The organism is Litchfieldella rifensis, from assembly GCF_042646605.1.
Lineage (GTDB): Bacteria > Pseudomonadota > Gammaproteobacteria > Pseudomonadales > Halomonadaceae > Litchfieldella > Litchfieldella rifensis.
In genome coordinates this window covers 1-56,744 of the sequence record NZ_JBHRUG010000009.1, presented here as the reverse complement: position 1 = coordinate 56,744, position 56,744 = coordinate 1, and the positions used below count along the sequence as shown (strand labels likewise).

General features: G+C 63.2%; 55 protein-coding genes (1 of these 55 running past the window's edge). 30 read left to right on the top strand and 25 right to left on the bottom strand.

From position 1 onward, the window contains the following. Positions 1-610, bottom strand: partial view of a 5-deoxy-glucuronate isomerase gene (iolB, locus tag ACFOEV_RS03745; RefSeq protein ID WP_386771745.1) — the 5' portion only. 194 nt of this gene lie to the left of the window's left edge; 610 of the gene's 804 nt are visible here — the first part of the coding sequence; its start codon is at positions 608-610; the stop codon falls past the left edge of the window. Positions 611-772: 162 nt separating this feature from the next. After that, on the bottom strand, positions 773-1,642 hold the full coding sequence (locus ACFOEV_RS03740; RefSeq protein ID WP_386771743.1) for a MurR/RpiR family transcriptional regulator: 870 nt from the start codon (positions 1,640-1,642) through the stop codon (positions 773-775). 498 nt (positions 1,643-2,140) lie between these two features. Between ACFOEV_RS03740 and ACFOEV_RS03735 the strand changes: the two genes are divergently transcribed. The 7 genes from ACFOEV_RS03735 to ACFOEV_RS03705 all read left to right on the top strand — a co-directional run bounded on the left by ACFOEV_RS03735 (position 2,141) and on the right by ACFOEV_RS03705 (position 11,615). Further along, entirely contained in the window at positions 2,141-2,968 is an 828-nt protein-coding gene (locus ACFOEV_RS03735) for a TIM barrel protein (protein ID WP_386771741.1), read from the top strand. Between the two features lie 63 nt (positions 2,969-3,031). Next, the gene (locus ACFOEV_RS03730) at positions 3,032-3,940 is read left to right on the top strand and encodes a sugar phosphate isomerase/epimerase family protein (RefSeq protein ID WP_386771739.1); all 909 of its coding nucleotides are present in this window, start codon (positions 3,032-3,034) and stop codon (positions 3,938-3,940) included. 10 nt (positions 3,941-3,950) lie between these two features. Then, positions 3,951-4,961, top strand: coding sequence for a Gfo/Idh/MocA family protein (locus tag ACFOEV_RS03725; protein ID WP_386771737.1), 1,011 nt, complete (start codon positions 3,951-3,953; stop codon positions 4,959-4,961). Between the two features lie 274 nt (positions 4,962-5,235). After that, entirely contained in the window at positions 5,236-7,179 is a 1,944-nt protein-coding gene (locus tag ACFOEV_RS03720) for a bifunctional 5-dehydro-2-deoxygluconokinase/5-dehydro-2-deoxyphosphogluconate aldolase (protein WP_386771735.1), read from the top strand. Next, positions 7,176-9,026, top strand: coding sequence for a 3D-(3,5/4)-trihydroxycyclohexane-1,2-dione acylhydrolase (decyclizing) (gene iolD, locus ACFOEV_RS03715; protein WP_386771733.1), 1,851 nt, complete (start codon positions 7,176-7,178; stop codon positions 9,024-9,026). The genes ACFOEV_RS03720 and iolD overlap by 4 nt, the downstream gene beginning before the upstream one ends. 131 nt (positions 9,027-9,157) lie before the next feature. Continuing rightward, the gene (gene iolE / locus ACFOEV_RS03710; RefSeq protein ID WP_386771731.1) at positions 9,158-10,057 is read left to right on the top strand and encodes a myo-inosose-2 dehydratase; all 900 of its coding nucleotides are present in this window, start codon (positions 9,158-9,160) and stop codon (positions 10,055-10,057) included. A 55-nt stretch (positions 10,058-10,112) separates the two neighbouring features. Continuing rightward, positions 10,113-11,615, top strand: a complete 1,503-nt coding sequence (locus ACFOEV_RS03705) for a CoA-acylating methylmalonate-semialdehyde dehydrogenase (protein ID WP_386771729.1) — start codon at positions 10,113-10,115, stop codon at positions 11,613-11,615. Positions 11,616-11,682: 67 nt separating this feature from the next. Here the strand turns inward: ACFOEV_RS03705 and ACFOEV_RS03700 are convergent, their stop codons facing one another. Continuing rightward, on the bottom strand, positions 11,683-12,705 hold the full coding sequence (locus tag ACFOEV_RS03700; protein WP_386771727.1) for a LacI family DNA-binding transcriptional regulator: 1,023 nt from the start codon (positions 12,703-12,705) through the stop codon (positions 11,683-11,685). Positions 12,706-12,886: 181 nt separating this feature from the next. On the opposite strand from ACFOEV_RS03700, the gene ACFOEV_RS03695 reads away from it, so the two are divergent. The 7 genes from ACFOEV_RS03695 (at position 12,887) to ACFOEV_RS03665 (ending at position 21,707) form a co-directional block, all read left to right on the top strand. Then, on the top strand, positions 12,887-14,059 hold the full coding sequence (locus ACFOEV_RS03695; RefSeq protein ID WP_386771725.1) for a Gfo/Idh/MocA family protein: 1,173 nt from the start codon (positions 12,887-12,889) through the stop codon (positions 14,057-14,059). A gap of 43 nt (positions 14,060-14,102) precedes the next feature. After that, positions 14,103-15,044 (top strand): sugar phosphate isomerase/epimerase family protein, encoded by a 942-nt coding sequence (locus ACFOEV_RS03690; protein WP_386771723.1) that lies wholly within the window; start codon positions 14,103-14,105, stop codon positions 15,042-15,044. 39 nt (positions 15,045-15,083) lie between these two features. Continuing rightward, entirely contained in the window at positions 15,084-16,016 is a 933-nt protein-coding gene (locus ACFOEV_RS03685; RefSeq protein WP_386771721.1) for a sugar ABC transporter substrate-binding protein, read from the top strand. A 249-nt stretch (positions 16,017-16,265) separates the two neighbouring features. Beyond that, complete coding sequence (locus ACFOEV_RS03680; RefSeq protein ID WP_386771719.1) at positions 16,266-17,984, top strand: purine-cytosine permease family protein; 1,719 nt, start codon at positions 16,266-16,268, stop codon at positions 17,982-17,984. A 142-nt stretch (positions 17,985-18,126) separates the two neighbouring features. Continuing rightward, positions 18,127-19,062 (top strand): TIM barrel protein, encoded by a 936-nt coding sequence (locus tag ACFOEV_RS03675; protein ID WP_386771717.1) that lies wholly within the window; start codon positions 18,127-18,129, stop codon positions 19,060-19,062. A 14-nt stretch (positions 19,063-19,076) separates the two neighbouring features. After that, positions 19,077-20,249 (top strand): Gfo/Idh/MocA family protein, encoded by a 1,173-nt coding sequence (locus ACFOEV_RS03670; protein WP_386771715.1) that lies wholly within the window; start codon positions 19,077-19,079, stop codon positions 20,247-20,249. A 165-nt stretch (positions 20,250-20,414) separates the two neighbouring features. Continuing rightward, complete coding sequence (locus ACFOEV_RS03665; RefSeq protein ID WP_386771713.1) at positions 20,415-21,707, top strand: MFS transporter; 1,293 nt, start codon at positions 20,415-20,417, stop codon at positions 21,705-21,707. Positions 21,708-21,743: 36 nt separating this feature from the next. Here the strand turns inward: ACFOEV_RS03665 and ACFOEV_RS03660 are convergent, their stop codons facing one another. Then, on the bottom strand, positions 21,744-23,180 hold the full coding sequence (locus tag ACFOEV_RS03660) for an aminotransferase-like domain-containing protein (protein WP_386771711.1): 1,437 nt from the start codon (positions 23,178-23,180) through the stop codon (positions 21,744-21,746). Between the two features lie 168 nt (positions 23,181-23,348). Here ACFOEV_RS03660 and ACFOEV_RS03655 point away from each other — a divergent pair, with 168 nt between their 5' ends. The 5 genes from ACFOEV_RS03655 to ACFOEV_RS03635 all read left to right on the top strand — a co-directional run bounded on the left by ACFOEV_RS03655 (position 23,349) and on the right by ACFOEV_RS03635 (position 26,648). Beyond that, positions 23,349-23,513, top strand: coding sequence for a DUF1127 domain-containing protein (locus ACFOEV_RS03655; protein ID WP_386771709.1), 165 nt, complete (start codon positions 23,349-23,351; stop codon positions 23,511-23,513). Between the two features lie 25 nt (positions 23,514-23,538). Continuing rightward, positions 23,539-24,414, top strand: coding sequence for a PhzF family phenazine biosynthesis protein (locus ACFOEV_RS03650; RefSeq protein ID WP_386771707.1), 876 nt, complete (start codon positions 23,539-23,541; stop codon positions 24,412-24,414). 63 nt (positions 24,415-24,477) lie between these two features. Beyond that, positions 24,478-24,897: a hypothetical protein gene (locus tag ACFOEV_RS03645; protein WP_386771705.1), complete on the top strand. Its 420-nt coding sequence runs from the start codon at positions 24,478-24,480 to the stop codon at positions 24,895-24,897. A 167-nt stretch (positions 24,898-25,064) separates the two neighbouring features. Beyond that, on the top strand, positions 25,065-26,096 hold the full coding sequence (locus ACFOEV_RS03640; protein ID WP_386771703.1) for a DUF3179 domain-containing protein: 1,032 nt from the start codon (positions 25,065-25,067) through the stop codon (positions 26,094-26,096). A gap of 6 nt (positions 26,097-26,102) precedes the next feature. Then, a complete protein-coding gene (locus ACFOEV_RS03635; RefSeq protein WP_386771701.1) occupies positions 26,103-26,648 on the top strand; it encodes a hypothetical protein in 546 nt (181 codons plus the stop codon). Positions 26,649-26,694: 46 nt separating this feature from the next. Here ACFOEV_RS03635 and ACFOEV_RS03630 read toward each other — a convergent pair whose 3' ends face one another. Both ACFOEV_RS03630 and ACFOEV_RS03625 read right to left on the bottom strand, forming a co-directional pair. Next, positions 26,695-27,618, bottom strand: coding sequence for a D-2-hydroxyacid dehydrogenase family protein (locus tag ACFOEV_RS03630; protein WP_386771699.1), 924 nt, complete (start codon positions 27,616-27,618; stop codon positions 26,695-26,697). Between the two features lie 63 nt (positions 27,619-27,681). Beyond that, positions 27,682-27,849, bottom strand: a complete 168-nt coding sequence (locus ACFOEV_RS03625) for a hypothetical protein (RefSeq protein WP_386771697.1) — start codon at positions 27,847-27,849, stop codon at positions 27,682-27,684. A gap of 280 nt (positions 27,850-28,129) precedes the next feature. Here ACFOEV_RS03625 and ACFOEV_RS03620 point away from each other — a divergent pair, with 280 nt between their 5' ends. The 3 genes from ACFOEV_RS03620 (at position 28,130) to ACFOEV_RS03610 (ending at position 30,239) form a co-directional block, all read left to right on the top strand. Further along, complete coding sequence (locus ACFOEV_RS03620) at positions 28,130-29,125, top strand: LLM class flavin-dependent oxidoreductase (protein WP_386771695.1); 996 nt, start codon at positions 28,130-28,132, stop codon at positions 29,123-29,125. Between the two features lie 80 nt (positions 29,126-29,205). Beyond that, positions 29,206-29,934: an AzlC family ABC transporter permease gene (locus ACFOEV_RS03615; RefSeq protein ID WP_386771693.1), complete on the top strand. Its 729-nt coding sequence runs from the start codon at positions 29,206-29,208 to the stop codon at positions 29,932-29,934. Next, positions 29,931-30,239 (top strand): AzlD family protein, encoded by a 309-nt coding sequence (locus ACFOEV_RS03610; protein WP_386771691.1) that lies wholly within the window; start codon positions 29,931-29,933, stop codon positions 30,237-30,239. The genes ACFOEV_RS03615 and ACFOEV_RS03610 overlap by 4 nt, the downstream gene beginning before the upstream one ends. A gap of 30 nt (positions 30,240-30,269) precedes the next feature. On the opposite strand, the gene tal is transcribed toward ACFOEV_RS03610, so the two are convergent. The 11 genes from tal to ACFOEV_RS03555 all read right to left on the bottom strand — a co-directional run bounded on the left by tal (position 30,270) and on the right by ACFOEV_RS03555 (position 42,324). Beyond that, positions 30,270-31,229 carry a transaldolase gene (gene tal / locus ACFOEV_RS03605; protein WP_386771689.1) on the bottom strand — a complete coding sequence of 320 codons (960 nt, stop codon included), beginning with the start codon at positions 31,227-31,229 and terminating at the stop codon, positions 30,270-30,272. A 27-nt stretch (positions 31,230-31,256) separates the two neighbouring features. Further along, positions 31,257-32,744: a xylulokinase gene (gene xylB, locus ACFOEV_RS03600; RefSeq protein ID WP_386771687.1), complete on the bottom strand. Its 1,488-nt coding sequence runs from the start codon at positions 32,742-32,744 to the stop codon at positions 31,257-31,259. A 63-nt stretch (positions 32,745-32,807) separates the two neighbouring features. Beyond that, positions 32,808-34,283, bottom strand: coding sequence for a mannitol dehydrogenase family protein (locus ACFOEV_RS03595; RefSeq protein ID WP_386771685.1), 1,476 nt, complete (start codon positions 34,281-34,283; stop codon positions 32,808-32,810). A 143-nt stretch (positions 34,284-34,426) separates the two neighbouring features. Then, positions 34,427-35,050 carry a nucleoside triphosphate hydrolase gene (locus ACFOEV_RS03590; RefSeq protein ID WP_386771683.1) on the bottom strand — a complete coding sequence of 208 codons (624 nt, stop codon included), beginning with the start codon at positions 35,048-35,050 and terminating at the stop codon, positions 34,427-34,429. 169 nt (positions 35,051-35,219) lie between these two features. Continuing rightward, positions 35,220-35,996, bottom strand: coding sequence for an L-iditol 2-dehydrogenase (locus ACFOEV_RS03585; protein ID WP_386771681.1), 777 nt, complete (start codon positions 35,994-35,996; stop codon positions 35,220-35,222). Between the two features lie 47 nt (positions 35,997-36,043). Continuing rightward, the gene (locus tag ACFOEV_RS03580; protein WP_386771679.1) at positions 36,044-36,730 is read right to left on the bottom strand and encodes an HAD family hydrolase; all 687 of its coding nucleotides are present in this window, start codon (positions 36,728-36,730) and stop codon (positions 36,044-36,046) included. 11 nt (positions 36,731-36,741) lie between these two features. After that, positions 36,742-37,887, bottom strand: coding sequence for an ABC transporter ATP-binding protein (locus tag ACFOEV_RS03575; RefSeq protein WP_386771677.1), 1,146 nt, complete (start codon positions 37,885-37,887; stop codon positions 36,742-36,744). A gap of 110 nt (positions 37,888-37,997) precedes the next feature. After that, entirely contained in the window at positions 37,998-38,816 is an 819-nt protein-coding gene (locus ACFOEV_RS03570) for a carbohydrate ABC transporter permease (protein ID WP_386771984.1), read from the bottom strand. 100 nt (positions 38,817-38,916) lie between these two features. Beyond that, positions 38,917-39,807: a carbohydrate ABC transporter permease gene (locus ACFOEV_RS03565; RefSeq protein WP_386771675.1), complete on the bottom strand. Its 891-nt coding sequence runs from the start codon at positions 39,805-39,807 to the stop codon at positions 38,917-38,919. A gap of 70 nt (positions 39,808-39,877) precedes the next feature. Continuing rightward, positions 39,878-41,194 carry an ABC transporter substrate-binding protein gene (locus ACFOEV_RS03560; protein ID WP_386771673.1) on the bottom strand — a complete coding sequence of 439 codons (1,317 nt, stop codon included), beginning with the start codon at positions 41,192-41,194 and terminating at the stop codon, positions 39,878-39,880. A gap of 173 nt (positions 41,195-41,367) precedes the next feature. Continuing rightward, complete coding sequence (locus ACFOEV_RS03555; protein WP_386771671.1) at positions 41,368-42,324, bottom strand: sugar-binding transcriptional regulator; 957 nt, start codon at positions 42,322-42,324, stop codon at positions 41,368-41,370. A 276-nt stretch (positions 42,325-42,600) separates the two neighbouring features. Between ACFOEV_RS03555 and ACFOEV_RS03550 the strand changes: the two genes are divergently transcribed. From ACFOEV_RS03550 to ACFOEV_RS03525, 6 genes are all read left to right on the top strand, one after another. Further along, entirely contained in the window at positions 42,601-42,966 is a 366-nt protein-coding gene (locus tag ACFOEV_RS03550) for a hypothetical protein (protein WP_386771669.1), read from the top strand. A 199-nt stretch (positions 42,967-43,165) separates the two neighbouring features. After that, positions 43,166-44,197, top strand: a complete 1,032-nt coding sequence (locus tag ACFOEV_RS03545) for an ABC transporter substrate-binding protein (RefSeq protein WP_386771667.1) — start codon at positions 43,166-43,168, stop codon at positions 44,195-44,197. Next, positions 44,194-44,943 carry an ABC transporter permease gene (locus ACFOEV_RS03540; protein ID WP_386771665.1) on the top strand — a complete coding sequence of 250 codons (750 nt, stop codon included), beginning with the start codon at positions 44,194-44,196 and terminating at the stop codon, positions 44,941-44,943. The genes ACFOEV_RS03545 and ACFOEV_RS03540 overlap by 4 nt, the downstream gene beginning before the upstream one ends. After that, positions 44,936-45,706, top strand: a complete 771-nt coding sequence (locus ACFOEV_RS03535) for an ABC transporter ATP-binding protein (RefSeq protein WP_386771663.1) — start codon at positions 44,936-44,938, stop codon at positions 45,704-45,706. Before ACFOEV_RS03540 ends, ACFOEV_RS03535 begins: the two co-directional genes overlap by 8 nt. 96 nt (positions 45,707-45,802) lie before the next feature. Next, positions 45,803-46,189, top strand: coding sequence for a hypothetical protein (locus ACFOEV_RS03530; protein WP_386771661.1), 387 nt, complete (start codon positions 45,803-45,805; stop codon positions 46,187-46,189). 26 nt (positions 46,190-46,215) lie between these two features. Continuing rightward, complete coding sequence (locus ACFOEV_RS03525) at positions 46,216-46,599, top strand: c-type cytochrome (RefSeq protein WP_386771659.1); 384 nt, start codon at positions 46,216-46,218, stop codon at positions 46,597-46,599. Positions 46,600-47,023: 424 nt separating this feature from the next. On the opposite strand, the gene ACFOEV_RS03520 is transcribed toward ACFOEV_RS03525, so the two are convergent. From ACFOEV_RS03520 to ACFOEV_RS03485, 8 genes are all read right to left on the bottom strand, one after another. Beyond that, complete coding sequence (locus ACFOEV_RS03520; RefSeq protein ID WP_386771657.1) at positions 47,024-47,836, bottom strand: ABC transporter permease; 813 nt, start codon at positions 47,834-47,836, stop codon at positions 47,024-47,026. Beyond that, positions 47,833-48,630 (bottom strand): ATP-binding cassette domain-containing protein, encoded by a 798-nt coding sequence (locus tag ACFOEV_RS03515; protein WP_386771655.1) that lies wholly within the window; start codon positions 48,628-48,630, stop codon positions 47,833-47,835. Before ACFOEV_RS03515 ends, ACFOEV_RS03520 begins: the two co-directional genes overlap by 4 nt. After that, complete coding sequence (locus tag ACFOEV_RS03510) at positions 48,620-49,588, bottom strand: PQQ-dependent catabolism-associated beta-propeller protein (protein ID WP_386771653.1); 969 nt, start codon at positions 49,586-49,588, stop codon at positions 48,620-48,622. The genes ACFOEV_RS03515 and ACFOEV_RS03510 overlap by 11 nt, the downstream gene beginning before the upstream one ends. 47 nt (positions 49,589-49,635) lie before the next feature. Beyond that, positions 49,636-50,895 (bottom strand): ABC transporter substrate-binding protein, encoded by a 1,260-nt coding sequence (locus ACFOEV_RS03505; RefSeq protein ID WP_386771651.1) that lies wholly within the window; start codon positions 50,893-50,895, stop codon positions 49,636-49,638. A gap of 38 nt (positions 50,896-50,933) precedes the next feature. Continuing rightward, on the bottom strand, positions 50,934-51,578 hold the full coding sequence (locus ACFOEV_RS03500; RefSeq protein WP_386771649.1) for a hypothetical protein: 645 nt from the start codon (positions 51,576-51,578) through the stop codon (positions 50,934-50,936). Next, complete coding sequence (locus ACFOEV_RS03495; protein WP_386771647.1) at positions 51,571-52,434, bottom strand: quinoprotein dehydrogenase-associated putative ABC transporter substrate-binding protein; 864 nt, start codon at positions 52,432-52,434, stop codon at positions 51,571-51,573. Before ACFOEV_RS03495 ends, ACFOEV_RS03500 begins: the two co-directional genes overlap by 8 nt. A 75-nt stretch (positions 52,435-52,509) precedes the next feature. Next, positions 52,510-53,028 (bottom strand): c-type cytochrome, encoded by a 519-nt coding sequence (locus tag ACFOEV_RS03490; protein WP_386771645.1) that lies wholly within the window; start codon positions 53,026-53,028, stop codon positions 52,510-52,512. A gap of 132 nt (positions 53,029-53,160) precedes the next feature. After that, a complete protein-coding gene (locus tag ACFOEV_RS03485; RefSeq protein ID WP_386771643.1) occupies positions 53,161-54,987 on the bottom strand; it encodes a methanol/ethanol family PQQ-dependent dehydrogenase in 1,827 nt (608 codons plus the stop codon). Between the two features lie 391 nt (positions 54,988-55,378). Here ACFOEV_RS03485 and pqqA point away from each other — a divergent pair, with 391 nt between their 5' ends. Beyond that, positions 55,379-55,450 carry a pyrroloquinoline quinone precursor peptide PqqA gene (gene pqqA, locus ACFOEV_RS03480; protein WP_092569372.1) on the top strand — a complete coding sequence of 24 codons (72 nt, stop codon included), beginning with the start codon at positions 55,379-55,381 and terminating at the stop codon, positions 55,448-55,450. Positions 55,451-55,546: 96 nt separating this feature from the next. Continuing rightward, the gene (gene pqqB, locus ACFOEV_RS03475; RefSeq protein WP_386771641.1) at positions 55,547-56,476 is read left to right on the top strand and encodes a pyrroloquinoline quinone biosynthesis protein PqqB; all 930 of its coding nucleotides are present in this window, start codon (positions 55,547-55,549) and stop codon (positions 56,474-56,476) included. The last annotated feature ends 268 nt before the right edge of the window (positions 56,477-56,744 follow it).

Below are 56,744 nucleotides of genomic sequence, written 5' to 3'. Positions count from 1 at the left end.
CCCGCTGGAAGGCGAACCCTTGGGACGGATTCAGGCGATGGTAATAGGTCTCCTCGAGGATCGACTCCTCGGGCAGGTTGTCGACGTCGTGCTTGTGCGGCGGGTAGCTCGACCAGTTGCCCGCGGGCGTATAGACCTCCACCACCAGCAGGCTGTCGGCCGGTTCCGAGTCGGGCAGGATGTCCTGGATATGGCGGGTATTGCTGCCGGTCCCGCGGGTACTGCGCTTGACCTGTTCCGGTGCGATCAAGCGCGCGGGATAGCTACCCTTGCCCGGCGCACTGCACACCGCCAATTCCATGTCGGTGGTCGCCTCGATGCGGAAACTCGCGTCGTTGGGTAAATAGATGGCGTAGGGGGGCACCTTCTCAAAGATGTCCATGCGCTCGCCGATATCCTCCCAGCGATTGTCGCCGCTGGCCACGGTGGCACGGCCGGCCAGCAGTACCAGGCAATGCTCGCGATCGCCGGTATGACTCTCGAGGCTCTGCCCCTTCTTCAGTTTGTGCACCCGGAAGCCGACATAGTCCCAACCGGCGGATTCCGGCGTGACCTCGAGCACCTTGCCCTGGGCATCGGGTTCCTGGGGGCGTACCAGAAGTGATGTCATCTTTGCCCTCCTAACAATCTAATGCGTAGTAACGGTGTATATGTCTTCCCGGCCGATGCGACGCCCTTTTCGTGCAACAAGCGCGCAGCGGCGAGCTAATGCCGCCCATCGACGGCATGCCGCGGGTACCACTATTGGCTTTGTCAGCGATCGAGCTTGGCGTCACCCCTGACCACTGGCCGAGGTATCGTCCTTGCCGGCGGCGTCACGGGTCTTGTCCTGGCGCACGCCGAGAGCAATCGCCAATGTCTGGGTCAGGCACAGCGAGGCTGTCAGGCCACGGAAACTCTTGACCTCCGCCTCGTGCACCACGAGAGAAACATCGGCCAGTCGCGCCAAGGGGCTGAGGTTGGAATCGGTGATCACGACCAGCGGAACACCACGCTCCTTGGCCTCGGCAGCAATCTCGCGTGACTCCTGGGCATAGGGCGAGAAACTGATCACCAGTACGGCATCCCGCTTGCCGACGGATTTCATCTGCTCGCCGTGCATGCCTCCCAGCCCATTGACCAAAAAGGCCCGCTTGTCGATATGATGCAGCGCGTAGGTGAAATAGCTAGCAACCACGAAGCTGCGCCGGGCCCCCATTACATGCACGATCTCCGCCTTCTCGAAGATATCCAGCACCTGCTCCAGATCGTGTGGATCGATACGTCCCGGAAGCTGCTCCAGGACATCTCTATTGGCCTCGGCGAATTCCCACAGCAGTTGCGTGCTGTCGGGGGTCTCTCCCGTGGCGGTGCGCACCGCACGGATACGCTCGGCATAGTTGGGCAACTCATCCACCAGGCGCGAGCGGAACAGCCGTTGCATCTCCGAGAACCCCTTGAAGCCGAAGCTGTTGGCGAAACGGATCAATGTCGAAGGCGTTACGCCCGCCTCTTCGGCCAGCTTGGCGACGGTGGCAAATGCTACTTCCTGGGGATGATCAAGCAGGAACCGCGCCGTCTGCTGGAGCCGACGGCTCAAGGAGGGGTATTCCTCGGTAATGCGTTCTTCGAGTTCGGCGAAGTCCTGTGGGGTCTGGATCATGGTTCAGCCTTCCTTCCGAAGCCGCGACACCTGGAGGGTTCACGGGGATGACATGGTCGCAGGTGCAGTCTAGGCGACACGGAATGTATATTCCACCTATACCATAGTATAGAACAAACGATTTTCATGGTACAGGGAGCGGTTGCCCAGATTACCAGCTCGATGCCCTGCTGAGGTGATATCCCATGGCGCTGTCATTACCCCTCAATGTCTGCTCCTTTAGTAGCAGAGAAGGCGCAGCTTCCCTACCACCTTTCCAGGACACCCCACGCCACTCACCATATAACCAATTGAATAATATAAATTTAATCCCCTCCTGTCGCGCCCCTCCATCTCAAGAGAAATAAAAATTTCCCATGTTGATTTTTTGGAATGCTTGTTCTAGCCTTCAGCTCATTCAGCACGCCTCAGGGCCGTGGTAGCCACGAATGCCAGCCCCCGATCGGCCATGGCACGACCGCAACGCACCAACACAACATACACACAAGGGTGGATCCAATGTCCGCACAATCACTCAAGTTTTCCCTGAATCACATGGTGTGCCCTCGCCTGAGCGCGGAGCAGTTGATCGAAGCCGCCAAGGAGATGGGCCTGGGCGCGGTCGAGCTGCGTAATGATGTGCAAGCCAACAGCATCACTGAACTCGGCCAGGCCAGGGCGGCAGGCAAGTACGCCCGTGAATTCGGGATCGAGGTGCTCAGCATCAATGCCCTTTATCCCTTCAATATCTGGAACGACGAACGCGCCACCCAGGCCGAGAAGTTGGCACAGCTGGTCGATGCCGCCGGCGGCCGGGGCCTGGTGCTGTGCCCCTTGGTCGATGGTGACTACCGCGCCTCCGAAGAAGAGAAGCACGCCGGTCTCAAGCAGGCGCTGACGGCATTGGACGGCATTCTTGGCCGCTACGATCTGCAAGGCTTCGTCGAACCGCTGGGCTTCCCCATCTCCTCGCTGCGCACCAAGGAGAAGGCGGTCAGGGCGATTCAGGAACTGGGACTCGAGCAGCGTTTCGGCCTGGTCCATGACACCTTCCATCATCAAGGCGCCGGCGAAACCGCCTTCTTCGCCGAGCGTACCGGCCTGGTACACATTTCCGGCGTCGAGGACCCGGAAATCGGTTTCGACGACATGCTCGACGCCCATCGTCTCTTGGTGGGAGATCGCGACCGCCTGGACAACGTCGGCCAGATCAAGGAACTGCTGGCTGCCGGTTACCGTGGCTACTTCTCCTTCGAGCCCTTCGCCGAACAAGTACATGGACTGCAGGATCCGCTTGGTGCCGTAAGGGAAAGCATCGACTACATCCGCCAGCAATTGGCCGCGTAACGGACCCGTCGAATTCTCCAACGCCCAACCAGCAACCGCTGGAGACCAAGAGAGGACTCAATCATGAAAATCGCCCTCGATCCCTTCATGCATCGGCATGTGCCGCTCAACGATCTACCAAGACTGGCGGCCGACCTGGGTTACGAATACATCGAACTATCGCCGCGGGCCGACTTCCTGGATTGGTTCGTCCATCCCCGCGTCTATCCCGAGCGCTTACAGGCATTCAAGAAGGCGCTGAAGGCTCATGACGTCAAGTTGTCTTCCCTGCTGCCCATGTATCGCTGGGCCAGCCCTCATGAAGAGGAGCGCCAGGCGGCGGTCAAGTACTGGAAGAAGGCCATCGAGATCGCGGTGGAACTGGAAGTCGACACCATGAATTCCGAGTTCGGTCGCGGCCCGCATCCCGAGCGCGGCAGCTGTTCCAGCTGCTGCCAGGGGGGTGCTACCACAGAGTCGAGCGAGGCCTCCTGGTGGCGATCCATGGAAGAATTGGTGCCGATCTTCGAGCGCGAAGGCATTCAGCTCAACATCGAGCCGCACCCCGATGACTTCGTCGAGACGCTGCATCCGGCCGTGGATATGATACGTACCATCAACTCGCCCAATGTGAAGTTCCTCTACTGCGCTCCCCATACCTTCCATTTCGGCGACGATATGGAACAGATGATCCGCGACAGCGCACCGGTGCTGGCCCATGTGCACGTAGCCGATACCTTCAACCACAAGGCGTCCTCGGGGCTGCGCTACATCATCAATCCGCCCGGCTCCACCGCACGCATCCACCAGCACCTGGACATCGGCCAGGGCGAGGTCGACTGGGACCTGTTCTTCAAGACACTCGCCGATGTCGGCTTCGACGGCATCATGACCGCCTGCGTCTTTGCCTGGGAAGAGCGCGCCGAGGAATCCTCGCGCTTCATGCGCGAAGAGATCCAGCGCTACGTCGACAAGTACTGGAATAATAAATGAGGACGCAACAATGACCGTCAGAATCGGAGTCATCGGTACCGGGATGATCGGCGAGGAGCACTCGCGGCGCATCACCCAGACACTCACCGGTGGAGAAATCGTCGCCGTCACCGATGTCAATGCCGAGCAGTCGCAGCGCATGGTCGACAACCTGGGGCTCAGGGCCAAGGTCTACGACAATGGCCACGACCTGATCGAGGCCGACGATGTCGATGCCGTGTTGGTCACTTCCTGGGGCCCGACCCACGAGGAGTACGTTCTGGCGGCCATCGAAGCCGGCAAGTACGTGTTTTGCGAGAAGCCACTGGCCACCACCGCACAAGGCTGTCGCAACATCATCGATGCCGAGATCCAGGCCGGTAAGCGCTTGGTACAGGTTGGTTTCATGCGTCGCTACGATAGCGGCTACAAGATGATGAAGAACGCCATCGACACCAATAAGCTCGGTGAGCCGTTGATGATCCATGCGGCGCACCGCAATCCCGAGGTGCCGGAGCGTTACGTCACGCCGATGGCGATCCACGACACCCTGATCCACGAGCTGGATACCTTCCGCTGGCTGCTCGACGATGACTACAAGAGCGCCCAGGTCATCTTCCCCCGCAAGACCCGCCACGCTCACAGCAAGGTGGAAGACCCACAGATGGTACTGCTGGAAACCGTCAAGGGCGTACGCATCGATGTGGAAGTCTTCGTCAACTGCCAATACGGCTACGACATCCAATGCTCCGTCGTCGGCGAGGATGGCATCGCCAACCTGCCCGAGCCGCAAAGCCTGCAGTACCGCCAGGCCGGCAAACTCTCCAGCGACATCCTTCAGGATTGGAAGAAACGTTTCAACGACGCCTTCGATGTCGAGCTCCAGGCCTTCATCGACGGCGTGGCAAGCGGTGAAATCGGCGGACCGTCGTCTTGGGATGGCTATGCCGCGGCCATCGCCGGCGATGTCTGTGTCAAGGCCCAGGAAAGCGGCCAGATCGAGTCGATCGAGATGCCGGAGCGCCCCGGGTTCTACGCCTGACCCGGGCATGCCCTGGCCTGACGACTGATCCTGCCCAAAAGCCCTGAGCCTGCCACGACCGGCCGGTCAGGGCTTTTTTCTGCCAATCAGGCCAACCTGCGACCAATGGCTAATGAATCATCTCTTCCATTTGTTGAGATTTTGGAATTTATATTCTAATCTGAACGAAACTTGAAAAACGCTACCGATATACGGCAACCCGGCCGACAGAGTCCTCCCTGACAGGCAGCTACGCAGGAGCTCGGGATACGGCCCCAAGTAGGATACGACCGCTATGAACGACACGAAGACCTTGGACCTGATCTGCCTAGGACGCGTCGCCGTCGACCTCTATTCCGAACAGATCGGCAGCCGCCTCGAAGACGTCTCGAGCTTTGCCAAGTATCTGGGCGGTAGTTCAGGCAACATGGCCTACGGCACCGCTCGCCTGGGGCTGAAGTCGGCCATGCTGTCGCGCGTCGGCGACGAGCAGATGGGCAACTTCGTGCGCGAAGAGCTCGAGCGCGTGGGTGTCGACACCACGGCCCTGCAGACCGACCCGGAACGTCACACCGGCCTGGTACTGCTGGCCCTCAAGGATCGCGACAGTTTCCCGTTGCTGTTCTATCGCCGCGACTGTGCCGACATGGCCATCGACGCCGAGGCCATCGACCCAGCCTTCATTGGCCGCGCCCAGGCGCTGGCCATCACCGGCACGCACCTTTCTACCGAAACCACCGGCAAAGCCTGCCGTAAGACCTTGGACGCTGCCGCCGAACATAGTGTCAAACGCGTGCTGGACATCGACTACCGTCCGGTATTGTGGGGGCTGACCACGCCAGGCGACGGTGAAACCCGCTTCATCGCCGACGACAAGGTCACCCGTGACCTGCAGGCCTGGTTGCCCGACTTCGACCTGATCGTCGGTACCGAGGAAGAATTCCATATCGCCGGGGGTAGCACCGACACCTTGGAAGCCCTGCGCGCGGTGCGCAAGATCAGCGATGCCACCCTGGTCTGCAAGCTTGGGCCCCAGGGCTGCGTGGTCTTCGAGGGTGGAATTCCCGAACGCATCGAAGACGGCATCCTGGTCGAGGGCGTCAAGGTCGAAGTGCTCAACGTGCTGGGCGCCGGCGACGCCTTCATGAGCGGTCTGCTGCGTGGCTGGCTGCGTGGAGCAGACTGGGCCACCAGCGCCAGCTACGCCAATGCCTGCGGCGCGCTGGTGGTTTCGCGCCACGGCTGTGCCCCGGCCATGCCCACCGAGGAAGAACTGTTCGACTACCTGAGCCGTCGCGAGTCGGTGAAGCGCCCCGACAAGGATATCCAACTCAACCACCTGCACCGGGCCACCACACGGACACCGGTGGAGTGGCCGGAGGTCTGCGGCCTGGCCTTCGATCACCGACGCCAGCTCACCGACATGGCCCGCGAGGTCAAGGCCGATCCCGCTCGCATCCCGGCACTCAAGCGCCTGCTGGTCGCGGCTGCCGAAGAAGGCGCGCGCCGCACAGGACTCGAGAGACCGGCGATTCTGGTCGATGACGTCTTCGGCCAGGACGCGCTCAACGACGCCACCGGCAAGGGGTGGTGGATCGGCCGTCCCGTGGAACTGCCCAGCTCACGCCCGTTGCGCTTCCAGCATGGTGATGACCTGGGGAGCTGCCTGCGTCACTGGCCCAAGGAGCACATCATCAAATGTCTGGTGTTCTACCACCCGGACGACCCGGTATCGCTGCGGCTCGACCAGGAGGCCCACCTGCGCCAGCTTTACCAGGCAGCGTGCAGCAACGGCTTGGAATTATTGGTCGAGGTGATTCCGCCCAACCATCGGGACGTCGATGACCATACCCTGGCTCGCTCCCTGCAGCGTCTCTATAACCTGGGTATCCGCCCTGACTGGTGGAAATTGCCGACCATGTCCGATGCCGCCTGGCGCGAAGTCAGTCAAATCATCGAGAGACAGGATCCACATTGCCGTGGCGTGGTACTGCTGGGGCTGGATGCGCCCATGGATGACATGAAAAACGGCTTCACCGCCGCCGCCCGGCATACCCAGTGCAAAGGGTTCACCGTCGGCCGCACCCTGTTCTCCGCTCCCAGCCGTGCCTGGCTGGCTGGCGATATCGACGATGCCCAACTGATCGACCAGGTCGCGGGCAATTACGCGGAATTGATCGAGGAATGGCAGCGGCTGCGTATCACCGCTCAGCCCCAAGCAGAGGAAGTCCTGTCATGAACACCGTTAGACTCACCATGGCACAGGCCGTCATTCGCTACATGATGGCCCAGAAAGTCGACATCGGCGGTGAGCTGAAACCCTTGTTCGCCGGCGTATGGGCCATCTTCGGCCATGGCAATGTGGCCGGCCTGGGCGAAGCGCTGTATCACGTCCAGGAGGAACTGCCCACCTACCGGGCGCACAACGAACAGGGCATGGCGCATGCCGCCATCGCCTACGCCAAGACGCTGAACCGCCGGCAGATGATGGCCTGCACCGCCTCGGCCGGGCCCGGCTCGACCAACATGGTCACCGCCGCCGCCGTGGCCCATGTCAACCGGCTGCCGGTACTGTTCCTGCCGGGTGACACCTTCGCCACCCGTCTGCCAGACCCGGTGCTGCAGCAGGTCGAGAACTTCCACGACCACACCCTGACGTCGAACGACTGCTTCAAGCCGGTGAGCCGCTTCTTCGATCGCATCACCCGGCCCGAGCAGTTGCTGACCTCGCTGCCCCAGGCGATGCGCGTGCTGACCGATCCGGTCGAGTGCGGTCCGGTGACCCTGGCGATGCCGCAAGACGTGCAGACCATGGCCTACGACTTCCCGGAGCACTTCTTCGACGAAAAGGTGCACCGCCTGCGCCGCCAGTCGCCGGATCAGCAGGAGCTGTCAGCCGCCATCGAGCTGATCCGTCAGTCCAAAAAGCCGCTGGTCATTGCCGGAGGCGGCGTTCACTACTCCGGCGCCCTGAGCGAGCTGGACGCGCTGGTCTCCACCTACCACCTGCCGGTGGGCGAGACCCAGGCCGGCAAGGGCACCCTGCCGTGGGACCATGAGCAGAACATGGGTACCGTTGGCGTAACCGGTGCTGCTTCCACCAACGCCTTGGCAGCCGAAGCCGACCTGATCATCGCCGTGGGTACCCGCCTGGGCGACTTCGCTTCCGGCTCGCGCGCCATGATCAATCCGGACGCCCGTCTGCTGTGTCTCAACGTCGCCTCCTTCGATGCCGTCAAGCACAAGGGGCAACCGCTGGTCGGCGATGCCAAGCTGACATTGCCGGAAGTTCACTCGGCTCTGCAGGACTGGCAACCCGACGGCAGTTGGATCGAGAAGGCGGCTCAATTGCGAGCCGACTGGAACAAGACAGTGGATATCGCCACCACCGACCGCGGTACCAACCTGCCCACCGATGCCGAAGTCGTCGGCGCCGTCAACCGCGCCGCCGGCGAGAGGGACATCGTGGTGTGTGCCGCCGGCGGCCTGCCGGGCGAGCTGCAGAAGCTGTGGCGTACTCGTTTCGATAAGGGCTACCACATGGAGTACGGCTACTCCTGCATGGGCTACGAGCTCGCCGGCGGCCTGGGTACCAAGATGGCCAAGCCCGACTCCGAAGTCTTCGTCATGGTCGGCGACGGCTCCTACCTGATGCTCAATTCCGAGATCGCCACCTCAGTGATGCTGGGCTACAAGATCATCGCCGTGGTGCTCGACAACCGTGGCTACGGCTGTATCCACCGTCTGCAGCAATTCTGCGGCGGCCCCGGCTTCAACAACCTGCTGGACGACTGCCTGACCGTCGAGGGTGGCGCGCCCAAGACCGATTTCGCCGCTCACGCCACTGCCCTCGGGGCTCGCGCCGAGAAGGTGAACAACATCCAGGAACTGGAAGCGGCACTGGAGCGCGCCAAGGCCTCGAGCGTCAGCTACGTGATCACCCTGGATACCGATCCGCTGCTCGATACCCAGGAAGGCGGCTCATGGTGGGACGTAGCGGTACCGGAGGTTTCCGAGCGCTCCGAGGTCGAGGAAGCCCGCAAGCGCTATGAGAGCTATAAGGCACGCCAGCGGCAGAACATGTAAGGGAGCACTGACCAAATGCCTGCGCGAGCGAATCGCTGCGTTGCGCTTCATCTCGCTCGGCGATTTGTTCAACTGCTCCCCGGATCGCACACCAAAGTGGATAACTAGTTTTTTTATTCTAGGAGCGCGTCATGAGCGTAAGACTGGGAATCAACCCGCTGACCTGGACCAATGACGACCTGCCCAGCCTGGGTGGCGAGACACCGCTCGAGGTCTGCCTGTCGGAAGGCCGCGAGGCCGGCTTCAGCGGCTTCGAACTGGGCCACAAGTTCCCCCGCACCCCGGAGGCTCTCTCCGAAGTGTTGGACAAGCACGACCTGTCACTGGTCTCCGGCTGGTACTCCAGCAATCTGCTGGAACGCAGCCCCGAGGAGGAGATCGAGGCGGTCAAGGATCACCTGAACCTGCTCAAGCAGTGTGGCGCCAAGGCCATGGTGTTCTGCGAGGTCACCCACTGCGTGCACGGCGACCAGTCGCATCCACTGTCCCAGCGCCCGCACCTGAACGATGCCGAATGGCAACGCCTCACCGAGGGACTGAACATCGTCGGCGACTACCTCAAGGAGCAGGGCGTGCACATGGCTTACCACCACCACCTGGGCACCGTGGTGGAGAGCCAGGCCGACGTCGAGCGGCTGATGGATAACACCCGCGACTCGGTGGGCTTGCTGCTCGACTTCGGCCACCTGGTGGGCGCCGGTGGCGACCCGCTGGCCATCGCCAAGCGCTACTCCTCACGCATCAAGCACGTGCACTGCAAGGACATTCGTTTCCCGGTGCTGGATGAGCTGCGCAACCGCGACAAGAGCTTCCTCAATGGTGTACTCGATGGGGTATTCACCGTGCCCGGCGACGGCAACATCGACTTCCTGCCCGGCCTGAAACACCTGTGCGAACAGGGCTACCAGGGCTGGCTGGTGGTGGAAGCCGAGCAGGACCCGAAAGTCGCGCATCCGCTGACCTATGCCCGCGTGGGGTATCGCAACCTCAAGTCGCTGGCCGAACAGGCTGGGTTCAGTGTCGACGCATGACGCGCCCTGGGAACCGAGCCCCTTATCTTCAACCGGAAGCATCGAAGGTTTTCTTATGAACCAGATTCATCATTATCTCAATGGCAGCCTCGTCGAGGGCCGCAGCGAACGTTTCGCCCCGGTCTACAATCCCGCCACCGGCGAGCAGAGCGCCCAGGTGGCCCTGGCCACTGTCGACGAGACCCGCGAAGCGGTACGCATTGCCGACGAGGCCTTCGCCTCGTGGTCCAAGATCACGCCGCTCAAGCGCGCGCGCATCCTGTTCAAGTTCAAGGAACTGGTGGAGGCCAATGCCGACGAGATCGCCCGACTGATCTCCAGCGAGCATGGCAAGGTGTTCTCCGATGCCAAGGGCGAACTGACCCGTGGCCTGGAAGTCGTCGAATTCGCCTGCGGCATTCCGCACCTGCAGAAAGGCGAGCACTCGCTGAACGTGGGTACCGGTGTCGACAGTTACTCGCTGATGCAGCCGCTGGGCGTGTGTGCCGGTATCTCACCGTTCAACTTCCCGGCCATGGTGCCGATGTGGATGTTCCCCATCGCGCTGGCCTGCGGCAACACTTTCGTGATGAAGCCCTCCGAGAAGGATCCTTCCACACCGATGCGCCTGGCCGAACTGCTCAAGGAAGCCGGCCTGCCCGACGGTGTGTTCAACGTGATCAACGGCGACAAGGAGTCCGTCGACGTGCTGCTCACCGACGAGCGTGTCCAGGCGGTAAGCTTCGTCGGCTCCACGCCGATCGCCGAATACATCTACGCCACGGCGTCCGCGCATGGCAAGCGCGTCCAGGCCCTGGGCGGCGCCAAGAACCACATGGTGGTGATGCCCGACGCCGACCTCGACCAAGCCGTCGGTGCCCTCATGGGGGCTGCTTACGGCTCGGCCGGTGAGCGCTGCATGGCCATTTCGGTGGCCGTACCGGTGGGCAAGGAAACCGCCGAGCGCCTGCGCGAGAAGCTCGTTGCCGAGCTCGCCAAGCTGCGCGTCGGTCCGGGGATCGTCGATGGCCCCGACAACGACATGGGCCCGCTGGTCACCAGGGAGCACCTGGAGAAGGTCAAGGGCTACATCGCCACCGGCGTCGAGGAAGGCGCGGAATTGGTGGTCGACGGTCGCGAAGCGGTGGTCGAAGGTGCCGGCCATGGCTACTTCGTCGGCGGCTCGCTGTTCGACCACGTCAAGCCGGGGATGCGCATCCACAGCGAGGAAATCTTCGGCCCGGTGCTGGCCATCGCCCGCGCCGACAGCTACGACGACGCGGTCAAGATGATCAACGACCACGAGTATGGCAACGGCACCGCCATCTTCACCCGTGACGGCGACGCCGCCCGCCAGTTCTGCGAGCAGATCCAGGTGGGCATGGTGGGGGTCAACGTGCCGATCCCGGTACCCATGGCCTTCCACAGCTTCGGCGGCTGGAAGCGCTCGCTGTTCGGCCCGCTGCACATGCACGGTCCCGATGGCGTGCGCTTCAACACTCGCATGAAGACCATCACCCAGCGCTGGCCGAGCGGTATCCGTGCGGAAACCAACCACTTCACCATGCCGACACACTGATTCTGCTTGGAATTATGCACAGAAGAAGTGCCGGGGCCATATGGCTCCCGGCACTCTTGATATGGAGTTACGAATTCAGCAGGTGCGACTTCCTGAGGATCAGTTCACCCGGTAGGAGCTGGTGGTTCTCTGCGGCCGACCGGTCAACGACACGGTGGATGGCTTCGGCAACCAACGCCTGCATGGGCTGCCGATAGGTGGTCAACTCGTAGCGCGGCGAGTCCGCCAGCTCGATATCATCGAAGCCGACAATGGCCATGCTCCCGGACAGTCCCTGCGCTGACAGCGCATCGAGCGCGCCGACTGCCAGGATGTCATTCTCGCAGAACAGCGCCTCGACGCGATCGCGCTCCGAGGTGGCCTCCAGGTAATCGCCTAGCACGGTAAAACCTCTATCGCGTCGGTAGTGATCGGCCTCCAGTATTTCGATACCGGTCACGCCATGCCTGGCCAGGCCATCCTGGAAGCCACCGAGCCTGCGAAGACGAGTCGATTCACTGACAGGGCCCGCCATATAGCCAATCCGCCGATAACCCTGGGTGACGAGAAGTTCGGCGATCTCCCGTCCGGCGGCATAGCCATCCGTCGAGACGACCTGGATGTCGGGATCTTCACAGTTACGATAGAGCACCACCAGGGGAATATGGCGGATGTCCCGTGCCAGACTGACGAGTTCATCGTTCAATACCGTACCGAGAAAGATCAGACCATCCACCTGGAACTGGTCGGCCAACGAGATGGCCGCGCCATGCCGGTTGTCCTCGGTGATGTTCAGCAGCATGGAGAGATAACCTCTGCTTTGCAACTGCGAGGTGGTGGCATTGATCAGTGCGAGCAAATTGGGGTTGTCCATCTCGTCGACCACGAGGCCCACGATATGGGTCTGGCGCTTGGTCAGACCACGAGCCAGCAGATTGGGTCGGTAGCCGAGTTCCGCTGCGGCCTTGAGCACACGCTCTCGCGCCCGGGGAGAGACCGAGGCGCCCTCGGTGAAGGTCCTGGAGACGGTCCACTTGGACACCCCCGCTCTTGCCGCCACGTCGCTGGCCGTGACCTTCTGGTTCGCCTGGGGTTTGGAATTTTTATTCACAATATTTCCTTGACGGAATAATTCTACCCATTCTACGCTGTTTGCAACCGGGTGCAAACAGGCAGCAAGAGCCTCCTCTCGGTGAGCTGACAGGCGCAACACAGCTTGCGCATTTTTTTCGGCCGCAATTGCAACCGGGTGCAAAACACTCGAGTCACGACAACCGACAAGGAATCACGACATGCTCAATGGCGAGAAGAAGATCCAACGCCCCCTGCGCTGGGGCATGGTGGGAGGCGGTCGCACCGGTCAGGTGGGCTACAAGCACCGCACCGGCGCCCAGCGGGACGGCACCTACCAACTGGTTGCCGGCGCATTCGACCTCGACGCAGAGCGCGGTCGCGATTTCGGCATCAACCTCGGTGTGGCCGAGGATCGTTGCTATGCGACCTATCAGGATCTCATTGCGGGAGAGATCGCGCGCGAAGACGGCGTCGAGGTGGTGTCGATCGCCACGCCCAACTTCACCCACTATGAGATCACCAAGGCTTGCCTGGAAGCGGGTCTGCACGTGATCTGCGAAAAGCCGCTGTTCTTCACCGTCGCCGAGTGCGAAGAGGTGGCGAAACTGGCCGAGGATAAGGGCCTGATCGTGGGCGTGACCTACGGTTTCACCGGTCATCCACTGGTCCACCAGATGGCCGCCATGGTCAAGAAGGGCATGCTCGGCGAGATCCGCATCGTCGACCTGCAATATACCCATGGCTTCAACTCGGGCGACGACGTGGGTGCGGGCGAGGCCGTGAAATGGCGCACCAACCCCGAAACCGCGGGTCCCACCTTCGTGCTGGGCGATATCGGTACGCACCTCTACTACCTCTCCGGGGTGGTGCTGCCGCATATGAAGATCGAAAGGCTGCTCTGCGACCGCAAGGCCTTCATTCCGACCCGCGCACCGCTCGAAGACCACGCGACCGTGCTGACCCACTACGATAACGGCGCCCGTGGCCGCCTTTGGGTGTCGTCGGTGAACGCCGGCAACATGGGCTCCCAGCGCTACCGCTTCGTCGGCTCCAAGGCCTCCCTCGAGTGGTCCGATGCCCATCCCGACCAGTTGATCTACGAAGTGCAGGGGGAACCGAACCGTACCCTGCACCACGGCATGCCCTACCTCGAAGAGGAAAGCCTCGCGATCGATCGCATGGGCGCGCTGCACACCGAAGGCCTCGGCGACAGCTGGGCAAACATCTATCTGTGGATCGCCCAGGCCATCGACGCCAAGCGGCGCGGCGACGAAGCGTTCCTGAAAACCCACCATTACCCGGGCATCGAGGCTGGCACCGAAGGCGTGCGTTGGCTCGAGAACTGCGTGCGCTCAGCAGACGCAGGCTCGGCATGGGTCGATTACCAATGAGATTTCAGCCGTCCGCACACTAACGAATCAGGAAACCACGACAATGAAACTTTCCATCTGCACCGATGTGATGGGCGATCTCTCTTTCACCGAGATGCTCGATAAATGCGTCGCCCTAAGGGTTGAAGGTATCGAGATGACCGGTGGCGGCTGGTCGCCGGCGCCACATTTCCGCGCTGACGACCTGTTGGCCGACAAGAGCCTGCTGAAGTCCAGGCTCAACGAAATCGAGGCCCGCGGTCTCGAGATCGCCGCCCTCAACTGCTCGGGTAACCCGCTCGATCCCGGCGCGCTTGGCGAGCGTCATCGCAAGGAGCTCGAACAGACCATCCGTCTGGCCGGGGAAATCGGCGTGAAGAAGATCGTGACCATGTCCGGTCTGCCGCCCGCCGCGCCGGGTGACAGCGTGCCGAACTGGCTCGTCTACACCAAGAGCTGGCCCGATGAGATGCCCGAACGCGACCGCTACCAGTGGGAAGATTGCGCGTTCCCCTATTGGCATCGGCTCGTAAAGCTCGCCGATGAAGTGGGTGTCGAGAAAGTCGCGCTGGAAAATTTCTCCGCCATGCTGGTGTGGAACCCCGAGACTCTGTTCCGCCTGCGCGACGAAGTGGGTCCGAAGGTTGGCATGAACCTCGACCCGTCACATCTGTTCTGGAAAGGGGCATGCCCAATCGCCGGGGCCCGTGCCCTGGGCGAGGCGATCCACCACTGCCACGGCAAGGACACCCGCATCGAGCGCGGTCTGGCCGATGTGAACGGTCTTCTCGAACTGAAGGACGTCACCGACGTCGCCAACCGCGCATGGAACTACGTCGCCGTCGGCGCCGGTCACGACCTGCAGTGGTGGAAGGAGTTCTTCTCCGTCGTGCGCATGGTTGGCTACAACGACTGGGTCAGCCTCGAGATGGAAGACTTCACCATGTCCACCGAGGCGGGCATCCAGTCCTCCATCGACGCCCTGCAGCAAACCATCAGCAAGTAAGAAGCACACCCAGCAAGACAACAACAAAGGTAAAAGATCATGAAAAAGCTCAGCCTGATCTCGCTCGCCGCCACCCTACTGACCGCGACTGCGCTGGCAGACGATCTCGAGATCGGCGTCAGTTTCTTCAACCTCAACGATCGTTTCGCCATCGGCCTGCGTGAGAGTCTCGAAGCGGCTGCCGAGGAGCGGGGCATGGCGGTGAATGTCGAGGATGCCCGGGACGATATTGGCCGCCAACTCAGCCAGGTGCAGAACTTCATCGCCGCGGGCGTCGGCGGCATCATCGTTCAGCCGGTGCATACCGACTCCACCCAGGCGATGACCCGCGCCGCCGAGCAGGCGGGCATTCCGCTGGTATATGTGAACCGCCAGCCCGTCGATCTCGACTCCCTACCCGACAACCAGGCCTTCGTCGGCTCTGACGAGAAGGAATCCGGGACCCTGCAGGCCCAAGAGGTCTGCCGCCTGCTGGGTGGGGAGGGCAAACTGCTGGTGCTGATGGGGACCCTGGGCGACAACGCCGCCCAGGTACGGACCCAGGATATCCACGATGTCATCGCCACCGACGAGTGCGGCGGGCTCGAGGTCGTCGAGAAGCAAGCTGCCGACTTCCAGCGCATCGAGGCCAACGACCTGATGACCAACTGGCTGACATCGGGCGTCGAGTTCGACGCGGTGATCGCCAACAACGACGAGATGGCCATCGGTGCCATTCAGGCGCTGAAGAATGTCGGCTACGACATGGACGAGGTGATCGTCGCCGGGATCGATGCCACCAGCGATGCCCTTGCCGCCATGCAGGCCGACGAGCTCGACATCACAGTGTTTCAGAACGGCGCCGCCCAGGGCGAGGGGGCTGTCGACACCATCCGTAAGCTGGTCGATGGTGCAGAGATCGACAGCGCCGTGTGGATCCCCTTCGAGCTGGTGACCCCGGAGAACATGGATCAGTACATGCGTCGCAACTGATCCCGCTGGACGGGAGCAGGCTATTGTGACCTTCGCGCCGGGCCCTCCAGCCCGGCGTTCTTGTATGGGTAACGATGGGGATATTCAAGCCGGAATCAGTGTTCCACTAATACCAAAGTATAGAACGGATAATTTGATTACCAACTAAATGGAATATACATTCCATTCATGCCATCGATTATTCCATGCAACTTCTCCGGTGGTGATCGCATGCCATCGTGAACCCCATACAAGAATCGGAGATGCTTCATGAGTTCCAAGAGCGCGCCCCTCTCAACGCCCGAGGTCGGCACGTCCACAACTGACGCCGACCAAGGCAGTGAGTTCGAACGTCAACGCATTCCGCCCAGCAAGCAGCTCAGCGGCAAGTACTTTCTCGGGGCCTATTCCGGGGAGCACGTGGCGGGCACGGAGTTCGTCATCGGTGCCGCCCTGGTGACCCTGGGGGTCAGTACCAGCGATCTGATCTGGGGGCTGATCCTCGGTAACTTCATGGCGGTGCTGTCCTGGGCCTGGGTCTGCAGCCCGGTGGCGACACGCTCGCGCATGACGATCTACTGGTATCTGGCCCGGCTGGCGGGCAAGAAGGTCTCCTTCCTCTACAACCTCGTCAACGGTATCTTCTATGCCGTGGTGGCCGGTGCCATGATCACCGTGTCGGCCTCGGCGTTTCGGGCCATGACCGACATTCCGCCGCAGACCGGTCTCTACCCGACCAGCGTCAGTTTCGTGGTGCTGGCGCTTGCCGTGGGCGCCTTCACCGTCTTCCTGACGCTGAAGGGCTTCAAGCTGATCGCCAACTTTTCGACGGTCTGCGCGCCCTGGATGGCGACCATGTTCCTGGTCAGCGGCATCCTGTCCGTGCCGATCGTCCTCCACCTGGGCGACCAGCAGGGCCTGAACGGCCTGGGTGCGGTGCTTGACGGGCTGGTCTGGACCGGGCAGACGCCGGACGGCGAGGCGGGGATCAGCATCTGGGTCATCGCCGCCTGGGCCTGGGGCGTCAACCTGCCGATGCATCTGGGCATGAGCGACATGAGCATCCTGCGCTTCGCGCGCAAATCTTCCTATGGTTACTTCTCCGCGGCAGGCATGTACATCGGCCACTTCATGGCCTGGGTCTGCGCCGGCATCTTGGGTGCCACCGCCGCCTTGCTTCTCAAGGAACAGCTGATCGGTCTGGACCCGGGCGCCATCGCCTACCGTATTCTCGGGGCCATGGGCCTGGTGGCCGTGGTGGTCGCCGGCTGGACCACCTCGATCCCGAGCCTCTATCGGGCGGGCCTGGCCTTCCAGTCCGTGTTCCATCGTCATAAGCCCTTCAACGTCAGCCTGACGGTGGGTGCCGTCACCACCGTGATTGCCTGCTTCCCCTTTGCCTTCACTTCGCTCCTGGACGTCATGTCCTACCTGATCATGGCCATGGCCCCCATCGGCGCCATTATCGCCGCCGAGCACTTCGTGCTGCCCCGGATTGGCATCCGTCCGCTGTGGCGTGAGCACCGGGGCCTCGAGGACAACCGCCCCGCCATCCTGACCTGGGTCACCGGGGTGGTGGTGGGTATCCTCATGATCAGCCTGCCCCAGGTCCACCTGTTCACGGTATTCATCCCGGTGTGGCTGACGTCCTTCATCGTCTATCCGTTGTTGTGTCGCGTCATGGGGGTCGAGACCGAGTCCGGCATCGACTACTACGAAGCGGCCTACGGCCCGGTGGATCCGCCCGAACCGCCCAGCATCACTGCTCAGCCTCACGCCCCGGTCAATCGCCGCGATCCCTGGTATTTCCTGGCCTTCGGCTGCCTGGTGGTGATCCTGCTGGCGAGCTTCTGGGCCTGGATCGGGGATGGCGCCAACGCCATCGACTATGTCGAGACCTATAAGTGGCTGGTCGTACCGCTGACGGGGCTCTACTTCGTCGCCGCCACGATGTGGATGAAGAACCGCCGCGAGCCGCATAACGCCTGAGCCTCGCGTCGGGCATTCCGGGGCCCTCAACGGACCGGCTACTGGCCGGCCCGTCTCGATTGGTACCACCCCATCGGTCCAGCGCACAAGGAATACCGATTGGGCAGGAGCCCGTCACTACAACAGAGAAGGAGCCTCCCGAATGAGCATGCGAATCGCCAGCGCGCCCTGCTGCTGGGGCGTCGACCACGTCGGCAATCCCCATCTGCCACCATGGCAGAAGGTACTGGATGAGGCCGCCCAGGCGGGCTACAAGGGGCTGGAACTGGGTCCTTACGGCTATCTGCCCCTGGACAGGGAGTTGCTCGGCAAGGCGCTGGACGAGCGCGACCTGAAGGTGGTCGCCGGCACCATCTTCGACGACCTGGTCGATCCCGCCAACCGGGACAGCCTGGTCAGGCAGACACACGAGATATGCCGCTTCCTCAAGCAACTGCCCAAGCTGCCACGCGAGCCCGGCCAACACTATCCAGCCCCCTACCTCGTGCTGATCGACCACGTTCACGCGGAGCGCAGCCTCCATGCGGGGCATCCCGACAAGGCGCCGCGGCTTGACGATGCGCAGTGGGCCATCCTGATGGATCACATCCGCGCCATCGCCGAGCTGGCCCGCCGCGAGTACGGCATCCGCGCCGTCATCCATCCCCATGCCGGGGGCTACATCGAGTTCGAGGACGAGATTCTGCGCCTGATGGCGGATATCCCCTACGAAACCGCCGGCCTGTGCCTGGATACCGGCCACCTCTACTACTCGGGCATGGATCCCGTTACCTGGATCCGCGAACACGCCGAGCGTCTGGACTACCTGCACTTCAAGGACATCGAGCCGACAATCTTCGACGATGTCATGGCCAGGCAGGTGGACTTCTTCGACGCCTGCGCCCAAGGGGTGATGTGCCCCATCGGCCAGGGCATCGTGGACTACGACGCCATCTATCGGTTGCTCAACGAGATCGGCTACCAGGGCTACATCACCATCGAGCAGGAGCGCGATCCCCGCGATGCCGATGGCAGCCTCGCCGATGTCACCGCCAGCCTCGACTACCTGAAGGGCCAGGGCTTCCAGGCCGACGTCTAACAGGAGAAAGGACCATGATCCAGGGTGACCTGAAAGTTTCTGCGCCCATCCGCTGGGCGACGGTGGGGGGCGGCCGCGGCAGCCAGATCGGCTATAGCCACCGCTGCGCGGCATTGCGCGACAACAGCTTCCAGTTGGTGGCCGGTGCCTTCGACATCGACCCGGCGCGGGGGCGCGAATTCGGCGAGTCGTTGCGGGTGGCGCCGGAGCGCTGCTACCCGGACTACCCGACGCTGTTCGCCGAGGAGGCCAAACGCGAGGACGGTATCCAGGCAGTCTCCATCGCCACGCCCAACAGCACCCACTTCGCCATCTGCAAGGCGGCGCTGGAGGCCGGGCTGCACGTGATCTGCGAGAAGCCGCTGTGCTTCACGGTGGCGGAAGCCGAAGGGCTGCGCGCCCTGGCCAGGGAACGGCGGTGTATCGTCGGCGTGACCTACGGCTACGCCGGCCATCAGCTGATCCGCCAGGCACGCGAGATGATCGCCAACGGTGACCTGGGCGAGATCCGCATGGTCCATATGCAGTTCGCCCACGGCTTCCACAGCGAGGCCGTCGAGCAGGCCAACCCCAGCACCAAGTGGCGGGTCGACCCACGCCATGCCGGGCCCAGCTACGTACTCGGGGACCTGGCGACCCACCCCTACTACCTCGCCGAGGCGATGCTGCCGCAACTCCGGATCAAGCGGCTGCTGTGCTCGCGGCAGAGCTTCGTGGCGAGCCGCGCGCCGCTGGAGGACAACGCCTACGTGCTGATGGAGTACGAGGGCGGCGTCATGGGGCACCTGTGGGCCTCGGCGGTCAACGCCGGCTCCATGCACGGCCAGAAGGTGCGGGTCATCGGCTCCCGGGCCAGTGTCGAGTGGTGGGACGAGCACCCCAACCAGCTGCGCTACGAGGTGCAGGGCCAGCCGGTGCGGATCCTGGAGCGCGGTATGGACTACCTCTACCCGCAGGCGCTGGAGGACGACCGCATCGGCGCCGGCCATCCCGAGGGGCTCTTCGAGGCCTGGTCCAACCTCTACTATCGCTTCGCGCTGGCCATGGAGGCGATGGATCGTGGCGATATCACGGCCATCGAGGCGCTGGGGATCCCCGATATCGAGGCGGGCGTCGAGGGCGTGCGCTGGGTGGAGAACTGCGTGCGTTCCGCCGATGCCGGAGCGGTGTGGGTCGACTACCGTTAAGGTCAGCCACTACCACCTCGCCCATCCACTACCTGATTCGGCGCCGGCGGCTACCGTCGGCATTATCTCAGCGACTGACACTCGTTAGCAGATTATCGATTAGTCGGATGGCAAAACCAGCGCCTGCCTTTAGAATCGAAGCTCGTTTCGCAGAACGGCATGCGCATGAGATCCGATTCCCTGGCCTACGATTCCGACGCCGCCCCTCTTGCCCTGCACCGCCAATCAGGCTTCCTGGCCTTCCTGGTGTCGCGCCTGGCGGCAGTGTTCGCCATGCAGATCCAGGCGGTGGTGGTCGCCTGGCAGGTCTATGACATTACCCGCGACCCCATGTCACTGGCCTATGTGGGCCTGGCACAGTTCCTGCCCATGGTGGTCCTGCTGCTGCCCGCCGGCGACCTGGTCGATCGCTTCCCGCGCAAGCGCATCCTGCAACTGAGCTGGGCCGTACAGGGCCTGTGTAGCGCCCTGCTGCTTGCGCTTTCCGCTTCCGGCAACGGCGATGTCACGCTCTACTATCTCGTACTGGCCCTGTTCGGCTGTGCACGTGCCTTCACCGGGCCGACGCTACAGAGCCTGCTGCCCAATATCGTGCCGCGCACTCAACTGGCCCAGGCCATCGCGCTCAACAGCTCGATCATGAAGATCGCCGTGATCGGCGGGCCGCTGCTGGGCGGCATCCTCTACGCCATGGGTGGTAGCCTGGCCTATGCGGTATGCCTGGGCTGCTTCGTCACGGCCCTGGTCTTGCTGGTGCCCGTGCCGGTCCGCTATGCGCAGGAAACCAAGGCTCGCGAAGCCACGGCCTGGCGGCGTTTTACGGCGGGCATTGGCTATATCCGTTCGCAGCCGATCATTCTCGGTGCCATTTCGCTGGACCTGTTCGCCGTGCTGCTGGGCGGAGTGGTGGCACTGTTGCCGATCTATGCCCAGGACATCCTGCATGTCGGGCCCGAAGGACTGGGCGCATTGCGCAGCGCCATCGCTGTCGGGGCCTTGCTGATGGGGCTCTATCTGGGCATGCGTGGCATCCGGCGACATGCCGGCCTGGTGATGTTCACCGCGGTGGCGGTGTTCGGCCTCGCCAACCTGGTATTCGCGCTCTCGACACTGTTCTGGGTCTCACTCATCGCCATGGCGGTCGCCGGCGCCGCCGACATGATCAGCGTCTACGTGCGCATGACGCTGATCCAACTGGCCACACCGGACGAGATGCGCGGCCGGGTCAATGCCGTCAACATGCTGTTCATCGGCTCCTCCAACGAACTCGGCGAGTTCCGTGCCGGCAGCATGGCCGCCTGGTTGGGCGCGGTGCCGGCGGCGGTGATCGGCGGCCTCGGCACCCTGGCGGTGGTCGGTGCGTGGTCACGAATCTTTGCTCCCTTGCGGCGGGTCGACCGCTTCGATGAGGCCACGGCACAACCACCCAGAGAGCCGAATACCCAGACGATCGAATAACCAGGAGACCACTTGGCTTGGCCCCTGGATCGCCACTCACGACACCAGTGCGGCTTGTTCCTCCTGCATGGCCATGACCGTTTCGCCGACACGTTGTACTGCCGCTTCGATGGAAGCCGTCAACGGCGCGGCATAGTTGAGGCGCAGGCAGTGGCGGTATTTGCCCGACGCCGAGAACAATGAGCCCGGCGCGATATGCAAGCGCTCCCTGGCCAGTCGATCGTTGAGGCGTACGCAGTCGATGCCTCCCGGCAATTCCAGCCACAACAAAAACCCGCCTTGCGGATAGCTGACGCCGGTGCCGGCCGGGAAATAGCGCTCGACCCAGCCGAGCAGGATGTCGCGATGGCGCTGGTACTGGCGGTTCATCTCGTGCAGGTGACGCTCGTAGTAGCCATGGGCGATGAATTCGGCCACCGCCTGCTGGGGGAGGGTCGCCGAGGCGCCGGTGGAGACGTATTTCATGTGCATTGCCTGGTCGCGGTAGCGTCCCGGGGCCATCCAGCCCACCCTAAGTCCCGGCACCAGCGTCTTGGAGAAGGAGCTGCACAGCAACACCCGCCCCTCGTCGTCGAAGCTCTTGATGGTCCTGGGGCGTGGAGTGGTAAAGGCCAGATCGCCGTAGATATCGTCCTCGATGATTGCCACATCGAAACGCTGGGCCAGCGCCACCAACGCCTGCTTGCGGGGCTCGGGCATGGTGTAGCCAAGCGGGTTGTTGCAGGTCGGCGTGACCTGGATGGCGCGCACCGGCCACTGTTCCAGCGCCAGCTCCAGAGCCTCCAGGCTGATACCGATCTGCGGATCGGTGGGAATCTCCAATGCCTTGAGGCCTTGAGCCTTGAGAATCTGCATGGTGCCGTAGAAGCTCGGCGAATCCACCGCTACCACCTCGCCCGGGGCCGTCAGAGTACGCAGACTGAGCGACAGCGCCTCCTGGCAACCGGTGGTGATCAGGACATCGTCCGGGTGCAGCAGACAGCCGGACGTCGTCGCCTGCCGCGCTACCTGCTGCCGCAACTCGCGGCTCCCCGCCAGGCTGTCGTAGTTGAGCCCGCGGGCATCGACACGCCGATGCAGGGTAGCCAACAGTCGCTGCAACGGTCGCAGCGTCGCCGCGCCCAGATCGGGAATGCCACGCCCCAGCATCAGCATCTCGTCTTCGCCCGGCGTTCCTCTCACCAGTTCCAGCACCTGGTCCCACTGCGAGACATCCAGCGGCCGCTGCGCGGGGCGCGATACCTTGGGCAACACGCTGGGAGTCGTCCTGGGCAGGACGTAGTAGCCCGATCGGGGACGTGCCTCGGCGAAGCCGGCCTCCTCCAAGCGTCGATACGCCTCCTGCGCCGTGGAGACGCTCACTCCCTGTTCGCGGCACAAGGCACGAATCGACGGCAGCCGATCGCCGACGCGATACACCCCTTGCTCGATACGCTGGGCCAGCGTCTGTACCACCTGCTCATAGCGCTTCATGACAGTTATCTCTGGATGCCGAATAGACCGATACAGATACAGTGATAATCAGCGATACAGTCGGGTTTTCTTCCCATTTGTATCGTAAAAATACTATAGATCTGAATCTGTATCGATGCCTGAATCGATCGTAGCCTGTCATGGAACCACTGACAGGAGACCACAGCCATGCTCCTCAAGCGTTTGAAACAACTGCGCACCGCCTTCAAGCGGCAATGTCAGCGTCACTGCTCCCGGCGCCAGCTGCTGCGCCTGGACAGTCATCTGCTCGACGATATCGGTATCGATCGCATCGATGCCGAATGCGAAGGACGCAAGCCGTTCTGGAAGTGATACCCAACCATACAGGAGAAGCCGTATGCCCCCGGACAACCATCGCTATCTGCTACTGGACGTCTTCAGCGGTCGCCCCTTTGCGGGGAATCCCTTGGCCGTGTTTCCCGAGGCAGAAGGCATGGCCGAGTCCCGGATGCAGGCCATTGCCAACGAGTTGAACTTGTCGGAGACGGTGTTCGTCGGCACTCCCACGGCAAAGAACCGATTCCCTATCCGGATCTTCACGCCTTCCACCGAGCTGCCCTTCGCTGGTCATCCCACGGTGGGTACCGCGCATCTGCTGGTAGCGCTGGGCATGGCCGAGCGCGGGCAGCCGCTGACCCTGCAAGCCAGGGTCGGCGATCTGGAGGTACGTTTCGAAGACGATTTGGCCTATTTCACCACCGCGCAGCCTGTCGAGATCGGCGTCAGTTCTCTCGACCGGACGACAGCCGCTGCCCTGCTTGGCCTGGCACCGTCTCAGGTCATCGCCACACCGGTCGTTGCCTCCTGCGGTCTGCCTTTCCATCTGATCGAACTCGACTCTCGGGAAACGCTCGCCCAGGCGCAGCCTTCTTCCCCGCGTTGGCTGCAACACGTCTCACCCAGCCATGTCGAGCAGATCTATCTCTATGTGAACGACGGGGAAGCCCTGAACGCGCGGATGTTCTCCACCGAACTCGGCGGCCTGCACGAAGACCCGGCGACCGGCAGTGCCGCCTCTGCGCTGGCGGGCTTCCTGGCCACACACAGGGAAGGACCGGGCCACTGGCAGTGGCAGATCGAACAGGGCATCGAGATGGGACGAGCCAGCCTGATACTCGCCGAGGTTCGTCGCGACGATGCAGGCGCCATGACGATTCGCATCGGTGGCCAGGCAGTCCTCATCGGCGAGGGGCACGTGTACTCGCTGAGCTGAAACCATGCAGCTGGACCAACCTCTGCCATACTGGCTGTTGGGCCCAGGGAGTGGGAGGTCTCGATGTTACGTCTTGTCGTGCTCGCCTTTATCGCCGGCTTTCTCGCCGTGCTGTGCTTCCATCAGCCAGTGGTAGGTCTGTTGCATGCCTATGGCGCCATCCCCTTTGCGCCCTTCTCCATCCAGCCGGTGCCGCCATTGGGGGTGCCTGGCTGGTTCTCGGCGAGCTTCTGGGGTGGCGTGTGGGGCATCGCGATGCTCGGGCTGTTCACCTGGCGCGACATCACCCACGGGCTGTGGTGGAAGGCAGGGATATTCGGCGGCGTGGCGCTCACCCTGGTGGCGCTGCTGGTGGTATTCCCGCTCAAGGGGATGGGGCTGAACTTGGCCGCCCTGCCGATGCGCTTCGTTGGCGGCTTCGTGATCAATGGCGCCTGGGGGCTGGGGGCCATGGTCTTTGCAAGGGTGTTCGGAGTGCGCTGAGAGCGACCTGAACACCGCGTTGGCGGGGCAACGACACTTCTACTCTGCGTGGCGTGCCGCTGTAAGGATTGCGATGGCACCACGACCGAGATTCAGGGTTGCGGGCTCCTTTCGGCACTGCTGGAGGGGGAACCCGCGCATGCGGGATCCTGCCTGCGAGGTGTCCTATGTCATCCCTGAACGTATTCAAGGCCGCCCTGCCCCTGGTGGCACTGCTGACGCCCCTGGTAGCGGTGCTGGCCGCGCCACCCAACATCACGCCACCCTCGGTGCCGGTGGTCTACTCACTGGATGCCTTCCGTGAGGCGGTGCGTTCCGGCGGTCCCGGCAAGGATGGCATTCCCTCCATCGACCAGCCCCGCTTCCAGTCCGCCGCCCAGGCCGAAGGCTTTCTGCGGGACGAGGATATCGTGATTGGCGTCTATCGCCATGGCGAGGCTCGCGCCTACCCCCAGCGCATTCTGGTATGGCACGAGATCGTCAACGACGAGATCGACGGCGAACCGCTGAGCATCACCTATTGCCCGCTGACCGGCACGGCCCTGGGCTTCCGGCGTGGCGATACTGAACTGGGCGTCTCCGGCAATCTGGTCAACAGCAACCTGGTGATGTACGACCGTGCCACCGACAGCGCCTGGCCGCAGATTCTCGGCGTGGCCATCGATGGTGAGCTTGCCGGCCGGGGGCTGGAGGAATTCCGCCTGTTCTGGACCACCTGGGAACGTTGGAAGGCGCGCCATCCCGAGACCCGGGTACTCACCGATCAGACCGGCTACGTGCGCAACTATCGCCGCGACCCCTATGGCAGCTACCACCCCCTGGGTGGGTATTACCGTCCCGACAGCCGCCACCTGTTCCCGGTGATGAACCAGGATGGCCGCTACGCTCCCAAGGAGATGGTCTTCGGCCTGCGCACCGAGGATGGGGCCCTGGCCATCGACCGCGGCACGCTGCGCGAGGAAAGCGTCATCGAGACCCGCCTTGGCGATAGCGATTACGTGGTGATTCACGACCCGGGGCTGGGTACCGGCTGGGCATTTCAGAATCCCGAGGCGATCGAGATCGATGCGACAGCCCTGCGCTTCGGCCCCGAAGGCGTCAGTGGCCCCGGCATCGAGAAACTGGAGCCGGTCAATGCCTTCGAGGCCATGTGGTTCGCCTGGGCCGCCTTCTATCCCGACACTGCCGTGTATGAGTGACCGACGATGAGGGCACTGAGAGAGCTATTGGTCGCTATCCTGCGCCGCGCGGACACTCGCTATGCCGCCCTGCTGGTGGCGCTGGGTTATACCGGACTCTACCTGTGGCTGAGCGGAGACATTGCCGGTGGCGGCGGAGGCGGGCTTCACGCCAGCTTTCCGGCCTGGAACCATGCGCTCGAGACACGCGCCGCGTTCCAGTTCGAGCCTGTCGGCCTGATCACGCTGGGTGCCATCGTCTGGACATTCAGCCCGATCAATACCCTGTTGGCCGTGGTCATAGGGGCACTGGCAGGGCTGAACGTCGGGGCGGGCTGGCTGGTCTGGCGGGCTCCGCGTGCTTGTCGCTCACCCGTCGCCAACACCGGCCTGTTGGCGGCGCTGCCGGCACTGCTGGTGGGGGGTGCCTGTTGCGCTCCACTGGTGCTGATCTGGCTGGGACTGCCCATCGCCGGTGCGGTGGTCAGCATCACGCCGGTGTTGGTTCCCGCCAGCCTCTTGCTGCTGCTGGTCGGGTTGTGGGCCCTGGCCAGATCGCTGGAGAATCCCTAGGAAAAGAGACCCCGACGGATTCCCATGACGGACTCCGGGGTTACCCCTAGCCCGCGGCAAAGGCCAGCAGGTTGTCGAAGGCCTCGCCGAAGTAGAGTTCGTAGCTGTCCCGTTCGACATAACCCAGGTGCGGGGTGGCCACCAGGTTGGGCAACGACAACATGGGATGTTGGTAGAGCGGTTCTTCATCGAACACATCGATACCGGCGCGCCCCGGGCGACCGGCGCGCAACGCAGCCTCCAGTGCTCCAGGGGCGATCAGTCCGGCACGGCTGGTATTGATCAGCACCGCCGATGGCTTCATGCACGCCAGGTCATCGGCGCCGACGATGCCATGCGTGCCCTCGTTCAAACGCAGATGCAGGCTGAGCACATCGGCGCGCTCGAACAACTCCCGTTGGCTGTTGGCGACCTCGTGGCCGGCGTCGTGGGCGCGTTGCCGGGTACTGTCACGGCCCCAGACCAGGATCGGCATGTCGAAAGCCTGGCCATAGCGAGCCACCAGACGACCGATCTTGCCGTAGCCGAAGATACCCAGAGTGCGCCCACGCAGCCCGGTGCCCAGGGTCCGCTGCCAACGCCCGGCCTTGAGGTTTTCCACCTCTTGGGGCAGATGACGCATGGTCGCCAGCACCAGCGCCCATGTCAGTTCGGCGGGAGCATAAGGCGAACCGCCGCCGGTCATCACAGTCACGCCGTGGCGACGACAGGCCTCGAGGTCGATGTGCGCCGTACCCCCGCCGGTCTGGCTGATCAGCTTGAGCCTGGGCAGGCGAGCGAGTAGTTCCTCGCCGATCGAGGTACGCTCGCGGATCAGCACCAATGCCTCGGCATCGGCGAAGCGTTCGGCCAAGGTATCCAGGTCGGTGACGGTGTCGTTGAAGATGGTCACCTCATGATCGGCGAGCTTGTCGAACGCGGCCAGTGCCCTGACGGCGTCCTGATAGTCATCGGGGATCACGATCTTCATGGGTGGACACTCCTCGCACGGGGAAGGGAATGGCGCTCATCCACGCCTGCGGCGAGCGGCTCATCACAAGAACGCGACAGCCAGCGCCACGCCGCCCACCAGCAGCGCGGTCGACACGGCGATGGCCACCAGTCGGTCCAGCCAACGATCGAACGACACCGGCGCTCGACGCTGCCTGGCACCGTGCCGCGCACGACGTGTGGCACCGTGAAGGGATTTGCGAATAGGCATGGTAACGTACCACCGGCGCTACGATTCCGGTCTCCGCCCCATCATAGGCCGAACGCCATTCCCTGACCATTCAGGTATCGGGCCGGCTGATGCGCCGTTTGACCGCAGGAGCACGGCGCAATCGGTCTTCCACGCTAAGCCGTTCGGCCTCGAAGGCATCGGCACCCACCAGCACTATCGCTTCCCAGTCACGATGTCGAAGGATTGCAATTCCCGCTCACGGCCCCCATACCAACAAAATTGCAAGCAGGCTAATAATTTCTCCAGCATCAGGTGCCGTATGAGCCGACTCGCCTCGACCCCGCTGTCCATCCTCGATCTGGCCCCGATCCGTCAAGGCGGCAGCGGCGCGGACACCTTCCGCGAAACAGTGAATCTTGCCCAGCAGGCCGAACGCCTGGGCTTCACCCGCTACTGGCTGGCCGAACATCACAATATCGACGGCATCGCCAGCGCCGCCACCGCCGTGCTGATCGGCCATGTGGCGGGGCATACCGCGCGAATCCGGGTAGGTAGCGGCGGCATCATGTTGCCTAACCACCCGCCGCTGGTGATCGCCGAGCAGTTCGGCACTCTCGAGACCCTCTACCCTGGGCGTATCGACCTGGGACTGGGGCGGGCGCCGGGCTCCGATGGCGCCACCATGGCCGCCATGCGCCGCGACCCCTACTCCGGTGTCAGCGATTTCCCCGACCAGGTCGCCGAACTGCAGCGCTATCTGGATGACGCGGAACCGGGCCAACGGGTCAAGGCCGTGCCGGGCCAGGGCACGCGGGTACCACTGTGGCTGCTGGGCTCCAGTGGTTACTCCGCGCAGCTCGCGGCACGGCTGGGCCTGCCGTTCGCCTTCGCCGCGCAGTTCGCGCCAGGCTATCTGTTCGAGGCGTTGCGGCTGTATCGCGACCACTTCCAGCCCTCCGAGGCACTCGAGGCTCCCTATGCCATGGTCGGCATGCCGGTGATTGCCGCCGACAGTGATGACCAGGCACAGTTTCTGGCTACCACCGCGCAACAGAAGTTCCTCAATCTGATCCGCGGCAAGCGCACCCAGTCACTGCCCCCGGTGAAGCGGCTCGACTGGACGCCCCAGGAGCAGGCGCAGGTCTCGCAGTTCCTGGGCGCCGCGGTGATCGGCGGCCCCGAGACGCTACGCGAGGGGTTGGTGGACTTCCTCGAGCGCACCGGCGCCGACGAGTTGATACTGACCACCGATGTCTATGCTCATGAGGATCGCTTGCGCAGCTACGAGATCGTGGCCGATGTCTGGAATCAGTGAACCTCCCGGGTTGCCGGTTTTCCGGGTAGCGCGCAGGATAGAAAACCTTACTCTGCTAATGGAATCGTCGCGAGGCTCACATGTCTGCATCCCCGACGCCGGGCGCCCAGCTCGACCTGGCCGGTATCCTGTCCGGCCTCAAGCGCATGGCACCACTGTCATTGTTCGTGATTGCCTTCGGGCTGGCGTTCGGTGTGGCGGCGCTGCAGCGTGGCCTGTCGGGGCTCGAAACCCTCCTGATGAGCGGCCTGGTGTTCGCCGGGGCCGCCCAGTTCGCAGCACTGGAGCTATGGGGGCCCCAGATTCCGCTGATTGCGCTGATCGCTACCACCTTCGCCATCAACGCCCGCCATCTGCTGATGGGTGCCGCGCTGTATCCCTGGCTGCGCCATCTGCCCCCCGGGCAGCGCTATGCGGGGCTGGTGGTGCTTAGCGACTCCAACTGGGCGATGGCGGCGGCGGACTACCAGCGCGGCGAGACCAATGTCGGCATGCTGGTCGGTGGCGGCATCGCGCTGTGGCTGGCATGGATGCTGGGTACCCTGATGGGCGTGGTATTCGGCAGCGGCATCAGCGAGCCGGAACGTTTCGGGCTGGACGTGATCATGGGCTGCTTCCTGCTGGCGATGCTGGTCGACGGTAAGCGTGACCTGTCGATATTGCTGCCGTGGGGCGTCGCGGCCCTCAGTGCCCTGGCGGCACTGCGTTGGCTGCCGGAGAACTCGCACGTCATCGTTGGCGCGCTGGCCGGTGGCGTGGCCGGCCTGCTGATGCCCGGTAAGGCTCGCTCGCGGAGGGCCTCGGCATGAGCTTGCCCGTCAGTCCCGCCGGCGCCCTGCTCGCCATCGTCATCATGGCCTTGGTGACCTACCTGACCCGCGCCGGCGGCGTGCTGGTGATGTCGCGTGTGCCGATCGGCCCGCGGGTCGAGCGCTTCATCAATGCCATGGCCGGCTCGGTCCTGGTGGCGGTGATCACGCCCATGGCCGTCCACGGCGACTGGGCAGCCCGGCTGGCGCTGGTCGCCACCCTGGGCGTGATGCTCGCCACTCGCAAACCGCTCCCCGCCATCGGCGCTGGGATCCTCACCGCTGCGCTATGGCGGTTGTGGTAGGAGCGATCGAGGCAACAGCCTAGGCTGCCATCATAGCGACGTCAGCCGCTCGGCAATGCGTTCCTCGAGCTTCGCCTGGTCGTCGGCGAAGCGGCGGATGCCCTCGGGCAGCTTGTCGTTGGCCATGGCGTCGCGGTTATGCTCCCAGCGGAACGCGGGTTCGGTCAACGGTACCGGGCGCTTGTCGCTGGGGGCTGGGAACACCACCTTGGGCTCCATATCTCCCTCGTCGGCGGCCAGCTCCTCGAGCAGTGCCGGGGAGATGGTCAGGCGGTGGCACCCCGCCAACGCCAATATCTGGCCGGTGGTGCGGAAGCTCGCTCCCATCACCACAGTGTCGTAACCGCCCCGGCCGGCCCGTTCACAGACCTTGCGCACGAACAGTACACCGGGATCCTCCTCCGGCGTGTACTCCTGGCCGGTCTCCTTCTTGTACCAATCGGTGACCCGGCCGACGAACGGTGAGACCAGGAACACCCCGGCATCGAAGCAGGCCTGGGCCTGGGCTTCGCTGAACAGCAGCGTCAGGTTGCAGTTGATGCCTTCCTTTTCCAGTACCTCGGCGGCACGGATGCCTTCCCAGGTCGAGGCTAGCTTGATCAGCACCCGATCGCGGCCGACGCCGCGGCGTTCATAGAGTTCGATCAGTTCGTGGGCCTTGGCGATGCTGGCCTGGGTGTCGAAGGACAGCTTGGCGGCCACCTCGGTGGATACCCGCCCCGGAACCAGTTTGGTGATCTCGCAACCCTTGGCCACCGCGAGGCGATCCACGGCATGCTCGGCCTGGACTTGCAGGTCGCCACCCTCGACCTTGACTGCCGCCAGTTCCTCATCGATCAGGGCTTGATAGTCGGGCAGGTCGAAGGCCTTGAGCAGCAATGAGGGGTTGGTGGTGGCATCCTGGGGGCGATAGCGACGAATGGCATCGAGATCGCCGGTGTCGGCGACTACCAGGGAATGACGTTTGAGTGCATCGAGTCGGGTCGTCATAAACCAGCTCCTAAACAAGACGTGGATTCAGACCGGAATGCCATGCCGCTCGGCGAGCGCCTGACGATAACGCGCATAGACCTCGTGGTAGGCCTCGACATGCGCAGGCGCGGGGTTGGCCAGCGAACGCTCGTCGAGCCGTACCAGATGCGCGCATAACGCCTCGAGCGAGGTCGTGGCGTTCCGGTCACACCAGGCCGCCTGCAGGGCGGCGCCCAGCGCCGCGGCATCGGTAATCTCGGGACAGATGACCTGGGTCCCGGTGACATCGGCGACCATTTGACGCCACACAGGGCTCTTGGCTCCACCACCGATCAACCGGATCTGACTGGCACCCTTGGCCAAGTCACCGAGCAGTTCGAGACCATAGCGCATGCCGAAGGTCGCGCTTTCAACCACCGCACGGCACAAGTTGGCCTGGGTGGTGTTGACGCTGGTCAATCCCAGAAAGCTGGCTGAGGCATGTGGCAAGGCCGGTACCCGCTCGCCATTGAAGAACGGCAGAATCGTAACACCCTCCGCCCCGATCGGGGCACTGGCGAGTCGTTCTCCGAAGGCAATCAGATCGAGTTCGAACAGCTCACGTACCCGCGTAGTGGCCGAGGTGACGTTCATGGTGCAGATCAGCGGCAGCCAGCCACCGCTGCTGGCACAGAAGCTGGCGACCATGGCGCTCTCGGCCCGCACCGGCTCGGCGGAATAGGCACACACCGTGCCCGAGGTGCCCAGGCTCAGGGTGACCAGCCCCGGGACGATGTTGCCGGTGCCGATGGCCCCCAGCATATTGTCGCCGCCACCACTGGCGACCAGCACGCCATCGGCGAGCCCCAGCTCGCGGGCCAGTTCGGGGCGCACCACCCCGGCCGGCTCGTGGGATTCTATCAAGCGCGGCAATACGCGTTCGGCATCCAGCTCCGGGGCGATCTCACTGAACACGTCGTGGCGCCAGTGCCGTGCCATCGTGTCGAAATAGCCGGTGCCCGAGGCGTCGCCGGCCTCGGCGACACGCTCGCCGGTCAGCCAGAAGTTCAGGTAATCGTGGGGCAACAACACACTGTCGACGCGGCGATAGGCGTCGGGATGGGTGTCGCGCAGCCAGGCCAGCTTGGACGCGGTATAACCGGTCTGCAGCACCAACCCCAGCTTGTCCAGGCACCCCGCCTCCCCGCCGAGCCGCTCGACCAGGGCGGCATTGTGCACCGCCGTTTCGGTATCGCACCACAGCTTGGCCGGATGTACCGGCTCGCCCCGAGCATCCAGCGCCACCAAGCCATGCTGCTGACCGGACACGCCGATGGCACGGATCGCACGGGTATCGATTCCAACCTTCGCCACCACCTCGTGAAAGGCGCCACGAAAGGCCTCCAGCCAATCGCTGGGCTGCTGCTCGCGGCAGCCGTTGTCGCCCTCGATCAAGCGGTGGGGACGGCTGGCCTCACCCAGGATCATGCCTCCCTCGACATCGACCACCACCACCTTGGTACTCTGGGTGCCGCAATCAACCCCGATATACATTTAACGTTCCTCTTTCCGGGCGCGATCCGTCATGCTCGCGGTCATGACGATGGTGTAACAAGCCTAGCACCTGACCAAGGCCTCGATGGTGGCACGCGCGCCCTTGTGGTGCAGGCTGTCCAGCGCGTCAAGATAAGCCCGACGAAAGCGTGCCTCTTCGCTCAGGTCGCCGAACAGCTCGCGGTTGTCGATAAAGGCGGTGGGACGGGTGCGATTGTCGGCGGCAATCGTCATCAGTTGCTCCTTGAGGCGATCGACCACCTCGATCGGCTTGCCCTGCTCGTCGACGCCCTCGGCGTAGCGCGCCCAGCTCGCTACCACCGCGGCGGCACGCTGGATCTCGCCGCCTCGGGCGAGCTGCTCGCGGATCACCGGCAACAGCCACTTGGGGATGCGATCCGAGCTCTCGGCACACAGCCGTGCCAGGGTGTCCTTGATTTCGGGATTGGCGAAACGCTGGATCAGTGTGTGGCGGTATGCCTCGAGGTCCACCCCCGGTACCGGGGCCAGGGTCGGGGAGCCCTCGAGGGTCATGTAGTCGAGCAGGAAGTCGACGAACAGCGGATCCTGGCAAACCTCATGGGCGTAACGGTAACCGGCCAGATAACCGAAGTAGCACAGCGCCTGGTGGCTGGCGTTGAGCAACCGCAGCTTCATCAGCTCGTAGGGGCCGACGTCGTCGACCACCTGCACGCCGACCGTCTCGAAGGCCGGGCGCCCGGCGGCGAAACGATCCTCCAGCACCCACTGGGTGAAGGGCTCGCAGACCACCGGCCAGGCATCCTCGACGCCAAAGCGACTGGCGAGTTCCTCGATATCCGTGCCGGCAGTCACTGGAGTGATGCGATCGACCATCGAGTTGGGAAACGGCACCTCGTCCTCGATCCGGGCCCCGAGTTCGGCGTCTCGGCGCCGGGCGAAGGCGGTGAACATGTGGCGAGCGACCTCGCCGTTGCCCTGGATATTGTCGCAGGACATCACCGTAAACGGCGGGATGCCTCGCTCGAAGCGGCGCTTGAGCGCCTCGGTGATCAGCCCGAAGGTGGTCTTCGGCGCCTCCGGATGTTCCAGGTCGTGGCGGACGTCGGCATTATCGAAGTCGAACTCGCCACTCACCGGATGGAAATTGTAGCCGCCCTCGGTGACCGTCAGCGAGACGATGCGAATGGCCGGATCGGCCATCGTCTCGATCACTGCCTGTGGGTCGTCCGGGGCGAACCGGTAATCGACGAGCGAGCCGATCACCCGAGCGTCATAGCGGCCATCGGGATGCTTGACCACCAGGGTGTAGAGGTGGTCCTGGGTGGCCAGCACTTCCTGCATGCGACGATCGCCCGGCATTACGCCGACGCCGACGATGCCCCAGTCCAGTGCCTGGCCGCGGCTCATCAGGTCGTCCAGGGTCATCGCCTGGTGGGCACGGTGAAAGCCGCCGACGCCGAAGTGGACGATTCCCGGTGTCACGCTACGACGATCGTATGCGGGAATGACGACCCTGGGATCGAGCTTGTCCAGGTTATCGTTGTTGAGAGCGGTCATGAGGGCACTCCTTGCCGCAAGCGGCAATAAAAATGACTAAGAAAAAACAGAGTGTTCAGGAGTCGCTGACTGAAGCGACGAGCGGACCCAGTGCAGTCCACAATGAAGCAATGGCGCCGCAAGGGTATTCAGTTCGCTCTTCCCTAGCGCCAGATCACATCGGGCTCGACCGATCTCGTCTTGATCAGGCGAGCATTGAGCATGTCCTTGTGACGAGCACGCTCCATGGCTCCCTGCTGGTCCTGCCCCATTCCCAGCCAGCGTTGGATCAGGCGCGCCTCGAGCACTTCGTCAGGCACCTCGAGGAACAGCGTCATGTCGAACAGCTCACGTAGTGCTGGCCAGGGGTCTTGATCCAGCAGCAGGTAATTGCCCTCGACGATGACGATGCGATGCTCCAACGTAATCAGACGACCACTGGCACGAGCCAAATCCAGTGGACGGTCGAATACCGGCACGGCAACGACTCGATCGGCGCGGCGGATACGCTCGAGATCGTGCTTGAGGCCATCAGGGTCGAAGGTCTCGGGAGCCCCCTTGATCGGCAGCAGCCCCTGGGGCTCGAGGATGGCGTTGTCGAAGTGATAGCCGTCCATCGGTACCACGGAGGCAATGCCAGGCTGGCGGTCGTTGAGTTCCCGGCACAGCCATTCCGAGAGAAACGACTTGCCTGCCCCGGGCGGTCCCGCCAAGGCCACGATGAAGCGTTGACGATTCCCCGCCGCCTCCAGAATGCGCACTGCCATATCATGAATGTTAGGGTTCATTGTTGTTGCTCTCGTCAATGTCTCGCGTGGGCAAAAAATCGCCGAGCGGGATGAAGCGCAAGGCGCACGGAGCGCAGGAACCGGAGCATATGGGGTATATGTGAGGATTCCGACCGGGCTGGCGCACCAGCACCGCGCAACGCAGCGATTCGCCCGCACAGGCATTTTTTCAGCTCATCCAGTTGCCGCCGTCCACGTTCAGCGTCTGGGCGACCATGTAGTCGCTGTCGCTGGAGGCGAGGAACACGGCGGCCCCGGCATGATCCTCGGGACGCCCCATGCGCCCATAGGGCACGGCTTCACCGACCAGGCGTTTCTTTTCGCCAAGGGGCCGGTTCTCGTAGCGGGCGAACAGCGCATCGACCTCGTCCCACATCGGGGTGTCGACCACACCCGGCGAGATGCCGTTGACGTTGATGCCGTGCTTGATCAGCGCCAGGCCCCAGGATTGGGTCAGGCTGATCACCGCCGCCTTGCTGGCGCAGTAGACACTGACCAGCGGTTCGCCACGGCGACCGGCCTGCGACGACACATTGATGATCTTGCCGCCCTGACCGCGCTCGACCATGGACGTTGCCACCGCCTGGAGAGTAAAGAAGAGCCCCTTGGTATTGACGGCAAACTGCTTGTCGAAACTCGCCTCGGTCACCTCCAGCACCGGCGCCATATCGAAGATCGCGGCGTTGTTGACCAGGATATCGATCCCCCCGAAACGCTGGGTCACCTCGTGCACCAGGGCATCCACGGAAGCGCGGTCGCAGACATCGAGGCGGATGCCCCGGACGCGTTCGTCGCCAGCGAGCTGTGCCACGGCCTCGTCGATGGCGGCGGCGTCGATATCGGCGACCACCACCCGAGCACCCTCAGCGAGATAGCGTTCGGCGATGGCCAGGCCGATGCCCCGCGCGCCGCCGGTGATCACGGCAACCTTGTCTGTCAGTTTCATGCTGTTGTCCTGTGTGTCGTTCGATGGTTTGGATGGCATTAGAGCGATCAGTCGTCGACGGCCGGCTCGCGGGTTTCTCGCCAGTGCTGCACCAGCTCCCTCAGGCCACGCATATGCGGCAGCACCCGCCAGGCACCGGCCGCCAGCAGTCGGTCACCCTGTCCCGCCGCGACATGGCTGGCGCCGGTGAAGCCGATCACCGTCATGCCGGCGGCATGGGCGGCGGTGACACCGGAGACGCTGTCCTCCACTACCAGGCAGTCACTGGGGGCACAGCCCAGGTGGCTGGCGGCCAGGCGGTAGACCGCCGGGTCGGGTTTGGGGTGGGCGACCTGGTCGGCGGTGAACACCGGCGCTCCATTCAGCCTGGTATCCAGTCCGGTGGTTGCCAGCGAGGCGAGGACGCGCTGCCGGCGGCTGTTGGAAACCACCGCCAGGGGCACCCCCAGGGTGGCGATGGCCTCGGCCACGCCGTCGACGGCACGCAGTTCCCTGACCAGACGGGCCTCGATTTCGTCATCGATGCGCTCCAGAGCATCCTCCGGCAGATGGTGGCTGCTGCCGCGCTCGATATGGGCAAGGATGTTGGCCGTGGTCATGCCCAGTGCCTGACGCAGCGCTTCTTCGGGATGGATGTCCGGCAGCCACTGGCCGAGGCGTTGGATCAGAGTGGCCTCGGCGATGGCCTCGCTGTCCACCAGCACGCCATCGCAGTCGAAGATCAGGGTTTCCATGGAGGCTCCCTTCAGTGGTCGCTGGCTTCGGAGGACATCCGGTTGTCCTGGCGGCGCAAGCTGGCCAGGGGGTGTTGCTCAAGACTGGGCAAGGCCAGGCCGTCGCTGTCGAAGAGATGGGCGCGGCCCGGTTCGAAGCCGAAGCGCACCTTGTCATGCACACGGTGTGCGACATCGCCATCGGCCATGATGGTGACCACCAGCTCGCCCATCTGGACATACAGCGAGGTCTGGCCGCCCAGGCGCTCGAGGACCTGGATCTCACCCGTCAGCGGCCCCTCGTCGTCGAGCATCAGGTGCTCGGGGCGAATCCCCAGCTCCAATGAAGCGCCGGCATGCTGGTCCTCACCTTCCACCGGCACCCGGGTGACAGCGCCGCCGGGCAAGCGGACGCTGACACCCTCGGTACCGGTCTCGACGACCTGGACATCGAGGAAGTTCATCTTCGGCGAGCCGATGAACCCGGCCACGAAGCGGTTGCGCGGGTGGTGATAGAGCTCCATCGGCGAGCCCACCTGCTCGACCACCCCGCCCTGCAGCACCACGATCTTGTCGGCCATGGTCATGGCTTCGATCTGGTCGTGGGTGACGTAGATCATGGTGGCATCGAGTTCCTCGTGGAGGCGCGCCAGCTCGATGCGCATCTGCACGCGCAGCGCCGCGTCGAGGTTGGAGAGCGGCTCGTCGAACAGGAAGATGCTGGGATTGCGCACGATGGCGCGGCCGATCGCCACGCGCTGGCGCTGGCCGCCGGACAGGGCCTTGGGCTTGCGGTCCAGCAGCGGCTCGAGCTGCAGGATGCGTGCCGCCTCGCGGACCTTCTCGCGGCGCTCGGCCTTGGGCACCCCGGCCAGGCGCAGGCTGAAGCCCATGTTGTCCTCGACGGTCATGTGCGGGTAGAGCGCGTAGCTCTGGAACACCATGGCCAGGCCACGCTCGGCGGGGCCGATATCATTGATGCGCTTGCCATCGACCAGCACATCGCCGGAGGAAGCGCTCTCGAGCCCGGCGATGATGCGCAGCAGGGTCGACTTGCCGCAGCCGGAGGGACCGACGAAGACCACGAATTCCCGATCGTTGACATCCAGGTCGACTCCCTTGATGACCTGGGTATCGTCGAAGTTCTTGACGACCTGTTTGAGTTGAAGCGTTGACATGATGGAATCCTCGTTATTTGACGGCGCCGAAGGTCAGGCCGCGAACCATCTGTTTCTGTATTTATGCGAGAGCGCCAGCCGACATTCGGCTGTTCGGCATCGTCGAAAGCCTATTTCACCGCGCCGAAAGTCAGACCACGGACCATTTGTTTCTGGGTCAGCCAGCCGAACACCAGGATCGGCGCGATGGCCATGGTCGAGGCGGCGGAGAGCTTGGCCCAGAACAGCCCTTCGGGGCTCGAGAAGGAGGCAATATAGGCGGTCAGCGGTGCCGCCTGGGAGGAGGTCAGGTTGAGGCTCCAGAAGGCCTCGTTCCAGCTCAGGATGACCGCCAGCAGACCGGTGGAGGCGATGCCCGGCAGGGTCAGCGGCAGCAGCAGGTACCAGACCTCCTGCAGGGTCCCGGCGCCATCCATGCGCCCCGCCTCGAGGATGTCCTTGGGCAGATCCTTGAAGAAGGTGTAGAGCATCCATACCACGATCGGCAGGTTCATCAGCGTATAGACGATGATCAGCCCGGTGCGGGTATCGAGCAGGCCGATGTCGCGGAACAGCAGGTAGATCGGCACCAGCACCCCTACCGGCGGCAGCATCTTGGTGGAGAGCATCCACAGTAGGGTGCCCTTGGTCCGCTTGGTGGGCAGGAAGGCCATGGAGTAGGCCGAGGGGATGGCGATCAACAGTGCCAGCAGGGTCGAGCCGAAGGACACAACCACGCTGTTCAGGGCGAACTTGAAGTAATCCGCACGCCCTTGCACCGTGGCATAGCTGTCCAGGGTCGGCGAGAAGAACAGGCTGGGTTCGGCGATGGCCGCCGCCTCGGTCTTGAACCCGGTCAAGACCATCCAGAAGATGGGAAAGAAGATCACCCCGGCGATCGACCAGCCCAGCACCGTCAGCCACAGCTGTCTGGTGCTTGCGGCCGTCATCAGCGGCTTTTTCTGCACCCGCCCGACGGACGCCAGTCCATCGCTCGGGGCAGCACTGAGTTGCTTGCTTCTTGCAGTCGTCATGAGAGGCTCCCCGGCGCTAGCTTTCCAGATTCTTGGCCACCATCCGAACCAGGAAGATGGCGACGATATTGGCCAGGATGATGGCGATCACCCCGCCTGCGGAGGCGGTCCCGACATCGAAGTCGAGCAGCGCCCGGATATAGATCAGATAGGCCAGGTTGGTGGTGGCCAGCCCCGGCCCACCGGAGGTGGTGACGAAGATCTCGGCGAAGATGGTCAGCAGGAAGATCATCTCGATCATGATCACCACGCTGATCGCCCGCTTGAGGTGCGGCAGGGTGATGAAGAAGAACACCGCGATAGGGCCCGCCCCGTCCATGCGCGCGGCCTCCACCTGGTCGTCGTCCAGCGACTGCATGGCGGTGAGCAGGATCAGCAGTGCGAACGGCAGCCATTGCCAGGAGACGATGATGATGATCGAGGTCAGCGGCAGCGACGAGAACCAGTCCAGCGCCGGCAGCCCGACCAGCTCGGCGAGCCAGGACAACACCCCGTTGGCGGGGTGCATCATCATGTTCTTCCACACCAGGGCACTGACGGTGGGCATGACGAAGAACGGTGAGATGGCCAACACCCGTGCGATGCCCCGCCCCAGGAACTCCTGCTGGAAGAGCACCGCCAGCAGGGTGCCGCCGACCACGGTGATCACCAGCACCCAGCCGACCATCAGCAGGGTGGTGCCCATGGCCGACCACAGTGCCGGGTCGGTGAACAGGTATTCGTAGTTTTCCAGCCCGGCAAAACCGGTCATGCCAGGCATCAACAGGTTGTAGCGCTGGAGCGAGAACCACACGGTCATGGCCAGGGGCACCAGCATCCACAACAGCAGCAGGGTGACGGCGGGCGCTTGCAGCGACAGGGTACGCAGACCCCCGACGGTACGCCCGGAAGCTCTTGTATTGTTCATGATCTTGCCCACGAAGATTGGCGAAGGGTGGGAGCCTGGCCGGGGGCATGCCCCGGCCAGGCGAGTCGGATCAATCCAGGTAGCCAGCGCGTTTCATGGTCCGTTCAGTGGCCATTTGCGCGGATTGCAGGGCCTGTTCGACCGTGTTGTCCCCGGCCAACGCCGAGGCCACCATCTGGCCGACCTGGGTGCCGATCGACTGGAACTCGGGGATGCCCACGAACTGCACGCCCTTATAGGGGCTGGGCTCCAGCGTCGAGTCGGTGGGATCGGCGTCGCGGATGGCATTGAGCACGAAGTCGGCGAAAGGTGCCGCCTGCTGGTACTGCTCATTGGCGTAGGTGGACTCCCGGGTACCCGGCGGTACGCTGGTCCAGCCCTGGGTCTCGCCGACCAGCGTGACGTACTCCTGCGAGGTCGCCCAGGTGATGAAAGTCTTGGCCGCTTCCTGCTTCTCCGAGGAGGTCGGTATGGCCAAGGCCCAAGACCACAGCCAATGCGAGCCCTTGGGTGTTTCAGCAACCGGCGCCGGGGCGAAGCCCAGCTTGTCGGCGACCTGCGACTCGTTGGTGTCATAGAGCTTGCCTGCCGCCGAAGTGGCATCGACCCAGATGGCGCAATTGCCACGCGAGAACAGCGCCAGGTTCTCGTTGAAACCGTTGGAAGTGGCGCCGGGAGGGCCGTAATTGTTCAGCAGGTCGACATAGAAGCTGATCGCTTCCTGCCAGGCCTCGGAATCGAGCTGAGGATTCCAGTCCATGTCGAACCAACGCCCGCCATAGGTGTTGACCAGGGTGGAGACGAACGCCATGTTCTCCCCCCAGCCCGGCTTGCCACGCAGGCAGATGCCGTAGGTCTGTTCCTGGGGGTTGTGGAGCTTCTCGGCCCAGCCACGCACCTCTTCCCAAGTCGGCTGTTCGGGGACCTCGATGCCGGCGGCGTCGAAAAGATCCTGGCGATAGAACATCATCGAGCTTTCGCCATAGAACGGCAGCGCATGCAGGGTGCCGTTCTGGCTCAGGCCATCGCGGACCGACGTGAGCAGGTCGTCGACCTGGTAGCCCTCAGGCAGGTCGTCGAGGGGCGTCAGCCAGTCGCGTTCGGCCCAGATGGGTACCTCATAGGTGCCGATGGTCATCACATCGAACTGGCCGCCGCCGGTGGCGATATCAGTGGTCAGGCGCTGACGCAGCACGTTCTCCTCGAGAATCACCCAATTCAGTTCGACATCCGGATGCGCCGCCTCGAATTCGTCGGTCAGGCTCTGCATGATGACCATGTCGTTGTTGTTGACCGTGGCCACGGTGATGGTTTCGGCATAGGCCGCCGTAGCGGTGGCGCCGACGGCCGCGATGCCGGCAAGGGGGAGTGCTCTTGTGAGCTTCATCAGTTGGCTCCTTTGGAGGCTTGCCCTGTATTCGGACTTGGCGTTGTTGTAGAAAGCCGGATTCTTGTTTTGATCAATTTACTCATTGATCGATCAAATGATCGGACAGAGGCCGCAAAAAAGCAAAGGAATGGGCATTAGACTTTATGCCTATTCCTTGAAGGATCTCGTCGCTAGGGAGTCTCGGAATCGATGATATAGCGTGCCGCTTGCTCGTCAGTGACCAGGCCCTTGAGCCAGCCACCGCGCAGGGCCGCGAGAATGGCCGGCCCCTTGTCGCGACCGCCGGCCAGGGCCACCAGCAGCCGATCGCGAAACATCTCCAGCGGCAGGCTGGTGACGCGGCGGGTGATGGAGCACTCGATGACCTCGCCGTCACGGTTCAACGGCCAGCCCAGCAACTCGCCAACCGCCTCCCTGCTCAGCAACTCGTCGAGCTCCGCCTCGCTGATGAAGTGATCCTGGAACAGGGTCGCCTGCCGGTCGATGCGACCCACCCCGATGAAGGCTGCCTCGGCTTCCTTGGCGACCTCGGCGATGGCCTGGAACAGTCGCTGGCCGAGCATGGCTTCCTTTTCCTCAACCGAGCCGGCCACCACCGGCGCCGGCAGCAGGAAGCGTTCCCCACCGGTCTTGTCGGCCAGCACCATGACCCCGTCGTAGCGGTTCGCGGAACCATCGCGGGCGACATTGCCGACCAGCGACACGAAACGGTGTTGGGGCCGGTCGATCCGGCTCAAGGATTCCACCATGGCACGTATCGAGCGCCCGGTTCCCAGTGACAGGGTCAAGGGTTCGGAGCGATCCAGATAGCGGGAAAGCCGCTCGGCCCCAGCCACGGCCAGGTAATGGGCGCTGCTGTCGGCGGCATCGGGGTCGGCGGGGACGACATCGCAGAATTCCAGCCCGAAACGCTGGAGGATGGCATCCGACATCACCATGCAGTTGGAGAGCGGGTGATCGATGTGCACCTTGACCAGCCCTTCCTGGCGCGCCAGGGCCAGCAGACGCTGTACACCGGGTCGCGATACGCCGAGCTGGCTGGCGATCTCGTCCTGGGTGCGTCCACCGACATAGGATAGCCAGGCCGCACGTGCCGCCTGGTCCAGTTTCAACTCGAACTTGTCCACGTGGCCAGATCGTTCCAGGTTGCATTCGATGCCAGGAATCATCGCAAGCAAGGTGGTGATACACAATACATCGGCCTAACATGGATACCCACCCCGAGCCTCGGGACATGTCGCGAGACAGCGACCTATTGTCGCAACCCCCGGCGATCCCGCCACCTTCCGTGAACCAAGTCGTACCCGAAGGCTCCAAGGGGCACTCGCTTCGGCCAAGCGATGTCTCAGCCGGAGAAGGCACACCAACGCCCGTTACGATCTCGGGCAGGGGAGCGACAGACAATGACAGATCCACGCCACGACCAACAGCGCAACGCCGCCTGGCGGGCAGCCCAGCAATGGCGGGAACGGGCATCCCAGGCACGCCCCTCGCAGGGCATGAATGGCTTCAAGCTGATCCTGACCTGGCTGCTGTTCGGCGTGATGATGATCGTCGGCACCGTGCTGGGGCTGTTCTTCCTGCTGATCGGCTGGGCGATGCTGCCGTTCCTGCGCTATCGCATGAAGAAGCGCATGGAGCAGATGCGCGCCCAGCAGGCCGAGGACATCGGCAGCGGCTTTCATTCGCGGCAAGGCCACGGGCATCGCCGGCAACAGGACGTGCTGGAGGGGCAGTATGAAGTGAAGGACGACGACCGTCACCATTAAGCCTTGTGTCTCTCCGGGATTGGCCAGCGGCATACGAACGAATAATACAGTTCATGCTTTCGTCCCCTTGCAAGATGCAAGGCGTAAATCAATGATATAGCAGGTTCTCTTCCAACACTCGAGGCACAACAAGAACCGCGCCGGTTAACCTGCCTCACGCATCGTTCGGTGACCGGCCAGCGATATCGGAGCCTGCTGCATGCCTTATCCCCGCCTCCCGCCATCGCTGGCAGCGACCCGGTCGCAACGCCGTTACCGACGCTACCTGGCCGGCATCATCATGCTTGTGCTTTGCTGGTTCGGCGCCATGGCGGCCCAGGCGCAGACGTTGCGGGTCGGTGTGCTGCAGTTCGGCACCGTCAATTGGGAACTGGAAGTGGTCAAGACACATCGCTTGCTGGAACGCCATGGCGTGGCGCTCGAGGTGGTGCCACTGGCGTCGGAGAATGCATTGGCCGTCGCCTTGCAGGGGGGTCGCGTCGACCTGATCGTATCCGACTGGCTATGGGTCGCGCGCCAACGGGAGACCGGGCACGCTTACCAGTTCGCCCCCTATTCACTATCGGTCGGCGCCGTCATGGCCGACCCGTCGACCGGTATCGACGAGGTCGAGGACCTGAGAGGCCATAAGCTGGGCATCGCCGGTGGACCGGTCGACAAAACCTGGATCCTGCTACGGGCCTATGCCCGGAAAGTCGCCGGCCTGGATCTCGAGACCGCCGTCGAGCCGACCTATGCCGCGCCGCCGATGATCAATGCGCTCATGCTCGACGGCCGCTTGCCCGCGGCGGTCAATTTCTGGCACTACAACGCCCGACTCGAGGCCCAGGGCCTGCAACCGCTGGTGACCGTCGAGCGGATGCTCGAAGAACTCGGCATCGACCCGGTGCCACCGCTGCTCGGCTGGGTCTTCGCCGAGGACTGGGCGGAAAAGAATGGCGAGGCGTTACGCCATTTCCTGGAGGCCACCTACCAGGCCAAGGCAATCCTCGCCGCCGATGACACAGCCTGGGAGCCATTGCGCGGTCTCGTCAAACCGGAAAACGAACCCATGTTCGCTGCGCTCAAGGCCGGCTATCGTGCCGGTATCCCCAAGCGCTATGGCGACGCCGAAATCGCCGCCGCACAGCGGCTGTTCCAGGTTCTGGCCTCGGAAGGGGGTGGCACCCTCACGGGAAATGTGCGACGCCTGACAACGGACGTGTTCTGGGATGGTTTCCGCTTGCCATGAGGTTCCATCACTGGCTGCTACGCGGCGCCTCGTTGCTGGGCCTGATCCTGCTCTGGGCCATCGTGGCGTCGATCGCCGACACCCCGGTACTGCCCTCGCCTCAACAGGTGCTGGCCAGCGCCTGGCAGCATAGCCTGAGTGGCGAGTTGCCCTTTCACCTCTCGACCACCCTGGCCCGGGTGTTGGTGAGTTTCGTGCTGGCCATGAGTATCGGCACGGCCATCGGCATCGCCATGGGCCGTTACCGGCAACTGGACATCGCCCTGGATGGGGCGCTGATCCTGGGCCTGAACATCCCGGCGTTGGTGACCATCATCCTGTGCTACATCTGGTTCGGGCTGACCGATGTCGCCGCGGTCGTCGCGGTCGCGTTGAACAAGATTCCTACCGTCGTGGTCACCGTGCGGGAAGGGGCCCGCGCGGTGGATCTGCGTCTGCTGGCGGTGGCCCAGGCCTATCGTTTGCCGCCATGGCGCAAGCTGTGGAAGGTCTACCTTCCCCAGTTGTACCCCTACCTGATGGCTGCGGCACGCGGCGGCCTGGCACTGATCTGGAAGATCGTGCTGGTGGTGGAGTTGCTCGGACGCAGCAATGGCGTCGGCTTCCAGTTGTACAGCTACTATCAGTTCTTCGATATCACCAGCATCCTGGCCTATACCCTGGCCTTCGCCGCCGTGGTGTTGCTGGTCGAGGCGCTGATCATGCGCCCCCTGGAAAGCCGACTGACGAGGTGGCGCGATGGCTGACCTGGAGGTTCGCGTCCACGAGAAACGCTTCGGCGAGGCGATCATCCTTCGCGAGCTTGCCTTCAGCGCTCGGCGCGGCGAGTTCCTGGCGCTGGTCGGTCCCTCGGGGGTAGGGAAAAGCACCCTGTTGAACCTGATCGGCGGGCTCGACACTCACTTCGAGGGGTCGATTCACTGGAATGGCGCGCCTCTGTACCGGCGTGGCCAGTCCCCCGAGCGGCTGGGGATGATGTTTCAGGAACCGCGCCTGATGCCCTGGCTGAGTGCCCTCGACAATATCCGCCTGGTGTTGACCGACCCCGCAACCGAAGGGGCACGAGCACGAGCCTTGTTGCGGGAAGTCGGGCTAGGCCATGCGCTCGACACCTGGCCCAACCAGCTTTCGGGTGGCATGCAGCGCCGTGTGGCCCTGGCGCGCGCCTTCGCGGTCGCTCCCCGACTACTGTTGATGGACGAGCCTTTCGTCTCGCTGGACATGCCGACCGGCAACCGGTTGCGCGAATCGCTGCTGGAGTTGTGGCAACGCGACCGACCGTTGGTGCTGTTCGTGACCCATGACCTGCGCGAAGCGCTTGCGCTGGCCGACCGCGTGCTGTTCCTGTCCGCGCCACCGGCCCGGATCCTGCTGGACTATCGCGTACCCATGGAGCGCCCCCGGCACCTGGAAGGTTCAGCCATCGCCGCGCTTCAGGAACAACTGTTCGCCCGTCACCCCGACCTCCTGTCCGGAGCGCTCGAACCTCCCGATGACTCACCTCCCTGAGGTTGGATGGCCGGTGGAAAATCCCCGACAAGTACCATAACTTAAACCAGTGAACCGCCGACCCTTCATCCGCCGGTCCCCTGCATGAGGTGGAACATGAACAATCACAAGACGTATTTCCCCGGTATGACCCTCCGTCGCCGAGCCGGCCTGACCCTGGGCGTGCTGGGCCTGGCCTGCTTGTTGTCGCCCATGGCCCTGGCAGAAGGCAACGACTATCCCACCGAAGCGAGGGTGGACTATGTGCTCGGCTGCATGGCGGCCAATGGCCAGGATTACCTGACCATGCAGAAATGCTCCTGCAGCATCGACGTGATCGCCGAGCTCATGCCCTACGACGACTATGAGGCGGTCAAGACCGTGCTGGCCATGCAGGACCAGCGCGGTGAGATCGGGGTGCTGTTTCGCACCGAACGTAGCATGCAGGAGGATGTGGAGCGCTTCCGGAGCGTGCAGGCCGAAGCCGACTTGCGCTGCTTCTGAGTGCCTTCTGCCAGGGATTTCACACCATGCGCGCCAGGCCACTGAGTATTTTCCTGCTTGTCCTTGCGGCAGGCGCCGGCGCCTCGTCCTGGGCGGAGGATGCCTCACTGGCGCAGGGTGAGCGGGTATTCCGTAACCAGTGCCAAGGCTGCCACTCGCTGGAGCCCGGCGTGCACATCGCCGGACCCAGCCTGCATGGCGTGGTGGGGCGTACCGCCGGTGCAGTCGATGACTTCGAGTACTCCCCGACCCTGCAAGACGCCCAACTGGTCTGGACACCCCAGACACTCGATCGCTTCCTCACCGCTCCCGACGACTTCCTCCCCGGCACCCGCATGGTGTTCTGGGGATTGGACGAAAGGTCCCGGCAGCAGGTGATCGAATTTCTGCAGCATGTTGGTGAACGGTAACGACTATTGCGCATGACCGCTCACAGGCTGGCGATGGCACATCGTTGTGTAGGAGCGGCTTTAGTCCGGGCGGCGTTCCGACGATGGAAGGTATCTCCCAAGCTGGATAGGGCACCGTATCCAGGTAGGAGTGGCTTCAGCCGCGATCCGGCCGTCAGGCCGGCCTAGTACCGTGTGCCACGGAGACAGGCAAATACCCCTCATCCGTATTTCGGCACAGAATAGAGAGATCTGGCATCACCTGAGCGTTGCCAAAACCATCGCGGCTAAAGCCACTCCTACGATAACCACCGTGGCCACCTGCAGGGCACTGTGGTGGATGTCGACAGCATATCCGAGAAGCGGCCGTGGCCGCTTGCAGGCATTGTGGCGGATGTCGGCACCGCTCCCGGGTAGGAGTGGCAGTGGCGAGTGAACACGGCGCTCACTCAGCGCCGGCTCCCCCCTTGCGCGCCATCATCCCGCGGGCCGGGTTATAGGCCAGGATCGCCAGGCCAAGCAGCACCACCGTGGTCGCCACGACGATCAGCGTCGCCCCGGCGTTGAAGCGCTCGTACATCGCGAAGCGAATCATTTCCACGGCATAGGTGAAGGGATTCAGCGCGGCGATCTGATAGACCAGGTAGCTGCCCTCGCGAATGCGCCACAAGGGATAAAGCGCCGAGGACAGGAAGAACATCGGGAAGATCACGAAATTCATGATGCCGGCGAAGTTCTCCAGTTGACGCACGAGGGTCGACAGCAGCATGCCCAGCGCTCCGACCATGAAGCCGGTCACGACCAGCACCGGCAGGATCAGCACATAGCCCATCAAAGGCGCCTGCACCCCGTAGAGGTAGGCGATCGCCAGAAACACATAGACCTGCACGATGGAAACCAGGGTCCCGGCCAGCAACTTGCAGATCAGCAGGTACCAGCGCGGAAAAGGGCTGACCAACAACACGCGCATGCTGCCCATCTCGCGGTCATAGACCATCGACAGCGAACTCTGCATGCCGTTGAAGAGCTGAATCATGCCCACCAGTCCCGGCACGATGTAGACCTCGTAGAGGATATAGGTCTGGTAGGGCTCGGTCATGGCCACGCCCAGTGCCATGCGAAAGCCGGCGGCGAACACGAACAGCCACACCAGCGGCCTGACCAGGGCGGCCACGAAGCGCGAGCGCTGGTGCACGAAGCGCAGCAGCTCACGACCGATGACACCGCGCAGGCAGTGTCCATAGGTCGCCAGGCTCATTGCGCCTCTCCTTCCGTCAGCCGGTCGAAGGCCTCACCGATCGAATCGGCCCGGGCCCGGGCCACGACATCGGCAACGCCCCCATCGGCGCAGATGCGACCATGGTGCAGCACGATCACGCGATCCTCGGGATAGACTTCATCGATCAAATGGGTGGCCCACAGTACCGCCACGCCCTGCTCGCGACTCAACCGATGAACATGCTCGACCAGCGCACGGCGCGAGGCGATGTCGAGCCCTACCGTGGGTTCGTCGAGCAGCAACAGGCGCGGCTCGTGCAGCAGGCCTCGCGCGATCTCCACGCGCCGGCGCTGGCCTCCGGACAGATGCCGTACCCGTAACCGCAGGCTGCCTTGCATTTCGAGACGAGTGAGTTGCTGCGAGGCCCGCCGGCGCGCCTCAGCCGGCGTCATCCCGTGCAAGGCGCCGTGATAGGCCAGGTTCTGCTTGACGGTGAGATCCAGATCCAGAGTGGGCTGCTGAAACACCACCCCCATCTGCGCGTGGGCCTGAACCGAGTGACGACGCAGATCGTAACCGCCGACCTGAATCTCCCCCTGACGATGGTCATAGAGTCGCGTGATCAAGGAAAACAGGGTGGTCTTGCCGGCCCCGTTGGGGCCGAGCAGCACCGCGAACTCCCCCGCCTTCAGCGCGAAGGACACCGACTCCAGCACCGGCTGGCCACTGTAGCTGAAGCTGAGGTCATGCACGCTCAAGGCAACCGGGGCATGCTGTTGCCCTGCGCCCACCTCCTCGGTAACGACTGACGGTGCTGCGGCATCACGGCTCAACGACTACCCCCCAAGGGAAGCGTCCTACGGGAATCGAGCGAATCGCCTCGAAGTCGTCGACTTCTATCACGGTGACATCGCCACTGACCCCATTGGTGGTGTACAGGCGGCTTTCATCGGCATTGAGTGCCAGGTGCCAGACCCGCTGTCCCACCAGAATATAGTCGAGCACTTCGTAGGTCTGCTGATCGATCATCGCAACCCGGTTCGAGGGCCCCAGCGCCACGAAGCCGTAGCGGCCGTCCGAGGTCAACGCCACGCCCACCGCCTGCACGGTTTCGCGCGGCACGCCCGGGACATCGAAGCGAATGGTGTGTTTGACGTCGAAGGAGTCCTGCATGTCGATGATCGATACCGTCGCACCGATTTCCGCCGACACCCAGGCCTCGCTTCCGTCATGGGTGAACTCGGCATGGCGCGGGCGGGCCCCCATCAGGCGATGGTAGACCGCCTCCATTTTCTCGAGATCGATGATATGCGCCATGTTTGAGGTTTCGGAGGTGGCGATCATCCATTTGCCGTCGGGACTGATTCCCAGCCCTTCGGGCTCGACCCCGACGGGAATCTCCGTGACCCGGGTGCGCCGCTCGTAATCCAGTACCGAGACGATATTGTCGTCCTCGTTCGATACATAGAGATAGGGCCGGTTGGGATCGACGCGGATCACCTCGGGATCCTCGCCTGACGCTTGACTGCGCACCACCTTCAGCGTCTCGAGGTCGATCATGTCGATCGCCTCGTCGTCACCCACTGCCACGAACAGTTCACTGGCATCCGGGGTGAAGACCATGGCCCGCGGTCGACGACCGACCTTGATGGTTTCGACCACTTCCAGCGTCTCGCCATCGATCACCGACACCGTGTTGTCCTTCTCGTTGGAGACGAAGATACGTTCGGCCTGAGCCGTGAGTGGCAGCACCAGTAGCGCGGCGAGAGCGAGACGTAGTCCTGTGTTCATCGGTGTCCTCCACCGGCCAGGCTCAAGAAGTCGATTGAATGACAGCGCTAGAAACGGCATTGCGATTCCCCTTCGTCAGCGCCCAGGGAGTCCAGTGGGGTGCGCGGATGCAGATAGCCCTCCTGGGGCGATACTGAAGCCACCATGCGCGGCCCGGTGACCAGAATCGGCTGGCGCAGCTGATGGTTCCAGGTACGGTAACTCACCGGTAGCCCCAGGTAGCCGGCCAGTTCAAACTCGTCGCTGAGCATGTAATCGAGAACCTCGTCACGCGCCACGGAGTCGGTCCTGGCCGTTGCTTCGCCCAGCGAGCGTACCGCCAGCCACGCGGCGAAGTCCCGAGGCGTCATCCAGCGATCGGCCAGTTCCTCGAAACGCCGCTGCAATTGAACGCCCCCCCACGACTCGTGAGCACGGTGCCAGGCGGTCGGCATCAGGCCCTGGGTACCGGCCACCGGGCGCGGCAGCCAGGTCTGGTAGGGGAAATACTCGCCGAAATAGTCGTTCTCGTCGGCAACGACGAGAACATCGTGCTCGGCAAAGTCCTGCACGAATACGGGGATCTCGCGCTGAATGGCATGAAAGCCCCCCTCGGCACGCCGTGCCATGGGATCGTAGGGCCACATCTTCTCGGCGACGATATCCTGGCCGAAGCGCGTGGCCGCCGCCCGCAGCGCCTCGGCCAGCAAGCGATCCTCCTCGGTATTGCCGTAGACCAGCGCCCAGCGGCCCCACTGCTTGTAGCCCAGGAACTGTGCCAGCGCATCGGCCAGCATGCGTCGGCTGGGGGTGGTGTGGAAAAGGTTCGGGCGGCAGGCCTCGCCACGTAGTGCGTTATCGGGCGCGGCGGTATTGAACACCACTCGGTCTTGCAGCGCCGGATCCTCCACGACCGCTTCCAGGGCCTCGCGGGGCAACCCACTGATGATCCACTCGGCGCCTTGGTCGAGAAGCTCATGCAGCCCCTCGCGTACGTCGCCATCGCGCGGCACGATCGCCTCGACGAGCACGAACTCCTGCCCCAGAAACTGGCCGGCGGCATTGTTGTCGCTGATCGCCAGGCGTGCCCCCTGCACGCCCTCGTCGTCGAGCACCGGATCGAGCACCGACAACGGCTCCAACTCAGCGTCTCGCTCCAGGCCCAGATAGCCCAGGGTGATGGTCTCGGTCACCTGGTCATTATCCTGAGCCCCCGCACCGCTCGACAGGCCAAATGCCGTCAATGCGCCCAGCAACAACAGTCCCGCTGTCCGACGTACCGCACTCAGGCCCGTATCGTCCCGGCCTTCATGATCGACCGTCTGCATGCTGATCCCCCACGTCCACTGGTTTATTCTTTCGCGGATCACATCTCCGCCCGGATCGCGCTCACCATCCGGCTCAGTTCCTCCTCGAGCAGGTAGGGTTTCTCGCAGAGTGCCGGCAGGGCTTGTTGGCGCATCTGGAAGGCCCGCTGCTCCCAGTGCAGTTCATTTTGCAGGCGCTCGATGTCGCTCGCGCTGGCCTCGTCCGAGTCGCGTTTGGCCTCCAACTCGTCGACCATGTCGGATACCCGCTCCAGACGCTTGACCTGTCCTCTGGCGGCACTGCGGATGTGCTCGATGATACGGCTGCGCTCCTGATTGAAGCGCTCGAACAGCCCGGCAAACAACAGGGTCAGGCGCTGCTCGTGATTGGAGTCCGCGTTGCTTGCCACCTGCGCGACGAAATCGCGTACCCGTTCGATGGCGTCGTCGCGCGGCGTCTCGCGAGAGGTCGCGAAACGCACCACACGCCCCACTTCCTCGTCCTCCCACCACTGCTGCTCGAGTTCCTCGGGAGACGGCCCGGTCCACATGGTGCCCCATGCCAAATCGGGAATCAGGCGCTGCACACAGGGCCAATCGGGCGGCCCGGTGGCGGCACGCTGTGCCTGGGCGCCAGAACTTCCCACGGCCAGCAGCATCAACGTCAGGACAATCCCCAGCCCCAAGGCACGCATCTCAGTCACGCTCGTTCTCCCCTGGCGAGGCGGTGGGATGAATCAGTTGGCCGTGCCGATCGAGCAGCGGCACATCGTAGTCGACCAGAATGGCGTTGATGTCATCCTGTCGGCGGTCGATGAAATCATTGAGCGTGTCCTTCCAGTGCGGCTCGCCGTGCCGCACCCCCATGGTAATGCGATATGCCAGGCGGGCGTCGGTAGTGTCATCGACGAGGGGAATCACCTTGAGTGGCGGCTCCTGACGCGCTGCGTAATACCCGGCGATCGGCCCCCATAGCACCGCTCCCTCGGTCACTCCGGCCGCGACATCCTTCACGGCGTTCCTGGCCGGCGTTCTGACCCGGGTATCGGTCTGCAGCACATATCCCTTGACTCTGGCACCGGCACGCCGCAGCGCCACCAAGGGGGGTGTCTCGGACACGACACCGATATACCGCCCTTTCAAGGCCACATCATCCAGGGAGGTCACTTCGAGGGACGAATCCTCGGGCACCACCAGCGAGTAGACCGATTGGTAATAGTCCTTGGTGTTCTGCACGAAGTCGTAGCCGGCGGCCACGCCGATGATCACGTCACAGATGCGCAGCTCCAGGGTATTACGCACGAACCCCATGATCTGAGGCGCCCACACATAGTCCAGGGACAGCCCCAGGTCATCGGCCATCAGTTCGGCGATGCGGTTCTCGAATCCCTCTCCCTGCTCGTTGGTGAACGGCAGGTTGTTGCCGTCGGCACAGACACGCAGTTGGTCGCGCTCCATCAGTTCCGGCACGTCGGCACGAGCCTCGCCGGTTGGCCCCCCCGCGCAAACGGCCAGGAGGCCAGCCACGACACCACCCAACAGCCACGGCTTGCCTCTCATACGCTCCTCCGCCCCCTGGCTGCCGAGCCCTCAAGGTTCAGATCTCGCTCTCGAGGGCCCGGAACGCCGGCGAGATTAATTGCCATCGTCGCTGTCTTGCTCCTCTCCGATAACCTTGGGACGTCCTCGTCCAATGTCCCCAGCGGCACGCGCCTTCATGTAGCTGTAGATGTTCTCGATGTTGCTCAGCACATATTCATCATCGGCGAAGGAAGGCATGACCCTGCCTGGCTGGATTTCCATGCCAGCGGCGATAGTCCTGGCAAACTCGGCAAAGGTACGACTCTGTGATTTCTTCATCAAACTGGGGGCAAAGGATGACCCCAGCCCATCGGGACCATGGCAAGCCATGCACGAACGGGTATAGGCAATGTAGCCGTCATAGGTACCCTGGTCGACCTTACCATCGACGACGGTATAATCGCCCGGCTCGGAACTAGCGGCGCCGTCTGCCGACTCCGCGGTTTGATCTTGTTCTTCCGCCTGTGCCGGCATCATCCCGCCTGCCGCAAGCAACAACATCCCCGTGGCACCAACAGCCACAAGCCAACGTGGTATCTGGGTCACAATCATTCGGCGTGCCTTTTCGGTCATTCGAACGAAACGCCCATGGGCCCATGGGCGCTGTTCGAGGTCATGGTTAGTGGAAAAAAGCGAAGGGTATGGGATGGCATGGGAACTCCGCCCCATGCCATCCCTGTTGCCATGTGTTGCACTCGACCGACATCAAGCGTCCGGCAATGCGAACACGGTCAAGTTGCCGCCCAGTTTGGTATAGTCATCGAGGGCGGAGAACACGCCCACCGCGCCCAGGCCTGCTTCGGGATCTTCCAGACCGGCCGCCAGACCAATGCCGGCCCAGCCACCGACGCCGGACAATACCGCTAGGTACTGCTTGCCTGCATGCTGGAAGGTGTTGATGTTGCCGATGATCCCCGAGGGTGTCTTGAAGCGCCACAACTCCTCTCCGGTCTCGATATCCACTGCCTTCACATACCCTTCCAGGGTGCCGTAGAAGGCCAGGTTCCCGGCTGTAGCCAGGGCACCGCTCCACACCGCAAAGCGCTCATCGACCTCCCACACGGTCTCACCTGCGACGGGGTCCCAAGCAATGAAGCTGCCCATGCGGCCTTCCATGTCACCATCCTGGGTCGGAGCGGGCATCATGGTCAGAGTGGCACCGACATAGGGCTGGCCGGCGACGTATTCGGTCTCGAAGGGTTCGTAGTTCATGCAGATGCGGTTGATACCGGCATAGATCAGCCCGGTTTCGGGTGAGTAGGCGCTTGGCTGCATGTTCTTGGCGCCCATGGCGGTGGGGCAGATGTCGGTGGTGTTGACATTGACCCCTTGCCGGAAGGTACTGAACTCCTCATTGACCACTGGCCGCCCGGTTTCCATATCATAGTGGCTCGCCCAGTTGGTTTCGGGCGCAAACTTCTCGGCCACCAGCAGTTCACCGGTTTCGCGATCGAGCAGGAAGCCGAAGCCGGTACGGTCGATAATCGCCAGGCCCTTGCGCTGCTCGCCATTGACCTCGACATCGATCAACTGGTTCTCATTGACGCCGTCGTAATCCCACTCGTCGAAAGGAACCTTCTGATAGACCCACTTGACCTGCCCGTTGTTGGGGTCACGGGCGAAGACTGTGATCGACCACTTGTTATCAGCGGGTTCACCATCGATGGTGCGCTGATCCGGGTTCCAGGTTCCGGGGTTGCCGGTGCCGTAATACACCAGGTCGAGCTCGGGATCATAGGTGATCCACCCCCAGGGAGCACCACCACCACGTTCCCATTCGCCTTCCGGCCAGGTGGAAACGCCCAGGTCCGCTTCACCGATCGGCTCTCCCATCATCATGGCGGTTTCCGGATCGAGGAGTACATCGTCGTCGGGACCATTGGAGTAGCCGCGCCACTCCATTTCACCGGTCTCGGCATTGTAGGCCGTCAAATGACCGCGGACACCGAACTCACCGCCACTGACGCCCACGAGCACCTTGTCATGCACCACCAGTGGTGACATGGTCATGGTTTCGCCCTTGGTATGGTCGCCATTGCTGGCTTCCCACAACAGCTCGCCCGTTTCGGCATCGAGAGCGATGACAGTGTTGTCGGCCTGGTTGAGGAATAGCCGCCCATCGGCATAGGCGAGCCCGCGGTTGACGGTATCGCAGCACATCACCGGGATGACGCGCGAATCCTGGTCCGGCTCGTAGCTCCAAACGATGCGCCCTTCGTCCTCGATGTCCAGGGCAAAGACCTTGTTGGGGAATGGGGTGTGGATATAAAGGCGACCATCCCCGACATACAGCGGGCCACCTTCATGGCCACGCAGGACGCCGGTGGAAAACTGCCACTGCGCGCGCAGGTCGCTGACGTTGTCGCGATTGATCTGATCCAGTTGGCTGTAGCGGTTTCCCTGATAGTTGCCAAGCTGTGTAGCCCATAGTTCTGGGTTTTGTTGTAGCTCAAGCTGATTCTGATTGGCTTGGGCTGCAGCAGCGGCCATGAGCCCTACCGCCGCTATGGCATAACTCATCTCCCGTAGCATGGCATTGTCTCCGATGTGCTGATGCTGCAGTGCCCGAGTCCGGATCACTGCAAGCTTGTAGTTGTTTGTTTTCCAGGCAGCGCATTAGAAGGTCTAGCACAAGATGGAACCTTGCACAGGCGTGGTCGGGGTCAATTCGATCGGCGCAAGGAGTCAAAAGACTTTTGCCTCCTGAACAACAATTATCGGGAGATCATCCATGCTGTACAGCAATGATCCCGCAACACATTGCTTCGTAAAGCTTTTGCAGAATCCGCTGGGGCTTGGTGCGTCATCTTGACCTCTTCGGCACAACGCACTAAGACTTAGGTTGAAAGGAAACCCTGTATCACAGTGCTGTACTACCTGAGGGATCGCCGCACCCGGCAATGCCATGACAGGAGAAAAATCTATGTGGACCAAACCGGCTTATACCGACCTGCGTCTTGGCTTCGAGGTCACCCTCTACATCGCCAACCGCTGAACGTCCGTTGCCCGTAAGACGCTCCGACATATGCTGCGGAGCGTCTTGCGTTTAGGAAAGTGGGAAGTGAGGCATTTCCAACAAGGATAACAAGGCATGCATGTCCTGGTTCTGGGCTCGGCGGCGGGAGGAGGGTTCCCGCAATGGAACTGCAACTGTCATAACTGCCATGGCCTGCGCCATGGGGAGTTGGTCGCGCGGGCACGGACCCAGTCGTCGATCGCGATCAGCAGCGACGGAGAACGCTGGCTGCTGTGCAACGCCTCGCCGGACATCCGTGCCCAGATCGCGGCCAACCGCGAACTCCACCCCAGGCACGGGCCCCGCGATACAGGAATCACGGGCGTCCTGCTGATCGACGGTCAGATCGATCATGCCACTGGCCTGCTGTCGCTGCGCGAGGGTTGTCCACTGGATGTGTGGTGCACGCCCAATGTGCATCAGGACCTGAGCACCGGCTTCCCACTCTTCCCCATGTTGACACACTGGCAAGGCGGGCTGCGCTGGCAGCCGATCGGGATCGACGAGGACCACTTGACGGCACGCTTTTCGGTTCCCGCCTGCCCGGCGCTGAACTTTACCGCCGTTGCCCTGCATAGCAATGCGCCCCCTTATTCACCACGCCGCGGCTCACCCACCGCGGGGGATAATATCGGCCTCTATATAGAGGACACCGTCGGTGGCGGTTCGCTATTCTATGCGCCAGGCCTGGGAAGGCTCGATGATGAGCTGCGCGCCTGGCTGGCGCGCGCCGATTGCGTGCTGGTGGACGGCACGCTGTGGCACGACGACGAGCTACAGCGGGCGGGGGTCGGGCAAGCGACCGGCACCGACATGGGGCATCTGGCACTGGCCGGCCCAGCGGGGCTGCTGGCCGCCCTGGACGAGCTGCCCCGCTCGATCCGGCGTATCCTTATCCATATCAACAATACCAACCCGATTCTCGACGAAACGTCAGCCCAGCGAGCCGAACTCGACACCAGGGGAATCGACGTCGCCTACGACGGCATGCGCCTTAGCGTGTGAACCCGGGCGCCCCTTTGCCGTCACATCTTCAGGCCCGCCGTGCGCTGACAGTTGCGGCAGTCGCGGCGCTTACCCCGGGAGACCTTCACCATGCCACCGCTCGAATCGCCACTCACGACGCCACCTCACTCAAGCGACGGGACAGAGGGCCGGGCGCTCGACCGCGACGCCTTTCGCGCCGCGCTGATGGCCAAGGGCGACTACTACCATATCCATCACCCCTATCAGGTCGACATGGCCGAGGGGCGCGCCACCCCCGAGCAGATCC

Bases quoted from the DNA above. Each gene is read 5' to 3' on its own strand.
- ACFOEV_RS03575 (WP_386771677.1), bottom strand. From the start codon at position 37,887: ATGTCAACGCTTCAACTCAAACAGGTCGTCAAGAACTTCGACGATACC.
- ACFOEV_RS03495 (WP_386771647.1), bottom strand. From the start codon at position 52,434: ATGAGAGGCAAGCCGTGGCTGTTGGGTGGTGTCGTGGCTGGCCTCCTG.
- ACFOEV_RS03680 (WP_386771719.1), top strand. From the start codon at position 16,266: ATGAGTTCCAAGAGCGCGCCCCTCTCAACGCCCGAGGTCGGCACGTCC.
- ACFOEV_RS03660 (WP_386771711.1), bottom strand. From the start codon at position 23,180: ATGAAGCGCTATGAGCAGGTGGTACAGACGCTGGCCCAGCGTATCGAG.
- ACFOEV_RS03595 (WP_386771685.1), bottom strand. From the start codon at position 34,283: ATGACCGCTCTCAACAACGATAACCTGGACAAGCTCGATCCCAGGGTC.
- ACFOEV_RS03485 (WP_386771643.1), bottom strand. From the start codon at position 54,987: ATGCTACGGGAGATGAGTTATGCCATAGCGGCGGTAGGGCTCATGGCC.
- ACFOEV_RS03685 (WP_386771721.1), top strand. From the start codon at position 15,084: ATGAAAAAGCTCAGCCTGATCTCGCTCGCCGCCACCCTACTGACCGCG.
- ACFOEV_RS03580 (WP_386771679.1), bottom strand. From the start codon at position 36,730: ATGGAAACCCTGATCTTCGACTGCGATGGCGTGCTGGTGGACAGCGAG.
- ACFOEV_RS03675 (WP_386771717.1), top strand. From the start codon at position 18,127: ATGAGCATGCGAATCGCCAGCGCGCCCTGCTGCTGGGGCGTCGACCAC.
- ACFOEV_RS03610 (WP_386771691.1), top strand. From the start codon at position 29,931: ATGAGCTTGCCCGTCAGTCCCGCCGGCGCCCTGCTCGCCATCGTCATC.
- ACFOEV_RS03665 (WP_386771713.1), top strand. From the start codon at position 20,415: ATGAGATCCGATTCCCTGGCCTACGATTCCGACGCCGCCCCTCTTGCC.
- pqqB (WP_386771641.1), top strand. From the start codon at position 55,547: ATGCATGTCCTGGTTCTGGGCTCGGCGGCGGGAGGAGGGTTCCCGCAA.
- ACFOEV_RS03505 (WP_386771651.1), bottom strand. From the start codon at position 50,895: ATGCAGACGGTCGATCATGAAGGCCGGGACGATACGGGCCTGAGTGCG.
- ACFOEV_RS03545 (WP_386771667.1), top strand. From the start codon at position 43,166: ATGCCTTATCCCCGCCTCCCGCCATCGCTGGCAGCGACCCGGTCGCAA.
- ACFOEV_RS03535 (WP_386771663.1), top strand. From the start codon at position 44,936: ATGGCTGACCTGGAGGTTCGCGTCCACGAGAAACGCTTCGGCGAGGCG.
- ACFOEV_RS03510 (WP_386771653.1), bottom strand. From the start codon at position 49,588: ATGAACACAGGACTACGTCTCGCTCTCGCCGCGCTACTGGTGCTGCCA.
- ACFOEV_RS03615 (WP_386771693.1), top strand. From the start codon at position 29,206: ATGTCTGCATCCCCGACGCCGGGCGCCCAGCTCGACCTGGCCGGTATC.
- ACFOEV_RS03525 (WP_386771659.1), top strand. From the start codon at position 46,216: ATGCGCGCCAGGCCACTGAGTATTTTCCTGCTTGTCCTTGCGGCAGGC.
- ACFOEV_RS03650 (WP_386771707.1), top strand. From the start codon at position 23,539: ATGCCCCCGGACAACCATCGCTATCTGCTACTGGACGTCTTCAGCGGT.
- ACFOEV_RS03585 (WP_386771681.1), bottom strand. From the start codon at position 35,996: ATGAAACTGACAGACAAGGTTGCCGTGATCACCGGCGGCGCGCGGGGC.
- ACFOEV_RS03735 (WP_386771741.1), top strand. From the start codon at position 2,141: ATGTCCGCACAATCACTCAAGTTTTCCCTGAATCACATGGTGTGCCCT.
- ACFOEV_RS03540 (WP_386771665.1), top strand. From the start codon at position 44,194: ATGAGGTTCCATCACTGGCTGCTACGCGGCGCCTCGTTGCTGGGCCTG.
- ACFOEV_RS03530 (WP_386771661.1), top strand. From the start codon at position 45,803: ATGAACAATCACAAGACGTATTTCCCCGGTATGACCCTCCGTCGCCGA.
- ACFOEV_RS03625 (WP_386771697.1), bottom strand. From the start codon at position 27,849: ATGCCTATTCGCAAATCCCTTCACGGTGCCACACGTCGTGCGCGGCAC.
- ACFOEV_RS03550 (WP_386771669.1), top strand. From the start codon at position 42,601: ATGACAGATCCACGCCACGACCAACAGCGCAACGCCGCCTGGCGGGCA.
- ACFOEV_RS03670 (WP_386771715.1), top strand. From the start codon at position 19,077: ATGATCCAGGGTGACCTGAAAGTTTCTGCGCCCATCCGCTGGGCGACG.
- ACFOEV_RS03640 (WP_386771703.1), top strand. From the start codon at position 25,065: ATGTCATCCCTGAACGTATTCAAGGCCGCCCTGCCCCTGGTGGCACTG.
- ACFOEV_RS03520 (WP_386771657.1), bottom strand. From the start codon at position 47,836: ATGAGCCTGGCGACCTATGGACACTGCCTGCGCGGTGTCATCGGTCGT.
- ACFOEV_RS03725 (WP_386771737.1), top strand. From the start codon at position 3,951: ATGACCGTCAGAATCGGAGTCATCGGTACCGGGATGATCGGCGAGGAG.
- ACFOEV_RS03490 (WP_386771645.1), bottom strand. From the start codon at position 53,028: ATGACCGAAAAGGCACGCCGAATGATTGTGACCCAGATACCACGTTGG.
- ACFOEV_RS03570 (WP_386771984.1), bottom strand. From the start codon at position 38,816: ATGACGGCCGCAAGCACCAGACAGCTGTGGCTGACGGTGCTGGGCTGG.
- iolD (WP_386771733.1), top strand. From the start codon at position 7,176: ATGAACACCGTTAGACTCACCATGGCACAGGCCGTCATTCGCTACATG.
- ACFOEV_RS03690 (WP_386771723.1), top strand. From the start codon at position 14,103: ATGAAACTTTCCATCTGCACCGATGTGATGGGCGATCTCTCTTTCACC.
- ACFOEV_RS03565 (WP_386771675.1), bottom strand. From the start codon at position 39,807: ATGAACAATACAAGAGCTTCCGGGCGTACCGTCGGGGGTCTGCGTACC.
- ACFOEV_RS03590 (WP_386771683.1), bottom strand. From the start codon at position 35,050: ATGAACCCTAACATTCATGATATGGCAGTGCGCATTCTGGAGGCGGCG.
- ACFOEV_RS03705 (WP_386771729.1), top strand. From the start codon at position 10,113: ATGAACCAGATTCATCATTATCTCAATGGCAGCCTCGTCGAGGGCCGC.
- ACFOEV_RS03645 (WP_386771705.1), top strand. From the start codon at position 24,478: ATGTTACGTCTTGTCGTGCTCGCCTTTATCGCCGGCTTTCTCGCCGTG.
- ACFOEV_RS03695 (WP_386771725.1), top strand. From the start codon at position 12,887: ATGCTCAATGGCGAGAAGAAGATCCAACGCCCCCTGCGCTGGGGCATG.
- ACFOEV_RS03655 (WP_386771709.1), top strand. From the start codon at position 23,349: ATGCTCCTCAAGCGTTTGAAACAACTGCGCACCGCCTTCAAGCGGCAA.
- ACFOEV_RS03630 (WP_386771699.1), bottom strand. From the start codon at position 27,618: ATGAAGATCGTGATCCCCGATGACTATCAGGACGCCGTCAGGGCACTG.
- xylB (WP_386771687.1), bottom strand. From the start codon at position 32,744: ATGTATATCGGGGTTGATTGCGGCACCCAGAGTACCAAGGTGGTGGTG.
- ACFOEV_RS03720 (WP_386771735.1), top strand. From the start codon at position 5,236: ATGAACGACACGAAGACCTTGGACCTGATCTGCCTAGGACGCGTCGCC.
- iolE (WP_386771731.1), top strand. From the start codon at position 9,158: ATGAGCGTAAGACTGGGAATCAACCCGCTGACCTGGACCAATGACGAC.
- ACFOEV_RS03620 (WP_386771695.1), top strand. From the start codon at position 28,130: ATGAGCCGACTCGCCTCGACCCCGCTGTCCATCCTCGATCTGGCCCCG.
- tal (WP_386771689.1), bottom strand. From the start codon at position 31,229: ATGACGACCCGACTCGATGCACTCAAACGTCATTCCCTGGTAGTCGCC.
- ACFOEV_RS03560 (WP_386771673.1), bottom strand. From the start codon at position 41,194: ATGAAGCTCACAAGAGCACTCCCCCTTGCCGGCATCGCGGCCGTCGGC.
- ACFOEV_RS03635 (WP_386771701.1), top strand. From the start codon at position 26,103: ATGAGGGCACTGAGAGAGCTATTGGTCGCTATCCTGCGCCGCGCGGAC.
- ACFOEV_RS03740 (WP_386771743.1), bottom strand. From the start codon at position 1,642: ATGATCCAGACCCCACAGGACTTCGCCGAACTCGAAGAACGCATTACC.
- ACFOEV_RS03730 (WP_386771739.1), top strand. From the start codon at position 3,032: ATGAAAATCGCCCTCGATCCCTTCATGCATCGGCATGTGCCGCTCAAC.